The 51184-nt window shown below is 63.7% G+C and carries 41 protein-coding genes (1 of these 41 running past the window's edge); 22 read left to right on the top strand and 19 right to left on the bottom strand.

Features of this window, described 5'->3' with window-relative positions:
- Positions 1 to 386 precede the first annotated feature (386 nt).
- Complete coding sequence (rlmM, locus tag CAF92_RS17940; protein ID WP_085601524.1) at positions 387 to 1451, bottom strand: 23S rRNA (cytidine(2498)-2'-O)-methyltransferase RlmM; 1065 nt, start codon at positions 1449 to 1451, stop codon at positions 387 to 389.
- A 216-nt stretch (positions 1452 to 1667) separates the two neighbouring features.
- Between rlmM and acnA the strand changes: the two genes are divergently transcribed.
- The 3 genes from acnA (at position 1668) to CAF92_RS17925 (ending at position 7028) form a co-directional block, all read left to right on the top strand.
- The gene (gene acnA, locus CAF92_RS17935) at positions 1668 to 4409 is read left to right on the top strand and encodes an aconitate hydratase AcnA (RefSeq protein ID WP_085601523.1); all 2742 of its coding nucleotides are present in this window, start codon (positions 1668 to 1670) and stop codon (positions 4407 to 4409) included.
- A gap of 78 nt (positions 4410 to 4487) precedes the next feature.
- Positions 4488 to 5264: a CPBP family intramembrane glutamic endopeptidase gene (locus CAF92_RS17930; RefSeq protein ID WP_085601522.1), complete on the top strand. Its 777-nt coding sequence runs from the start codon at positions 4488 to 4490 to the stop codon at positions 5262 to 5264.
- A 198-nt stretch (positions 5265 to 5462) separates the two neighbouring features.
- Complete coding sequence (locus CAF92_RS17925; RefSeq protein WP_046616265.1) at positions 5463 to 7028, top strand: PAS domain-containing methyl-accepting chemotaxis protein; 1566 nt, start codon at positions 5463 to 5465, stop codon at positions 7026 to 7028.
- A gap of 59 nt (positions 7029 to 7087) precedes the next feature.
- Here CAF92_RS17925 and CAF92_RS17920 read toward each other — a convergent pair whose 3' ends face one another.
- From CAF92_RS17920 to CAF92_RS17900, 5 genes are all read right to left on the bottom strand, one after another.
- Positions 7088 to 7972 (bottom strand): pseudouridine synthase, encoded by an 885-nt coding sequence (locus CAF92_RS17920; protein ID WP_046616266.1) that lies wholly within the window; start codon positions 7970 to 7972, stop codon positions 7088 to 7090.
- A gap of 51 nt (positions 7973 to 8023) precedes the next feature.
- Positions 8024 to 8332 carry a hypothetical protein gene (locus CAF92_RS17915; RefSeq protein ID WP_046616267.1) on the bottom strand — a complete coding sequence of 103 codons (309 nt, stop codon included), beginning with the start codon at positions 8330 to 8332 and terminating at the stop codon, positions 8024 to 8026.
- A gap of 65 nt (positions 8333 to 8397) precedes the next feature.
- Positions 8398 to 8829, bottom strand: coding sequence for a D-Ala-D-Ala carboxypeptidase family metallohydrolase (locus CAF92_RS17910; protein ID WP_046616268.1), 432 nt, complete (start codon positions 8827 to 8829; stop codon positions 8398 to 8400).
- Between the two features lie 108 nt (positions 8830 to 8937).
- Entirely contained in the window at positions 8938 to 9177 is a 240-nt protein-coding gene (locus CAF92_RS17905; RefSeq protein ID WP_085601521.1) for a glutaredoxin family protein, read from the bottom strand.
- Between the two features lie 71 nt (positions 9178 to 9248).
- The gene (locus tag CAF92_RS17900; protein ID WP_046616270.1) at positions 9249 to 10457 is read right to left on the bottom strand and encodes an ammonium transporter; all 1209 of its coding nucleotides are present in this window, start codon (positions 10455 to 10457) and stop codon (positions 9249 to 9251) included.
- A 313-nt stretch (positions 10458 to 10770) separates the two neighbouring features.
- Between CAF92_RS17900 and CAF92_RS17895 the strand changes: the two genes are divergently transcribed.
- From CAF92_RS17895 to dacB, 8 genes are all read left to right on the top strand, one after another.
- On the top strand, positions 10771 to 11085 hold the full coding sequence (locus CAF92_RS17895) for a YqjD family protein (protein WP_046616271.1): 315 nt from the start codon (positions 10771 to 10773) through the stop codon (positions 11083 to 11085).
- A gap of 9 nt (positions 11086 to 11094) precedes the next feature.
- On the top strand, positions 11095 to 11469 hold the full coding sequence (locus CAF92_RS17890; protein ID WP_013971683.1) for a phage holin family protein: 375 nt from the start codon (positions 11095 to 11097) through the stop codon (positions 11467 to 11469).
- Complete coding sequence (locus CAF92_RS17885) at positions 11466 to 11795, top strand: hypothetical protein (protein WP_085601520.1); 330 nt, start codon at positions 11466 to 11468, stop codon at positions 11793 to 11795. The genes CAF92_RS17890 and CAF92_RS17885 overlap by 4 nt, the downstream gene beginning before the upstream one ends.
- A 189-nt stretch (positions 11796 to 11984) precedes the next feature.
- On the top strand, positions 11985 to 13316 hold the full coding sequence (locus CAF92_RS17880) for a deoxyguanosinetriphosphate triphosphohydrolase (RefSeq protein WP_085601519.1): 1332 nt from the start codon (positions 11985 to 11987) through the stop codon (positions 13314 to 13316).
- Between the two features lie 283 nt (positions 13317 to 13599).
- The gene (locus CAF92_RS17875; RefSeq protein ID WP_046616274.1) at positions 13600 to 14217 is read left to right on the top strand and encodes a response regulator transcription factor; all 618 of its coding nucleotides are present in this window, start codon (positions 13600 to 13602) and stop codon (positions 14215 to 14217) included.
- An 8-nt stretch (positions 14218 to 14225) separates the two neighbouring features.
- Positions 14226 to 17858, top strand: coding sequence for an ATP-binding protein (locus CAF92_RS17870; RefSeq protein WP_085601518.1), 3633 nt, complete (start codon positions 14226 to 14228; stop codon positions 17856 to 17858).
- A 41-nt stretch (positions 17859 to 17899) separates the two neighbouring features.
- Positions 17900 to 18244 carry a YggL family protein gene (locus CAF92_RS17865; protein ID WP_004376110.1) on the top strand — a complete coding sequence of 115 codons (345 nt, stop codon included), beginning with the start codon at positions 17900 to 17902 and terminating at the stop codon, positions 18242 to 18244.
- Positions 18245 to 18429: 185 nt separating this feature from the next.
- Entirely contained in the window at positions 18430 to 19887 is a 1458-nt protein-coding gene (gene dacB / locus CAF92_RS17860) for a D-alanyl-D-alanine carboxypeptidase/D-alanyl-D-alanine-endopeptidase (protein ID WP_046616276.1), read from the top strand.
- Between the two features lie 136 nt (positions 19888 to 20023).
- Here the strand turns inward: dacB and CAF92_RS17855 are convergent, their stop codons facing one another.
- Positions 20024 to 22414, bottom strand: a complete 2391-nt coding sequence (locus CAF92_RS17855) for a diguanylate cyclase (RefSeq protein WP_046616277.1) — start codon at positions 22412 to 22414, stop codon at positions 20024 to 20026.
- A 94-nt stretch (positions 22415 to 22508) separates the two neighbouring features.
- The gene (rlmKL, locus tag CAF92_RS17850; RefSeq protein WP_085601517.1) at positions 22509 to 24701 is read right to left on the bottom strand and encodes a bifunctional 23S rRNA (guanine(2069)-N(7))-methyltransferase RlmK/23S rRNA (guanine(2445)-N(2))-methyltransferase RlmL; all 2193 of its coding nucleotides are present in this window, start codon (positions 24699 to 24701) and stop codon (positions 22509 to 22511) included.
- 561 nt (positions 24702 to 25262) lie between these two features.
- Between rlmKL and rmf the strand changes: the two genes are divergently transcribed.
- Positions 25263 to 25478, top strand: a complete 216-nt coding sequence (rmf, locus tag CAF92_RS17845; protein WP_003248687.1) for a ribosome modulation factor — start codon at positions 25263 to 25265, stop codon at positions 25476 to 25478.
- Between the two features lie 148 nt (positions 25479 to 25626).
- Here the strand turns inward: rmf and CAF92_RS17840 are convergent, their stop codons facing one another.
- Positions 25627 to 26649, bottom strand: a complete 1023-nt coding sequence (locus CAF92_RS17840; protein WP_085601516.1) for a quinone-dependent dihydroorotate dehydrogenase — start codon at positions 26647 to 26649, stop codon at positions 25627 to 25629.
- A 280-nt stretch (positions 26650 to 26929) separates the two neighbouring features.
- Between CAF92_RS17840 and CAF92_RS17835 the strand changes: the two genes are divergently transcribed.
- The 5 genes from CAF92_RS17835 to cobA all read left to right on the top strand — a co-directional run bounded on the left by CAF92_RS17835 (position 26930) and on the right by cobA (position 32699).
- Positions 26930 to 28144, top strand: a complete 1215-nt coding sequence (locus CAF92_RS17835) for a CmpA/NrtA family ABC transporter substrate-binding protein (RefSeq protein WP_085601515.1) — start codon at positions 26930 to 26932, stop codon at positions 28142 to 28144.
- A gap of 12 nt (positions 28145 to 28156) precedes the next feature.
- Positions 28157 to 28732: an ANTAR domain-containing response regulator gene (locus CAF92_RS17830; RefSeq protein ID WP_046616281.1), complete on the top strand. Its 576-nt coding sequence runs from the start codon at positions 28157 to 28159 to the stop codon at positions 28730 to 28732.
- 306 nt (positions 28733 to 29038) lie between these two features.
- Positions 29039 to 30250, top strand: a complete 1212-nt coding sequence (locus tag CAF92_RS17825) for a NarK/NasA family nitrate transporter (RefSeq protein ID WP_085601514.1) — start codon at positions 29039 to 29041, stop codon at positions 30248 to 30250.
- 10 nt (positions 30251 to 30260) lie between these two features.
- Entirely contained in the window at positions 30261 to 31931 is a 1671-nt protein-coding gene (locus tag CAF92_RS17820) for a bifunctional protein-serine/threonine kinase/phosphatase (protein ID WP_046616283.1), read from the top strand.
- Positions 31932 to 31958: 27 nt separating this feature from the next.
- A complete protein-coding gene (cobA, locus tag CAF92_RS17815; RefSeq protein WP_085601513.1) occupies positions 31959 to 32699 on the top strand; it encodes a uroporphyrinogen-III C-methyltransferase in 741 nt (246 codons plus the stop codon).
- Between the two features lie 213 nt (positions 32700 to 32912).
- Here the strand turns inward: cobA and CAF92_RS17810 are convergent, their stop codons facing one another.
- The 8 genes from CAF92_RS17810 to ppsA form a co-directional block, all read right to left on the bottom strand.
- Positions 32913 to 33950, bottom strand: coding sequence for an OmpA family protein (locus tag CAF92_RS17810; protein WP_046616285.1), 1038 nt, complete (start codon positions 33948 to 33950; stop codon positions 32913 to 32915).
- A 111-nt stretch (positions 33951 to 34061) separates the two neighbouring features.
- Positions 34062 to 34628: an RNA polymerase sigma factor SigX gene (sigX, locus tag CAF92_RS17805; protein WP_003248665.1), complete on the bottom strand. Its 567-nt coding sequence runs from the start codon at positions 34626 to 34628 to the stop codon at positions 34062 to 34064.
- A gap of 112 nt (positions 34629 to 34740) precedes the next feature.
- Complete coding sequence (locus tag CAF92_RS17800) at positions 34741 to 35565, bottom strand: mechanosensitive ion channel domain-containing protein (RefSeq protein ID WP_004376138.1); 825 nt, start codon at positions 35563 to 35565, stop codon at positions 34741 to 34743.
- Between the two features lie 2 nt (positions 35566 to 35567).
- Entirely contained in the window at positions 35568 to 35840 is a 273-nt protein-coding gene (locus CAF92_RS17795) for a hypothetical protein (RefSeq protein WP_004376140.1), read from the bottom strand.
- A gap of 214 nt (positions 35841 to 36054) precedes the next feature.
- Entirely contained in the window at positions 36055 to 37050 is a 996-nt protein-coding gene (locus tag CAF92_RS17790; RefSeq protein WP_025338285.1) for a zinc transporter ZntB, read from the bottom strand.
- A 27-nt stretch (positions 37051 to 37077) separates the two neighbouring features.
- On the bottom strand, positions 37078 to 37569 hold the full coding sequence (gene rraA / locus CAF92_RS17785; RefSeq protein ID WP_021785500.1) for a ribonuclease E activity regulator RraA: 492 nt from the start codon (positions 37567 to 37569) through the stop codon (positions 37078 to 37080).
- A 219-nt stretch (positions 37570 to 37788) separates the two neighbouring features.
- On the bottom strand, positions 37789 to 38781 hold the full coding sequence (locus tag CAF92_RS17780) for an alpha/beta fold hydrolase (protein WP_256573769.1): 993 nt from the start codon (positions 38779 to 38781) through the stop codon (positions 37789 to 37791).
- Positions 38782 to 38883: 102 nt separating this feature from the next.
- Positions 38884 to 41259: a phosphoenolpyruvate synthase gene (gene ppsA, locus CAF92_RS17775; RefSeq protein ID WP_046616287.1), complete on the bottom strand. Its 2376-nt coding sequence runs from the start codon at positions 41257 to 41259 to the stop codon at positions 38884 to 38886.
- A gap of 177 nt (positions 41260 to 41436) precedes the next feature.
- Between ppsA and CAF92_RS17770 the strand changes: the two genes are divergently transcribed.
- Positions 41437 to 42255: a pyruvate, water dikinase regulatory protein gene (locus tag CAF92_RS17770; RefSeq protein WP_024086557.1), complete on the top strand. Its 819-nt coding sequence runs from the start codon at positions 41437 to 41439 to the stop codon at positions 42253 to 42255.
- A 105-nt stretch (positions 42256 to 42360) separates the two neighbouring features.
- On the opposite strand, the gene CAF92_RS17765 is transcribed toward CAF92_RS17770, so the two are convergent.
- A complete protein-coding gene (locus tag CAF92_RS17765) occupies positions 42361 to 47226 on the bottom strand; it encodes an NAD-glutamate dehydrogenase (RefSeq protein WP_085601511.1) in 4866 nt (1621 codons plus the stop codon).
- A gap of 274 nt (positions 47227 to 47500) precedes the next feature.
- On the opposite strand from CAF92_RS17765, the gene CAF92_RS17760 reads away from it, so the two are divergent.
- Complete coding sequence (locus tag CAF92_RS17760) at positions 47501 to 47854, top strand: hypothetical protein (RefSeq protein ID WP_085601510.1); 354 nt, start codon at positions 47501 to 47503, stop codon at positions 47852 to 47854.
- Positions 47855 to 48013: 159 nt separating this feature from the next.
- Here the strand turns inward: CAF92_RS17760 and CAF92_RS17755 are convergent, their stop codons facing one another.
- Positions 48014 to 48919 carry a LysR family transcriptional regulator gene (locus tag CAF92_RS17755; protein WP_046616290.1) on the bottom strand — a complete coding sequence of 302 codons (906 nt, stop codon included), beginning with the start codon at positions 48917 to 48919 and terminating at the stop codon, positions 48014 to 48016.
- A 124-nt stretch (positions 48920 to 49043) separates the two neighbouring features.
- Here CAF92_RS17755 and lysA point away from each other — a divergent pair, with 124 nt between their 5' ends.
- The 3 genes from lysA to CAF92_RS17740 all read left to right on the top strand — a co-directional run.
- Positions 49044 to 50276 (top strand): diaminopimelate decarboxylase, encoded by a 1233-nt coding sequence (gene lysA, locus CAF92_RS17750; protein ID WP_085589290.1) that lies wholly within the window; start codon positions 49044 to 49046, stop codon positions 50274 to 50276.
- Positions 50277 to 50482: 206 nt separating this feature from the next.
- Positions 50483 to 50926, top strand: a complete 444-nt coding sequence (locus CAF92_RS17745; protein WP_085601509.1) for an acetyltransferase — start codon at positions 50483 to 50485, stop codon at positions 50924 to 50926.
- Positions 50927 to 50960: 34 nt separating this feature from the next.
- On the top strand, positions 50961 to 51184 hold the start of the coding sequence (locus CAF92_RS17740; protein ID WP_085601508.1) for a GntR family transcriptional regulator. Its footprint extends 514 nt past the window's final position; 224 of the gene's 738 nt are visible here — the first part of the coding sequence; its start codon is at positions 50961 to 50963; the stop codon falls past the right edge of the window.

Below are 51184 nucleotides of genomic sequence, written 5' to 3'. Positions count from 1 at the left end.
GTGGGCATCAACAACAAGGTCAACATTCATTTTCGAAGGTGGCGCTTATTCACCTTTCCGCCCTTACGGCGGGTCACTTTTTGTCAAACGCGACAAAAAGTAACCAAAAAACGCTGGCTCCTATCATCCGGCCCCTACGCTGCGCTCCGGGGTCCCCTCGCTACGGGCCTGCTCCCGGGAGTACGCGCTGCAGGCCCCATCCATGGGGCCTCAGCGCTTGACGGGCATCCATGCCCGTCACCTCCCTCCGCAGTCCCTTCGCTCGGCCTCCTGAAGTCGCAATCGGCGGCGCCTGAACTATCGCGCGCTTAAAAGCAAAAGCCGAAGCGAGAGCGAGAGCGAGAGCGAGAGCGAGAGCAAGTAAAAGAACAAAGCGGTTCGCTGTACTAGCGCGGTTTCAAGTCCATCCGGCGCAGATGGCAGGTCACTTCCTCGCGGTCGTGATACAGCTGCTTGCAGGCAATCGACACCTTGATCTTGCGCGCCTTGAAGGTCGCCTCCATGCGGTCGAGCAGCCGGCGTACTTCGGCATAGCGCTGTTTCATCGGCAGCTTCAGGTTGACCACAGCTTCACGGCACAACCCCTCGCCCAGCCAGGTCTCTATCAGCGAGGTGGTACGCGCTGGCTTCTCGACGATATCGCACACCATCCAGTCCACCGGCTGCTTCGGTTGCCAGGTGAAACCGTCGGCCATCAGGTGCTGGACCAAGCCGGTATCCATAAGGCTTTCGGCCATCGGCCCGTTGTCGATGGCGGTCACCAGCATGCCCCGGCGCACCAACTGGTAGGTCCAGCCACCCGGCGAAGCCCCCAGGTCAACGCCGGTCATGTCATCGCCCAGGCGCTGCTCCCATTGCTCGCGCGGGATGAACTGGTGCCAGGCCTCTTCCAGCTTGAGCGTCGAGCGGCTGGGCGCCTCACGGGGGAATTTCAGGCGCGGGATGCCCATGGGCCACAGCGCACTGTTGTTGGCCGGAGCAACACCGGCAAAAACCCGGCGACCGCTGATGAAGGTGAGCAGCAGGCGCGGGCGGCTGGGGTCGTCGACCAGGCGGCCGGCCTTTTCCAGGGCCTTGCGCAGTGGCACCTCGAACTTGCGGCAGAAGGTGGACAATTCCTTGCCTTCGTTGCTGTCCAGCACCTCCAGCCACAGGCTGCCGAACACCGGGAGCCCGGCCAGGTGTGCCAGCAGCACACTGATGCGGTCGCTCTCCGGCAGTTCGACATAACCGCCACGGGCCCACTGCCGCGGGAAAATCAGCTGGTTGAAGCGCAGTTCCCCCATCAAGCGCTCGGCACCGCCCTCCTCGCTACAGACAAACTCGGCACTGGCACTTTGCGGCTTGCCTTTGGCATAGCCGGCAACACCCAGGCGGGCGGCATGTTCGCTGATTTCGGCGCACACCTCACCCTCGAAACCGGGCCGGCAATGCATGAACAGGGTATTCATCTCTCACTCCACTACGGCTGGCGCGCCACAGGCGCCGGCAGGGCGGCGATGATAAAGGAAGATCGGAACCTGCGACACGCCCCGCCGGTCCAGAAAAGGGTCAGGTGGCGCAAAGCGGTCTAACCTGACCTTTCAGCCAGGTCCGTGCCGTGCGGATCGATACAGAGCGGTGCCACCGGCAAATGTTGCCAGGCACCGGCGCAGAAGGAGTTGGCAATGCCCTCGCTCGATAGCCTGAATACCCTCAAATCCCTACAGGTCGGCGACAAGACCTACCACTACTTCAGCCTCACCGAAGCCGCCCGCCAACTGGGCGACCTGCAGCGCCTGCCCATGTCGCTGAAGGTGCTGCTGGAAAACCTGCTGCGCTGGGAGGACGGCAAGACCGTCACCGGCGACGACCTGCGCGCCCTCGCCCAATGGCTGGGCGAGCGACGCTCCGACCGCGAGATCCAGTACCGCCCGGCGCGGGTACTGATGCAGGACTTTACCGGTGTGCCGGCCGTGGTCGACCTGGCCGCCATGCGCGCAGCCATGGCCAAGGCCGGCGGCGACCCGCAGCGCATCAACCCACTATCACCCGTGGACCTGGTGATCGACCATTCGGTGATGGTCGACCGCTACGGCACGCCACAGGCCTTCAGCGAAAACGTCGACATAGAAATGCAGCGCAACGGCGAGCGCTATGCCTTCCTGCGCTGGGGCCAGAGCGCCTTCGACAACTTCAGCGTGGTACCGCCGGGCACCGGCATCTGCCACCAGGTCAACCTCGAATACCTCGGCCGCACCGTCTGGACCCGCGAGGCAGATGGCCGCACCTATGCCTTCCCCGACACCCTGGTGGGTACCGACTCGCACACCACCATGATCAACGGCCTGGGCGTGCTCGGCTGGGGCGTGGGCGGCATCGAAGCGGAGGCAGCCATGCTCGGCCAGCCAGTGTCGATGCTGATCCCCGAAGTGATCGGCTTCAAGCTGACCGGCAAGCTGCGCGAAGGCATCACCGCCACCGACCTGGTGCTGACAGTGACGCAGATGCTGCGCAAGAAGGGCGTGGTGGGCAAGTTCGTCGAGTTCTATGGCGACGGCCTGGCCGAGCTGCCCTTGGCGGACCGTGCGACCATCGCCAACATGGCCCCGGAATACGGCGCCACCTGCGGCTTCTTCCCGGTCGACCAGGTGACCCTGGACTACCTGCGCCTGTCCGGCCGCCCCGAGGCGACCGTGCAACTGGTCGAGCAGTACTGCAAAGCCCAGGGCATGTGGCGGCAGCCCGGCCAGGAGCCACTGTTCAGTGACAGCCTGGCGCTGGACATGCATGAGGTCGAGGCCAGCCTGGCAGGGCCCAAAAGGCCGCAGGACCGGGTGGCCCTGGGCCAGGTCAGCCAGGCCTTCGACCACTTCATCGAACTGCAACCCAAACCGCTGGCCAAAGAAGTCAGCCGCCTGGAAAGCGAAGGTGGCGGCGGCGTGGCGGTGGGCAACGCCGACCAGGCCGGGGAGATCGACTACAGTCATCAAGGCCAGACCCACACCCTGCGCGATGGCGCCGTGGTGATTGCCGCGATCACCTCGTGTACCAATACCTCCAACCCCAGCGTGATGATGGCCGCCGGGCTGGTGGCGAAAAAGGCTCTGAAAAAAGGCCTGCAACGCAAACCCTGGGTCAAGAGTTCACTGGCGCCAGGCTCCAAGGTGGTCACCGACTACTTCAAGGCCGCCGGGCTCACCACCTATCTGGACCAACTGGGGTTCGACCTGGTCGGCTATGGCTGTACCACATGCATCGGCAACTCCGGCCCGCTGGATGAAGCGATCGAAAACGCCATCGGCAGCGCCGACCTTACGGTGGCATCGGTGCTGTCGGGCAACCGCAACTTCGAAGGCCGTGTGCACCCGCTGGTCAAGACCAACTGGCTGGCCTCGCCGCCGCTGGTGGTGGCCTATGCCTTGGCCGGCAGCGTGCGCCTGGACCTGACCCGCGAGCCGCTGGGCACCGGCAAGGATGGCCAGCCGGTATACCTGCGCGACATCTGGCCCAGCCAGCAGGAAATCGCCGCTGCCGTGGCCAAGGTCGACACGGCGATGTTCCACAAGGAATACGCCGAGGTGTTCGCCGGCGATGCACAGTGGCAGGCGATCGAGGTACCGCAGGCGGCCACCTACGTGTGGCAGGCCGACTCCACCTATATTAAGCATCCGCCGTTCTTCGAAAACATCGGCGGCCCACCCCCGCAGATCACCAACATCCAGGGTGCGCGGATCCTGGCGCTGCTGGGTGACTCGGTGACCACCGACCATATTTCGCCAGCCGGCAACATCAAGGCCGACAGCCCGGCCGGGCGCTATCTGCGTGAGCAGGGCGTGGAGCCCCGCGACTTCAACTCCTACGGTTCGCGGCGTGGCAACCATGAAGTGATGATGCGCGGTACCTTCGCCAACATCCGCATCCGCAACGAAATGCTGGCGGGCGAAGAAGGCGGCAACACCCTGCACGTGCCCAGTGGCGAGAAGCTGTCGATCTATGATGCGGCCATGCGCTACCAGCAGGAAGGCACCCCGCTGGTGGTGATCGCCGGCCAGGAGTACGGCACCGGCTCGAGCCGCGACTGGGCAGCCAAGGGTACCAACCTGCTGGGGGTCAAGGCGGTACTGGCGGAAAGCTTCGAGCGCATTCACCGCTCCAACCTGGTAGGCATGGGCGTACTGCCGCTGCAGTTCAAGGCCGGGCACAACCGCAAGCAACTGGGCCTGACCGGCAAGGAGAAGATCGATGTGCTGGGCTTGGACGGCGCACAGATCCACCCGGGCATGAGCCTGTCCTTGCGCATCACCCGCGAGGATGGGCAGCAGGAGCAGATCGAGGTGCTATGCCGGATCGATACCGTGAATGAAGTGGAGTACTTCAAGGCCGGGGGAATATTGCATTATGTGTTGCGCCAGCTGATTGCTGGTTGAGGCGGGTATGCTTGGGGCTGCTGTGCCGGCGATGGGCAGCGCAGCAGACCCAACATCGTTCAATCAGAAGGACCACTTGTGCCTCGCCTCCACCTGATCGCACTTTTACTCCTGGCGCTTGGCTACACCCTTGCCCTGAGCCACGGCAACCTCGGCATCACCACCCTGCCCACCTTTCTCGCCCTGCTTGCCGGCGCCCTGCTCGCTCGCCGCCCCCAGCGCTGGCAACAAGCCCTCGGCCACACGGTGTTCATCCTGCTGGCCATCGCCCTGGCATTGCACTGGTTGCCCGGCTTCAACGCAGCCAAGGTCATCGACGGCGTAGTCCTCAGCCCCGGCGCCCTGCCCTTCACGATGTACCTGAACCTGGACAAACCACTGATCGGCGCCTGGCTGCTGCTGGCCTGCCCTTGGTTGTTCCTGTGGCGCAGCCAGGGCCTTGCCAGCAGCTTGCTGTATGCCCTGCCCCTGACCCTGCTTGCCTGCCTGGGCGGTGCCTGGGCACTGGACATGCTGGCCTGGGCCCCGAAATGGCCCGACCAAGCCTGGCTCTGGCTGCTGAACAACCTGCTGCTGGTAAGCCTGACCGAAGAACTGTTGTTCCGCGGTTACATCCAGGCCGGCTTGCAACGGCTGCTGCGCCACCAAGGGGCAGGATTGTTCGCCGCCGCCTTGCTGTTCGGCCTGGCCCACCTGGGAGCCGGCTGGCAATGGGTGTACCTGGCCACCCTTGCCGGAATCGGCTACGGGCTGGCGTACCGCTGGGGCGGTGTGGCAGCGGCGGTACTCTGCCATTTCGCCCTTAACCTGGTGCACTTCACCCTGTTCAGCTACCCGATGCTGGCTCTTGGCTAGCTAATCGGTCATCATTCGACCTATCCGTCATGAAAAAGCAGTAAAAACGCAATAATGACGCCAACTTGCTTGAACGTGCTCGCGGGGTAAACCAGATCTCGTGCTGGCTTATTGCTGTAGATCAAGCACATTAATTATTCATTCAATAAAACCAGCGGCTTGCCGATATCTGTCGAAAGCCCTGCGGACTATCAACCCATGCGTAACAACCAGCCGATTACCCAGAGAGAACGGACTTTCCCTGCCCAGCAGCGGTTGATCTCCACCACCAATGCCAAAGGTGTGATCACTTACTGCAACGATGCCTTCATCGAGATCAGTGGTTTCACCCGCGAAGAGCTGACCGGTGCGCCGCACAACCTGGTACGCCACCCGGATGTGCCGCCAGCGGTGTTTGCCCACATGTGGCAGACCCTCAAGCAGGGCCAGCCGTGGATGGGCATCGTCAAGAACCGCTGCAAGTCTGGTGACCACTACTGGGTCAACGCCTACGTCACGCCGATCTTCGACAACAATCAGGTGGTCGGCTTCGAGTCGGTGCGGGTCAAACCTACCGCCGAGCAGGTCCGTCGCGCCGAGGCGCTGTACCAGCGCATCAACCAGGGCAAACCGCCGATACCACGCCGGGACAAGTGGCTTCCGGTGCTGCAGGACTGGCTGCCGTTCATTCTGATCAGCCAGGTAGGCTTCCTGATCGGCAACTGGCTGGGCCATTCCTGGGGCTTCGCCCTGGCTGCCGGGCTTTCCGTACCGCTGGGCCTGCTGGGTCTGAGCTGGCAACAGCGCGGCCTCAAGCGCCTGCTGCGCCTAGCCGAACAGACCACCTCCGACCCGCTGATCGCGCAGATGTACACCGACAGCCGTGGCGTGCAGGCGCGCCTGGAAATGGCCATGCTCAGCCAGGACGCGCGCATGAAAACCTGCCTGACCCGCCTGCAGGACAGCGCCGAACACCTCAGCGAACAGGCGCGCCAGTCCGACGCGCTGGCGCACAAGAGCTCTTCAGGCCTGGAGCGCCAGCGGGTGGAGACCGAGCAGGTTGCCGCTGCGGTCAACCAGATGGCCGCCACCACCCAGGAAGTGGCCAACCACGTGCAGCGCACCGCCGATGCCACCCAGGAAGCCAACCGCCTGACCAGCCAGGGTCGGCAGATTGCCGGTGAAACCCGCGAGGCCATCGAACGCCTGTCGGCGGCGGTGGGCGAGACCGGCCAGACGGTTACGCAACTGGCCAAGGACAGCGATGAGATTGGTGGGGTGGTCGACGTGATCAAGGGCATCGCCGACCAGACCAACCTGCTGGCGTTGAACGCCGCCATCGAAGCGGCACGTGCCGGTGAAATGGGCCGAGGTTTTGCCGTGGTGGCCGACGAAGTGCGCCAGCTGGCCCAGCGCACTGCCGAATCCACCGGGCAGATTCACGGCCTGATCGCCAAGCTGCAACAAACTGCCAGCAATGCCGTGCTGACCATGGAAACCGGCCATCGCCAGGCGCAGGAAGGCGTCGACCGTGTAATGCAGGCCGACGAGGCGCTGGTGGGCATCAGTGAAGCGGTGGCCAACATTACCGACATGGCCACCCAGATTGCTGCAGCGACCGAGGAGCAGACGGCAGTGGCTGACGAGATCAGCCGCAACATCAGCACCATTGCCGACCTGGCCGACCAGACTGCCGAACAGGCCCAGCACTCGGCGCTGCTCAGCGAAGAGCTGACCAGCACGGCGGGTACCCAGTACTCGCTGGTAGAGCGGTTCAACCGCTAGGGCCCTGTAGGAGCGGCCCATCGCGACACAAGGCCGCTCCTACAACGACCCCGTCCAGACTACCAATCCAGCTGCAAGCAGCTCTCGAAATAGCGCTCTTCCCCGCTCAGCGGGTCTGCAAAGCGCAGGCTCTGCGCCAGCAACTTCAGTGGCCGCTGGTAATCATCCTCTTCGTTTAGCAACTGCGGATAGAACGGGTCATTGCAGATCCCCGCCCCCAATGCCGCCATGTGCACACGCAGTTGATGGGTCTTGCCAGTCACCGGCGACAGCCCGTAACGCCACAGCTCGCCATTTTTCTCCAGCACTTCGGCCAGGGTTTCGCTGTTGGCCTCCCCCTCTACTTCATGCATGCGGAAAAACGGCTCGCCATGTACCAGGCGGCTTTTGTGCACCAGCGGGAAATCGTGCTGCGGCATGGCCGCGGCAATGGCCTGGTAGCGCTTGTCGATGCGCCGTTCGGGGAACAACCGTTGGTAGGCACTGCGACTCTGCGGGTTGGCGGAAAACAGCACGAGCCCGGCAGTGTGCCGGTCGATACGGTGCAACGGCACCAGATGCGGGTTGCCCAGGCGGCGGATCAGGCGGCGCAGCAAGGTCTGCTCGACGTATTCACCAGTCGGCGTGACTGGCAGGAAATGCGGCTTGTCGGCTACCACCAGGTGCTCATCCACATGCAGTACGGTCTCCTGCACCGGGATCGGCCGCTCGTTCGGCACCTCACGGAAGTAATGCAAACGCATACCGCGCTTGTAAGGCAGTTCGGCAGAAACCGCCCGCCCCTCGGCATCCAGCACCCGACCACGGGCAAAGCGATCGAGCCACTGGGCGCGGTCGATGGCCTTGAAATGGTCACACAGGCAGTCAAGCACCGTCGCCCAGTTACCGGGAGGCAGGCACACCGTGCTGGCTTGCTGGCGGGCGGGGTCGAAAGGCGTGGTCATGGCAGGGCTCGAAACGTTCACGGCCGCGCATTATCCCCCAAGCCCGCGCCCTCAACCAGCCTTGGCAATGGCCTCGCAGCGCTCCTTCAGCCAGCGCAACACCTGCACCGGCTCCCATCGCCCCGGGTCGTAGAGGGCATAGAGCAACCCTTGGTAACCCACCACGTCCAACCCACGGTGGTAGCCGGCACGCTGGAACAGGGCCTCGATTTCGGCGAAGCAGGTATTGAAGTGGACCTTGCCGAACGGAGTGCGGTCGTCGGTCACCAAGCCTTCGAGGCGCAGTTCCAGAACAGCGTCGGCCACCCGCTCGACGGGCATGCGGTTGACGCTGTACTTGAGTTGCTCGACATTGAGCATGGCTTTACCTCGATACTGTATTTATATACAGCATACGAACATCCCCTTGCCGCCGTCAATGCGCTTCATTGCAGGCCCGGCAGATAGCCGGTGCCTTTGCGGATGGTCAGCACCTGGCGTCGTGGGGCGCTACGCGACACAGCCAGGTGCACCCAGTTATCGAATTCGAGGATCAGCTGGTCGAAGGGGATGGCGCTTTCGCTGATACGGCGCACCACCTCGCGCGGGCTCACTTCAATCACCGTGAAGTCAGCCGCCAGCCCCTGCAGATGCTTGCTCGTCAACGCCCCGCCAATGCGCTGGTTGACTGCGGGGCTGCGATAGCCGCTGCTGACGATGATTGGTGCGCCGAACAACGCACGCACCTGCTCCAGTGCATTGCACAGCAACTGCAGGTTGGCACGCGCTTCAGCGGGAGGATTGTTGTCGAGCCCTTCCCTGGCGGCGAGCTGCGAAATGGTCATTTCATCGAGGGTGAAATGGGGAGAAATGCGCATGGCTGGATTCCTGATGACCGGTGATGGATGCCGGCCTCAACGTGCCGGCAGCGGATCATCACAACGCAACACACTGCATGGAGCAGGGACAAACCTCCCCTGGCGCTGTTACTGCTCGAGAAACGCCACCACCTGTCCGGCATCGAACGGCCAGTGCAGCTCGGCGCCATTGTCACAGCGGCGCAGCACCGGAATGATCAGGCCATAGCGCTCGTACATGGCTTCGTTCTCGGCAATGTCGACCAGCTCCACCAGCAGGCCATGGTCGACGAAGGGCATCAGCACGGCCTCGGCCACTTCACAAAGGTGGCAGCCGAGGGTGCCGAACAGTTGGCATTCAGGCAGCATGGGGGCAAGTCCGATGTGACAGGGAGAAACCTATTCTAGGTCCGTCCTGCCCCCCGTGCACCTGACGTGGCTCAATCCTGGCTGGTGGCGCCGATACGGTGCAGCGACAGGTCCGCGCCCTGGAACTCCTGCTCATGGCTCAAGCGCAGCCCGTGCAGCGCGCGGATTGCACCATACACGGCAAAACCGCCAGCCAGTGCTACCACCACGCCCATCAGGCTGCCCAGCAACTGGCTGGCCAGACTGACACCGCCCATGCCACCCAGCAGCTCCTGGCCGAAGATGCCGCAGGCCAGGCCGCCCCACACACCGCACAGACCATGCAAGGGCCACACACCCAGCACATCGTCGATCTTCCAGCGGTTCTGCGCCGCAGTGAAGGTCCAGACGAACAGCGCGCCCGCCACCAGGCCGGTGGCCAGCGCACCGATCGGGTGCATCAGGTCGGAACCTGCACAAACCGCCACCAGCCCGGCCAGCGGCCCGTTATGCAGGAAGCCCGGGTCGTTACGGCCGGCCAGCAGGGCCGACAGGGTGCCACCGACCATGGCCATCAGCGAGTTGATCGCCACCAGGCCGCTGACACCCTGCAACGTCTGGGCACTCATGACGTTGAAGCCGAACCAGCCGATGATCAGGATCCACGACCCCAATGCCAGAAAGGGTATGCTCGACGGCGCAAACGCCACCAGCCGGCCATCGCGGTAGCGCCCGCGGCGCGCGCCCAGCAGCAACACCGCCGCCAGCGCCAGCCAGCCGCCCATGGCATGCACCACTACCGAGCCGGCAAAGTCATGGAACGGCGCGCCGAAGCGTGCCTGCAACCAGGCCTGAACGCCCAGGTTGCCGTTCCACACCACGCCCTCGAAGAACGGGTAGATGAACGCCACGATCAACGCCGTGGCACACAGTTGCGGCACGAAGCGCGCCCGCTCGGCGATACCCCCGGAGATGATCGCCGGGATCGCCGCGGCGAAGGTCAGCAGGAAGAAGCACTTGACCAGCGCATAGCCATGGTCGGCCGCCAGCGCCGCCGCCGGCTGGAAGAAGCTGACACCGTAGGCGATCCAGTAACCGATGAAAAAGTACACCAGTGCCGAGATAGCGAAGTCGCTGAGAATTTTCGACAAGGCGTTGACCTGGTTCTTGTGGCGCACCGTGCCCACTTCGAGAAACGCGAAGCCGGCGTGCATGGCCAGCACCAGGATGGCGCCCATGAGAATGAACAGGGTGTTGGAACCGTGGACCAGGGAGTCCATCGCGCTGTGCATGTTTTCCATGAAATAGGCAGACCTGCTGAAAAAGGCACCAGGACAGTTCAAGAACCTGCATCCCTGCACCGAATCGGTGCCAGCCCCCTGCCCTGTTTCGGTGAGCCGGGCGGAGCCTGCGTGGTTTTTTCTTGGGTTTGTCGTGGATTGGGTTAAGGTTTATCGGTATCCGCTGCGCTGGCGCCCTGAATCGGCGCAATACCCGCCTGGGGCGCCCCGCAACGTGGCAAAGGCTTAGCAAGGCCCATACCAGCGCCGGCACTTGAACCTTCCGCGCGTGCTATCACTCGAACTACCAACATCCATCGACAGGGAGACACCCATGGCCAGCAAATCGGCAAAGACTGCACAAGAGATATTGATGGCTGACTTCCAGGCACTGGTCCGCGATACCGAGAAGCTGCTGGCCGACACCGCCAACCTGGCCGGCGACCAGGCTGACGAGTTGCGCGCACAGATCCACGATCGCCTGGCCCAGGCCCGCGAAAACCTGCAGCTGACCCAGGACTCGGTGCGCGAGCGCGGCCACGCAGCACTGGGCAGTGCCGAACAGTACGTGCAGGAAAAACCATGGCAGGCGATCGGCATTGCCGCGGGCGTCGGCCTCTTGATCGGCCTGCTGGCCAACCGGCGCTAAGGGGTTCCCATGGAGAACGACGCCAACGGCGCCAGCGCCTCGGGCAAGCGCCTGGGCGCGGCTGCCCTGGGGCTGCTGCACAGCCATATCGAATTGTTCGGCATCGAGTTGCAGGAGCAGAAGGGTCGCACATTGAGCTTGCTGCTGTTCGCTGGCCTGGCCCTGGTATTCGCCCTGCTGCTGCTGACGGCGCTGTCCGGGCTGTTGCTGGTGTTGCTGTGGGACAGCTATCGCCTGGCCGGCATCATCGGCTTGTGCGTGTTCTACGGCATCGCCGCGCTGTATTGCGGCCTGCGCCTGAAAGCAGCGGTGTTCGACGAGTCGTCGCCCTTCGGCGCCACCCTAGAGGAACTTGCCAAGGACCGGGAGCGCCTGTTGCCATGAGCCTGCCAGAACTGCCAAACACCCGTAACCCGCGTGAACTGCGCAAGGCGCTGCTGCGCCTGCGCATGGAAATGCACCGCCAGGAAATCCGCCACGAGTCCGCGCAGTTGCTGGAGCCGCTGCGCCGGGTGCGCGGCATGGGCAGCTCGCTGCAAGACGGGCTGGGCATCAAGCATGCGCCACTGTGGGGGATTGGCGCCGTGGTGGCGCTGGGCTTCCTCACCGGCAAAGGTGTGCGCAGCGGCAACCTGGCGCGGCTGTTGCGCCTGGGCACCGGCCTGCTGCCGCTGCTGCGCCTGTACCTGCAAGGCAGCCGCCGCCCCTGAGCGTTTTCCGTCGACAGCACCGGCCCTGTCGCCGGCATGCCGGCTCCCACCTCGACCGCATCGGTCTCACGCCATGTGCGATTCCTGTGGGAGCCGGCTTGCCGGCGATAGGGCCCTTACAGGCTTACCCCTTGCGCTGCCCTTCCGGACACCGGAAGCTATACCCCTCGATCCACAGGAGACCGCGCCTTGGACTGGCACACCCTGCTCACCCGCGAACGCTTGGGCAAAGCCCTGTACAGCGCCGATGAACTCGGGCGCAGCCCCTTTCACAAGGACCACGACCGCATCATCTTCTCCGGAGCCTTCCGCCGTCTCGGGCGCAAGACCCAGGTGCACCCTGTTTCCAGCAACGACCATATCCACACACGCCTGACCCACTCGCTGGAAGTCAGCTGCGTTGGCCGCTCGCTGGGCATGCGCGTCGGCGAAACCCTGCGCGACAGCCTGCCGGACTGGTGCGCCCCCAGCGACTTGGGGATGATCGTGCAGTCGGCCTGCCTGGCCCATGACATCGGCAACCCACCGTTCGGTCACTCTGGCGAAGACGCCATCCGCCACTGGTTCCAGCAGGCCGCCGGGCGTGGCTGGCTGGACGACATGAGCGACGACGAGCGCGCCGACTTCCTCAACTTCGAAGGCAATGCCCAAGGCTTTCGCGTACTCACCCAGCTGGAGTACCACCAGTTCGACGGCGGTACCCGGCTGACCTATGCCACCCTCGGTACTTACCTGAAGTACCCATGGAGCGCACGCCACGCCGACGCCCTGGGCTACAAGAAGCACAAGTTCGGCAGTTACCAGAGCGAGCTGCCACTGCTCGAGCAGATCGCCCGCAAGCTCGGCCTGCCGCAACTGGAACACCAGCGCTGGGCGCGCCACCCGCTGGTCTACCTGATGGAGGCTGCGGATGACATCTGCTACGCGCTGATCGACCTGGAAGACGGCCTGGAAATGGAGCTGTTGCAGTACGCTGAAGTCGAAGCGCTGTTGCTCGACCTGGTCGGCGATGACCTGCCGGAAACCTACCGCCAGCTCGGCCCTGGCGACTCCCGGCGGCGCAAGCTGGCGATCCTGCGCGGCAAGGCCATCGAGCACCTGACCAACGCTGCCGCTCGCGCCTTCGTCGAGCAGCAGCAGGCCTTGCTGGCCGGCCAGCTTGCGGGCGACCTGGTCGAACACATGCACGGCCCGGCCAAGCGCTGCGTGCTGCAGGCCAAGGCCATGGCACGCAACAAGATCTTCCAGGACAAGCGCAAGACCCTGCACGAAATCGGCGCCTACACCACGCTGGAGATCCTGCTGAACACCTTCTGCGGGGCGGCCCTCGAGCAGCACGGTGGGCGCACACCCTCGTTCAAGAGCCGCCGGGTACTGGACCTGATCGGCAACAATGCCCCCGACCCGCACGGCTCGCTGCACAGCGCCTTCCTGCGCATGATCGACTTCATCGCCGGGATGACCGACAGCTATGCCAGCGAAATGGCCCGGGAAATGACCGGGCGCTCCAGCCCGACTTGAGCCCTGACGGTGCAACCCGGGCATTGCCCGGAGCTGCACCGTACTTTGTGGGAAACTTCCTACATACACTGGCGACAAGTTAAACAACACGAATAAAAATAAATGAAAAGTTACCAATCACGTTTTGACATTGAGTTAAATGTGCCTGGTTCGTAGCCCGAATTGTTTTATCTTGTAAGCCATTTCCCATATAGGGCTAATAGCCCTTCCTCGCATGCCCGATGACTTTCAACTGCGATAAGGTGCCGCCTGTCATCCTCAATCGCCCGCAGGGAAGTTGAACATGCATTCCATATTTATCGTCGACGACCATCCCGTCATCCGCCTGGCCGTTCGTATGTTGCTGGAAAACCAGAATTACAAGGTTGTCGGCGAGTCGGACAACGGCGTTGACGCCATGCAGATGATTCGCGAAACCTCGCCCGACCTGGTCATCCTCGACATCAGCATCCCCAAGCTGGACGGGCTGGAGGTGCTTGCCCGGTTCCAGGCCATGGCCCTGCCCCTGAAGGTGCTGGTACTGACCGCGCAATCTCCCGCATTGTTTGCCGTACGCTGCATGCACTCGGGTGCTGCAGGCTATGTGTGCAAACAGGAAGACCTGAGCGAACTGCTCAGTGCAATCAAGGCCGTGCTGGCTGGTTACAACTATTTCCCCAGCCAGGCAATCAAGCATGACCATGCGGTAGATGCCGACTTGCAACTTTTCCGCCAGGTAAATGACCGCGAACTGATGGTACTGCAACTATTCGCCCAAGGCCGCAGCAACAAGGAAATTGCCAAGGGCATGTTCCTCAGCAGCAAGACCGTCAGTACCTACAAGAAGCGCCTCATGCACAAACTTCAGGTCAATACGCTGGTCGACCTGATTGAAATGGCCAAACGCAACGCGCTGGTCTGAGGGTAGTCATGGCGCAGCTCATAGTTCGCCTGCTGTTCACCCTGCTCCTGTTCAGCAGCGTGGCACAGGCGACCCACCACGAAGCTTCATCCTATACCTTGCTGGCACGCTCATCGGCCAGGCCGGCATTGCCTGCGCTCACCGACGAGCAACGGCAATGGCTCGAAGGCCGTCAGGAACTGGTGCTGGGTACCTCGGCACCGGACTACCCACCATTCGACATCACCAGTGGGGGCCGCGACTACCAAGGCCTTACCGCCGAGTATGCGAACCTGATCGGCAACGCCCTGCAGTTGCCCGTGCGTGTGCTGCGCTTTTCCAGCCGGCAAGCGGCGGTGGAGGCGCTGCGCCAGGGCGATATCGACCTGCTTGGCAGCGCCAATGGCTACGAAGCGGCCAGCGATGGCCTTGCCCTGTCGCACCCCTATGCCATCGACCAACCGGTGCTGGTAACCCGCGAGGACGAAAGCCGGGCGCTGGACATGGGCCTGGCCGGCATGCGCCTGGGCATGCTCTACCACTACCTGCCGCGGCAGGAGGTGAAAAGCGCCTACCCCAAGGCCGAGCTGCTGGCCTTCGGCTCATCCAGCGAGGCCTTGAGTGCCGTGGCGTTCGGCCAGGCCGACGTGTTCATCGGCGATACCATTTCCACCCACTACCAGCTCAATCGCGGCCACCTGCCACGTCTGCGCATGGCCAGTTTCGGCAAGCACGAAGCCATCGGCTTCGGTTTTGCCCTGCGCCACGAGGACAGGGTGCTGATGCAGATGGTGAACGCCACCCTGGACAGACAGACTTCGGCCATACGCGCCAGTATCTTCAAACGCTGGAGCGCTGGTAGCGACCAACTGCTGACCGACCGCAAGCTGCAACTGACCGACACCGAAGAACAATGGCTGAAGGACCACCCGGTGATGCGTGTGGCAATCGATGACACCGCTGCACCTGTCTCGTATTTCGATGGCTCGGGGCATTTTCGCGGCATCACCGCTGACCTGCTCGAACTCCTTCGCTTGCGCACCGGCTTGCGTTTCGAGGTACAGCGCGCCAGCGGCCTTGCCGACATGATTGCCCGCCTCAAGGATGGCCGCGCCGATGTCATCGCTGCACTGGCCACCGGCGGGGTGAACGAAGACGACCTGCAAATCAGCCAGCCCTACCTTGAAAGCGCCTATGTGCTGGTCAGCCGCAAGGACAAACAACCCCTCACCTCGCTGGAACAACTGCAGGGTCATCGCATCGCCATCACCCGCTACAGCGCCATGGACGCCATGCTGTCGAGGCACTATCCGCAAATCGGCTGGGTCGAGACCGAAAGCTCGTTCTATTCCATGGCGTTGCTCAACAGCGGTGCCGTCGATGCAGTGATCACCACTTTGATCGACGCCAACCACGCGCTGGCCGGCAACCCGGAACTGGTCATCCGGGCCACCGTCGGCAGCGAACCCGCCAACTTCGCCATGGCCACCAGTGCCCCATCGCAGGTGCTGGTGTCGATCCTCGACAAGGCGCTGCTGAGCATCTCGCCGGAAGAACTGGGGGTCATCAACAACCGCTGGCGCGGCTTCAGCCTGCACGAGGATGGCAATGACCACGGCTACCGCAGGCTGGCGATTCAAGTGGTACTGGGCACCGCCGTGCTATTGCTCCTGGCCTTGCTGTGGAATGCCCGCCTGCGTCTGCAGATTCGCCAACGGCAACGTGCCGAACGGGCGCTGAACGACCAGTTGGCATTCATGCGCGCCCTGCTCAACGGCACACCCCACCCCATGTACGTGCGTGACCGCGAGGGCCGCCTGCAAAGCTGCAACTACAGCTACCTCGAAGCCGTGCAGGCCCGGTCCGAGGAGGTCATCGGCAAGAACCTGGAAGGTAGCCTGTTCGCCGATAGCGAGCAGACCCGGCAGATCCACGCCGATTACCTGAAGGTGATGGCCGAAGGCTCGCCACTGATCATGGACCGGCCACTACGGATCCAGGGCCGGGAAATGACCATCTACCACTGGATTCTGCCGTACCGCGACTCACTGGGTGTGGTACAGGGCATCATCGGTGGCTGGATCGACATCAGCGAACGCCGCCATCTGGTCATGGAGCTGCGCCAGGCCAAGCAGCAGGCCGACGATGCGAACCGCGCCAAAAGCACGTTCCTGGCCACCATCAGCCATGAAATCCGTACCCCGATGAATGCGGTCATCGGCATGCTCGAGCTGGCAGTCAAGCGCGCCGACCAAGGCCGGGTAGACCGCAGCGCGCTGGAACTGGCCCACCATTCGGCCAAGGACCTGCTGGGCCTGATCGGCGATATCCTCGACATCGTGCGCATCGAGTCGGGGCACTTGTCCCTTGCCCCGGAGGCCGTCGACCTTGCAGCCCTGGTCGAATCGGTGGGGCGCATTTTCGAAGGCCAGGCGCGGCAGAAAGGCCTGGCCCTGGAGGTTATGATCGCACCGGCCGCACGCTGCCATGCCCTGCTTGACCCCCTGCGCTTCAAGCAGGTCCTGTCCAACCTGGTAAGCAACGCCATCAAGTTTACCGAGCATGGCCAGGTGCGCATCTGCGTCGGCCTGGTGGACGACGGCACCACCACCCCTGCCGTGCTGGAGCTGGAAGTACGCGACAGCGGCATCGGCATCCACGCAGATGACCTGCAACGCCTGTTCAACCCGTTCATCCAGGCCAACCCGCATAGCCAGAGCGCCCGTGCGGGTACCGGGCTGGGCCTGGCCATCTGTCGCAACCTGTGCGAAATGATGGGCGGCAGCCTGACCATCAAGAGCCTGGAGGATGTCGGCACCCAGGTGCGACTGAAGATGCCACTGCAGCGGGTTGACGCTGCGGCGCAGCCGGCCCGGCAGATAGAGAACCTCGATGTGCCCGACCCTAGGCTGAACGTGCTGGTGATCGACGACCATCCAGCCAACCTGCAATTGATGGCACAGCAGCTTGGCTACCTGGGGCTGAAGCACACCAGCGCCCGCGACGGTCGCGAAGGCTTGGCCACCTGGCGGGCGGGCGACTTCGATGTGCTGGTGCTCGACTGCAACATGCCGCACATGAACGGCTACCAGCTGGCCACCGCCGTACGCACCGAGGAACGCCATGGCAAGCGGCCGCGCTGCACCATTCTCGGCTACACCGCCAACGCACAGCCGGAGGTACGCCGCAAGTGCCTGAGCGCCGGCATGGACGACTGCCTGCTCAAGCCGATCAGCCTGGGCACGCTCAGCCAGCGCCTGGCCGGCATACGCCCGCACCGCCAACACAAACCGCGGCGCAAGCTGTACCACCTGGACGGCCTGGCCACAGTGGTCGGCCAAGACCCGAACGACCGCCAGCGCTTCCTGCAGGCGTTGCAGCAGAGCCTGCAGGCCGACCTGGCCACCTTGATGGCACTGAATCCGCAGAACGACAGCGATGCCATTGCCGAACAGGCGCACAAGGTGCTCAGCGCCGCGCGGATGCTGGAAGCCCCCGCACTGATGAAGGCCTGCGAAGCCCTGGAAGCAAGCGGCTTGCCTACCGCCCAGTTGCGCCTGCGGCGCCAGGCACTGGCGCGACATATGCGCCGGGTAGAACGTGCCCTGGCCAAGGAACTGGCCACGGGCACCTGCACACAAGCAGGCAGCCACGCGTGTTAACTGGTAGACTGCGCGGCGTTATTACCTAAGAGGATTGTTTCATGGCCACAAACCGCTCCCGTCGTCTGCGCAAGAAGCTGTGTGTCGACGAGTTTCAGGAATTGGGCTTCGAGCTGAACCTGGAATTCAAGGAAGATCTGGATGACCAGGCAATCGATGCTTTCCTCGACGCGTTCCTGGCAGAAGCCATGGATGCCAATGGCCTGGACTATGTAGGCGGTGACGATTTCGGCCTGGTGTGCTCGGTCAAACGTGGCTCGGTCAGCGAAGAACAGCGTGCAGCCGTTGAAGCCTGGCTCAAAGGCCGTAGCGAACTGACCAAGATCGAAGTCAGCCCGCTGCTGGACGCCTGGTACCCGGAAAAGCCGATCAACAAGGCCGAGTAATACCGGCCCGGCTCGATCGCTGAAAAGGCCACCCCAAGGGTGGCCTTTTTTATTGGGGGTGCTTTTCCGTCGAACGTGGCGCATCGTCGCTGCGCTTGGGGCATAATGCGTATTCTTTCACCCTGGGGCCATCATCCCTTACAGCCCCAATGCCCTTTTCCCTCGCCGTAGGGTATTTATCGATCATGATCAAAACGCTTCGTCCCCTCGTTCTTGCCGGCCTGCTGTTGCCACTCGCCCTGCCCAGCCAGGCCGCCGCCGTCAACACCACGCTGCCTGCCAAGGTGCAGCAGGCCCTCAAGGCCAACAAGCTGCAGGATTCTGCCCTGTCACTGGTGATGCTGCCGCTTGACGGCCCCGGCACACCGACCGTGTTCAATGCCGATGTCTCGGTCAACCCGGCCTCGACCATGAAACTGGTCACCACCTACGCCGCCCTCGAACTGCTGGGCCCGACCTTCCAGTGGAAAACCGAGTTCTACACCGACGGCACCCTCAGCAACGGTGTACTCAACGGCAACCTGTACCTCAAGGGTGGCGGCGACCCAAAACTGAACATGGAGAAGCTGTGGCTGCTGATGCGTGACCTGCGCGCCAATGGCGTGCGCACCATCACCGGCGACCTGGTTCTGGACCGCAGCCACTTCGTGCAGCCCAATCTGCCGCAGTTCAACGACGACGGCGGCGATGTGAACAAGCCGTTCCTGGTCAAGCCCGACTCGCTGCTGGTCAACCTCAAGGCCCTGCGTTTCGTGGCCCGCAACGATGGCGGCAAGGTCACCATCGCGGTCGAACCGCCGATTGCCAGCATCCGCATCGATAACCAGGTCAAGGCGGTGGCCTCCAAACAGTGCTCGGGTGACGTGCGCTACAACCCGGTGCAACAGGCCGATGGCATCAGCGTAACGGTCAGCGGCCAGCTGGGTGACGGCTGCAACTCGCAGACCTACCTGTCACTGCTCGATCACCAGACCTACGCCGCCGGTGCCGTGCGCGCTATATGGAACGAGCTGGGTGGCAGCATCCAGGGTGGCGACCGCTTCGAGAACGTGCCCAAGGGCGCTCGCCTGCTGGCCCGTGCCTTCTCGCCAGACCTGGTGGAAGTGATCCGCGACATCAACAAATACAGCAACAACACCATGGCTCAGCAGCTGTTCCTGAGCCTTGGTGCACAGTTCCGCACCGATGCCGACGGTGACGACGCTCGCGCTGCCCAGCGCGTGGTGCGCCAGTGGCTGGCGAAGAAGGGCATTACAGCCCCGCACCTGGTGATGGAAAACGGTTCCGGCCTGTCGCGCGCCGAACGGGTCAGCACTCGGGAAATGGCCGCGATGCTGCAGGCCGCCTGGAAGAGTCCTTATGCTGCCGAATTCATGAGCTCGATGCCGCTGGTGGGTATGGACGGCACCATGCGCAAGCGCCTGAAGCGTACCGCCATGACCGGCGAAGGGCACATCAAGACCGGCACGCTGAACACCGTGCGGGCAATTGCCGGCTTCAGCCGTGACAGCAACGGCCATACCTGGGCAGTGGCGGCGATCCTCAACGATCCGAAACCGTGGGGCGCCTCGCAGGTGCTCGACCAGGTGCTGCTGGACCTGTACCGCCAGCCGAAACTGGCCGGCAGCACAGCGGCCAACTGATAGGTATAGGTAGCCAGTACCGGCCTCTTCGCGGGCTTGCCCGCTCCCACAGGTATTGCACCAAGTTCAATAACGGTGCAGTACCTGTGGGAGCGGGCAAGCCCGCGAAGGGGCCGGTACCGACAACCAAAAACGATCAGGCCAACTCCCCCTCCACACGATCCCGCCCGGCCTGCTTGGCCGCATATACGCCGGCATCAGCCCGCAACAGCAAGGCATCGGCCCCCTCCCCCGGTCGCCAGCCCGCCACACCAAAACTCGCGGTCACCCTGCCCACGCCTTCCACCGGCACATTGCGCACCCCATGCCACAGCTCCAGCGCCAGCAACCGGGCCTGCTCGGCATCGCTGCCGGGGCACAGCACCATGAACTCCTCGCCGCCCAGCCGGCAGAACACATCGGTACGCCGCAAACGCTGGCCGATACGCAGGCACAAGCTACGCAGCACGCGGTCGCCGACGGCATGGCCGAAATGGTCGTTGATGCGCTTGAAGTGATCGATATCGAGCATGATCACCGCCAGTGCCAGGCCATCGCGCTGGGCACGTTCCAGTTCGAGCTTGAGCCGCTCCTGGAAGTAACGGCGGTTATGGATGCCGGTCAGCGAGTCGGTCACCGACAGCGCACGCAACTCTTCCTCCACGCCCTTGAGGTCGGAGATGTCGGTCAGGTAGCCATGCCACAAGGTGCACCCCTGCTCGCCCACCTCCGGTGTCGCCTCGCCACGCACCCAGCGCAGCCCGGCACGCGGCAGGCAGACCCGGTATTCTTCGCGCCAGGGCGACAGGTGTTCGGCCGAGTAACGCACCGAGCGGCGCACGCGCTCCAGGTCATCCGGGTGGATGCGCTCGAATACCGCCGTGGCATCCTCGCGCAACTGCTGCAGGTCAATTTCGTATATGTCGTACAGGCCCATGCTGGCATACGGAAAGCAGGAATGGCCGTTGCCATCCAGGCGGTACTGATATATGCCGCCCGGCACCTCGGCACTGAGCTTTTCCAGAAGGCGGTCACGGGCCGCCAGCGCCTCATGCACCCGACGCCGTTCGGTGACATCGATGCAGATCGCCAGGTAACCGATCCACAACCCCTGTTCATCGAGCATGGCGGTGACCAGCATGTTGGCCACCAGTTGGCTGCCATCGGCGCGTAACAAGGTCCACTCCCCCGGCTCGGCGCCATGCTCCTGCACCGTTTCGGCGAACATGGCCTGGCCACCTTCAATCGGTCGGCCGTAACGCAGGCTCAAGGCATGGGTACGCAGGCTCAATTCCTCGGGCAGCACCAGGTCCTCCAGGCGCAGCTGGCCGATCGCCTCGCTGGCGGGGTAACCGAGCATGCGTTCGGCGCCGGCGTTGAATGTACTGACCACGCCCTTGAGGTTGGTGGCGATGATCGCCACCTGGGTTGCGGCATCCAGCACGCTGCGCAGCTGGTTGTGGGTGCCACGCAGTGACTGCTCGCTGACCCGCAGCTCGGCAGTGCGCTGCTCGACCAGGGCCAAGGCACGCTGGCGCTGGCTGAACAGGTTGTAGAGCAAGATACTGAGCAGCAGGCTCAACAAGCCGCCCAGCAGGCTCACGGCCAACACCGCGGAGGAACGGTTGGCGCGCACGAAGGCCAGACTCGGCCGGATACTCAGCTGGAAGTGGTGGTCAGCCAGGTGCAACAGCTGGTTGGTGGCCAGCGGCAGGGGGGCGACCGGGTTCTGCGAATCGAACATCACTTCGGGGCCATGCAGCCCGGTGGGGTCGACGATACGGACTACCAGGTTGTCGTCCGCCGAAACCGGGCGCCCGTCACTGACCAGTTCACGCATGCTAAGCAAGGCCGTCACATAGCCCACTGCCGCGCCGCGGGGGTTGGCATCGGAAAACACCGGCGCCACCATCAGCAGGCCACGCGCATCCGAGCTGGTATCGAACATGGGCAGTGGCTCGGAAACCGCCATGCTGCCCGGCCCCAACGCCCGCGACAGGGCCGCCAGGGGCTCTTCCTGGCCGGCGAGGTCCAGCCCATAGGGCAGCCCGGGCAATTCACCCGACTGGGTATAGAGTACCGGGAAGTAATGGTCGCGCTGGGGGGATGGCCGCCACTGGCCTTGCTGATCCTGGTCGCGGATCACATAGCCCGGACCGGAATGCGCACTGGCCTGGCGCTCGAACTCGGCGCGTTGCGCGGCTTCGACACGCGGCGCCCAGGCGTAGGCCAGGGTCCGCTGCAGCAATGGCCTGGCGTAGCCGTCGAACTCGTGTGGGGTGATTTCGTTGGAAAAGCTGAAAAACCGCCGCAGCCCGTCCAGGCGCTGCTGCTGTTCGTCAAACCGCTCGGCGATACGGCTGAAACGCTCGCTGGCCAGCAGCTCGAAGCGCTGGCGCAGCTGCTGCTTGTAGAAGGTTTGCGTGGCTAACGCCAGGACGGCCGTCAACAGGCCGCCTACGACCAGGGCAACCAGGGCCACCGCCCAGGCGGACACCGCCTCTGTGCACAGGCCAAGCAACCGCGCACGCACGCCACCCTTTGACATACACCCATCTCGTCACGTCAGCGTCCTGCGGATTATCTTGCCCTGCACTCAGTTATAGCTATTGGCCATTAGCCGTGCAATGTACCTCGTCGCCTCAACGAAGCTGCAGACGCCAGGCGCGATGGATACGGTTATTGCGAGCGAAGTCCGGGTCCAGGGTCTGGGCCGTGATTTCCTCCACCGCGTAACGCGCCATCAGGTGCTCGTCCAGCTGGAACTTGCGGAAGTTGTTGGAGAAATACAGCACGCCACCCGGCGCCAGGCGGGCCATGGCCAGGTCCAGCAACTGCACGTGGTCACGCTGAACGTCGAACACGCCTTCCATGCGCTTGGAGTTGGAGAAGGTCGGCGGGTCGATGAAGATCAGGTCGTAGCTGTCGCGGTTGCCTTCCAGCCAGGCCATCACATCGCCCTGCTCCAGGCGGTTGCGTTCGGAGAAGCCATTGAGCGCCAGGTTGCGCCGCGCCCAGTCCAGGTAGGTTTTCGACAGGTCGACGCTGGTGGTGCTGCGCGCGCCGCCCTTGGCCGCATGCACGGTCGCCGTGGCGGTGTAGCAGAACAGGTTGAGGAAGCGCTTGCCGGCTGCTTCGCGCTGGATGCGCATGCGCATCGGGCGATGGTCGAGGAACAGGCCGGTGTCGAGGTAGTCGGTGAGGTTGACCAGCAGCTTGACGCCGCCTTCGTTCACTTCCTGGAAGCGGCCTTCGGTAGCCTGACGCTCGTACTGGCGCGTGCCGCTCTGCCGCTCGCGACGCTTGAGCACCACACGCTGCGGCGAAATGCCCAGGGCCTGCGGGATGGCTGCCAGCGCGTCGAGCAGGCGTGCCTGGGCCTTGTCCGGGTCGACCGAACGTGGCGCGGCGTATTCCTGCACGTGAACCCAGTCCTGGTACAGGTCGACCGCCAGGGCGTATTCGGGCATGTCGGCATCGTACAGGCGGTAGCAATCGACCTGCTCACGGCGGGCCCACTTGCCCAGTTGCCGGAGGTTTTTCTGCAGGCGGTTGGCGAACATCTGCGCCCCTTCCGACAGGCGCGCCGGTTCGCTGGCTGGTGCTGCCTGCTGGCGGGTTTCCGTGCCTTCAGGCTGCGCCTCGCGGCGCTCGCCGGTAACGAACTGGTCGGGCTGCACCTTGAACAACAGCAGCTTGCACGGCAAGGCGCCGTTCCAGAACGCGTACTGCTTGTGGCTGCGAATACCCATGCGCTTGCCCAGCTGCGGCGCGCCGGTGAACACCGCCGCCTCCCAGCCCATGCAGGCCTGGCGCAGGCGCTCGCCGAGGTTCTGGTAGAGATACAGCAGGCTGGCTTCGTCACCCAGGCGCTCGCCATAGGGAGGGTTGCTGATGACCAGGCCTTTCTGGTTCTGGTCCGGGCGCGGCTCGAAGGTGCTGACTTCGCCCTGGTAGATCTTCACCCAGTCACCCAGGCCGGCGCGCTCGACGTTGTTGCGGCCTGGCTGGATCAGCCGCGGGTCGGCTTCGTAACCACGGATCCACAGCGGCGGTTTGGCCAGACCGGCCTGTGCCCGCGCCTGCGCCTCGTCATGCACCTTGCGCCACAACGCCGGTACATGGCCGAGCCAGGCACTGAAGCCCCAGCGTTCACGTTTCAGGTTGGGCGCGATATCTGCGGCGATCATCGCCGCTTCGACCAGGAAGGTACCCACACCGCACATCGGGTCGGCCAGCGCGCCACCTTCGGCGGCAATGCGCGGCCAGCCGGCGCGGATCAGCACCGCCGCCGCCAGGTTTTCCTTCAGCGGCGCGGCGCCTTGCTGCAGGCGGTAGCCACGCTGGTGCAGGCTGTGCCCGGAAAGGTCGAGGGAGAGAATGGCTTCGCCACGGTCCAGGCGCAGGTGCACGCGCACATCAGGGTCGATCTTTTCCACCGACGGGCGCAGGCCTTCGCGGTTGCGCAGCTTGTCGACGATCGCATCCTTGACCTTCAGCGCACCGAAGTGGGTGTTGTCGATACCCGAACCATGGCCGCTGAACTCCACCGCGAGGGTGCCATCGGCCGCCAGGTGATCGGCCCAGTCGACCGCGTGCACGCCGTCGTAGAGGTCGTCGGCGTTCTTAATGGAGAAGCGCTTGAGTACCAGCAGCACCCGGTTGGCCAGGCGTGACCACAGGCACAGGCGGTAGGCGGTTTCCATGTCGGCGGCGCCACGAATGGCCGAGGTGTGCTCGCGCACGTCATCCAGGCCGAGGCCCCGCGCTTCTTCGGCAAGCAGGCCTTCCAGGCCTTTGGGGCAAGTGAGGTAAAGTTCGAAACGGTCCGACATGAGTAATCCAGCGCCTTGGGCTATTTGACTGACGGGGCGACGCATCGCCCCGCGATGTTTGCCCGCACACCTTTCCAGCAGGCGTGCGGGTGGCCTTTCCCGGCACACAAGCGTGCGGTGGAAGGCCGGGCCGCCTGACCGATCTGTGCCTGGCCCAGTGGCAAAGACAGCTTAGATCATCAGGCAGTACGAAAAATTCTGGCGATGCCGGGGCCAGTGTGACCCTTCGTCGCATTTCAAATTATTTCTGTCATCCGCGAGCAACGCTGGCGAAATGACGTCAATGATCGGCAAAGCCTGATCATAGCGGGCTCAACGCTAAACAAGGTTGAGTCGCATTTATTTACTTATCCCCTCACCCTTGGAAAGGTTACGTGCTTATGACAAATCGATCATTCACACCGTGACTCGCATTCGATAGAACTGGTCTCAGGCCGCTTCGCAACGAGGTGGCACTTTCAGCTCGCCACGCCGGCAGCGAGCGCACACCGGCAGAAAGACTCTGCCCGGCCTCGGAGAGGCCGACGGGACATTACAGTCAACAAGTGAGGGCAACACCCTATGAGAAGACTTAAGCGTGATCCGTTGGAAAGAGCATATTCACGTGGCTACCAATATGGGGTCACCGGCAAATCCCGCGAACTTTGCCCCTTCAATCTTCCTTCTGTTCGCCAAGCCTGGATCAACGGCTGGCGTGAAGGTCGCGGTGATAACTGGGACGGAATGACTGGCACCGCTGGCATCCATAGACTCAACGAAAATCACGCCGTTGGCTGAACGAGGACACTGAATTCGATTCACCATGCACGCCCTATCCGGGCGGCGGGCGAAGGCCCAGGGGCCCCTTGATGGGGCCCTTTTTTATGACTTCGAATCCACATCCGCGCTGGCTTCTTCGCGGGCTCGCCCGCGAATGGCCGGCAGATCACCGAGGCATCGCAGCGATAGCGTCCACCGCCTCGCGAATCAGCGCAGGCCCCTTGTAAATGAAGCCGGAGTAGATCTGCACCAGGCTCGCCCCGGCAGCGATCTTCTCGGCGGCATGGCGGCCTTCGGTAATGCCGCCAGCGGCAATGATCGGCAGCTTGCCGCTCAGTTCGGCCGCCAGCACCTTGACGATATGGGTGCTCTTCTCCAGCACCGGCGCGCCCGACAGGCCGCCCGCCTCGCCACCGTACGGCAACCCTTCGACACCTTCACGCCCCAGCGTGGTGTTGGTGGCGATCACCGCATCCATGCCCGACTCCATCAGCGCCGCGGCGACCAGGGCGGTTTCTTCGTCGCTCATGTCCGGGGCAATCTTGATTGCCAGAGGTACGCGCTTGCCATGCGTGCCGGCCAGTTGCTCGCGGCGCTCGGCCAGGGCATCGAGCAACTGCTTGAGCGAATCGCCGAACTGCAGGCTGCGCAGGCCCGGGGTGTTTGGCGAACTGACGTTGACCGTGATGTAACTGGCGTCGGTGTACACCTTGTCCAGGCAGATCAGATAGTCATCGACGGCACGCTCCACCGGGGTGTCGAAATTCTTGCCGATGTTGATGCCCAGCACGCCGTTGTAACGTGCAGCCCGCACCCGGCCGAGCAGGTGATCAACGCCCAGGTTGTTGAAGCCCATGCGGTTGATGATGGCCGTTGCCTCCGGCAGGCGGAACAGGCGTGGCTTGGGGTTGCCCGGCTGCGGGCGCGGGGTGACGGTGCCGATTTCGACGAAGCCGAAGCCCAGCTGGGCGAAACCGTCAATGGCCGCACCGTTCTTGTCCAGGCCGGCCGCCAGGCCCACCGGGTTGGCGAAGTTCAAGCCCATGACCGTGACCGGCAAAGCCGCCGGCTGCTTGCACAGCATGCCGTTGAGGCCAAGACGGCCACCGGCGCCGATCAGGTCCAGGGACAGGTCGTGGGAGGTTTCCGGAGAAAGCTTGAACAGCAGCTGGCGGGCCAGGGTATACATGGGCGGGCAAGGCTCGGGGTGAATGAGGGGGCGATTATAGCCAGCGTGGGGCCGGCATGACAGCAAATCGTGGGGCTGCTGCGCAGCCCATTGCCGGCAAGCCAGTTCCCACAGGTACAACACAAGGGCTGAAAGCTGTGCTGTATCTGTGGGAGCTGGCTTGCCGGCGATGAGGCCAATGCAGGCGACACAAGGCAGTTGCTCCACAGGGATGCTGCCAGATGGCACATCGGTTGCACCGGAAAAGCCCACAGCCTTATCAGTATGGGCGAGGAACCTTGTGAACACTGTACCCCGAGCAACGCCCCTGGCCTGGGTCAACGGCAGTGACGCGCCGGAGAAGCCCTGCCTGAACATCGGCTACATGGCCCTGACCGACTGCGCCTCGGTGGTAGTCGCCGCCACCCAGGGCTTCGCCCAGCAACACGGCCTCACCCTCAACCTCAAGCGCCAGGGCTCCTGGGCCGGGTTGCGCGACAAGCTGGTCAGCGGCGAGCTGGATGCCGCGCACTGCCTGTATGGCCTGGTCTACGCCGTGCACCTGGGCATTGGCGGTGTACCGGCCAGCGCCATGGCCGTGCTCATGGGGCTGAACCAGAACGCCCAGGCCATAAACCTGTCCCCGGCCTTGCAGAGCAAAGGGGTGACCAACCCTGAAGCATTGGCGCGCCTGGTGCACCAGCATGGCGCACGCCTCACCTTCGCCCAGACCTTCCCCACCGGCACTCACGCCATGTGGCTGTATTACTGGCTGGCCAGCCAGGGCATCCACCCACTGCGCGACGTCGACAGCGTGGTGGTGCCACCGGCGCAGATGGCCGCACATATCCAGGCCGGGCGCATCGACGGTTTCTGCGTGGGTGAACCCTGGGCTGCCGATGCCGTGGCCAAGGGCCAGGGCTTCACCTTGGCCACCAGCCAATCGATCTGGCCGGACCACCCGGAAAAGGTCCTGGCCTGCGCCCGCGGCTTTGTCGAGCAATACCCCAACAGCGCCCGCGCGCTGATCAAGGCGGTCCTGGCGGCCAGCCGCTTCATCGAGCAAAGCCCGGAAAACCGCCGCAGCACCGCGCAACTGCTCAGCGGCAGCGCCTACCTGGACACCCCCCTGGCAAGTATCGAACCGCGCCTGCTCGGCAGCTACCACGATGGCCTGGGCAACCACTGGCAAGACCCCCACGCCCTGCGCCTGCACGACCATGGCCGGGCCAACCTGCCGTACCTGTCCGACGGCATGTGGTTCATGACCCAGTTCCGCCGCTGGGGCCTGCTGCGCGATGACCCCGACTACCTCGGCGTAGCCCGCGAGGTCCAGCAACTGGCACTGTATGGCGAGGCGGCCCGAAGCCTCGGCGTGGCCTGCCCCGAGCAGCCGATGCGCAGCAGCCTGCTGATCGATGGCAGCCGCTGGGACGGCAGCGACCCCTACGGTTATGCCCGCAGTTTCAGCCTGCATGCCCTGGGCAACCTGCCCGATGCCCGTGTCGGCGCGTGAGGGGAACCATCCATGTTGCGCATCCTGCTGATCGACGACACCCAGAACAAACTCGGCCGCCTCAAGGCCGCCTTGAGCGAGGCCGGCTTCGAGGTCATCGAAGCCCCAGGCCTGACCATCGACCTGCCCGCCTGCGTCGAAACGGTGCGCCCGGACGTGGTGCTGATCGATACCGACTCACCGGACCGCGATGTGATGGAACAGGTTGTCCTGGTCAGCCGCGACCAGCCGCGGCCGATCGTGCTGTTCACCGACGAGCACGACCCCGGGGTGATGCGCCAGGCGATCCAGGCAGGGGTCAGCGCCTACATCGTCGAAGGCATCCATGCCGCGCGGCTGCAACCGATCCTGGACGTGGCCATGGCCCGGTTCGAAAGCGACCAGGCACTGAAGGCGCAACTGCTTGCTCGCGACCAGCAACTGGCCGAGCGCAAGCGCATCGAGCAGGCCAAGGGTTTGCTGATGAAGATGAAGGACTGTAACGAAGAAGAGGCATACACCCTGATGCGCCGCCAGGCCATGAGCCGGCAGCAGAAGCTTATCCAGGTGGCCGAACAGATCATTGCCATGCACGAGATGCTGGGCTAGCAACCTCCTTTACGCGGTCCCTGTAGGAGCGGCCTTGTTTCGCGATGGGCTGCGCAGCAGCCCCAGGATCTCAGCTTCGCGGCAGAGATTGCCGGGGCTGCTGCGCAGCCCATCGCGACACAAGGCCGCTCCTACAAGGGGACTGCAACTTCTCAGAGTTGGCCCATCTCTTGCTGAACGAATATCACCGGTAGCCAACGGCGGTTGCCCACTTGATCCCGACAAAGACGTCGCTCTCCCCTCCACCTGCGTGGAGCGGGTAGCGGCGTCTTTTTCGTTCCGTTGCATTGCCGAGTGAGGTGTTCGATGAGTACCAGCTTCTGGAAATCCGGGCATGTGCCCACGCTGTTCGCCGCGTTCCTGTACTTCGACCTCAGCTTCATGGTCTGGTACCTGCTTGGCCCACTGGCGGTGCAGATTGCCGCCGATCTGCAGCTGAGTGCACAACAACGGGGCCTGATGGTGGCCACGCCGATCCTGGCCGGGGCGATCTTGCGCTTTGCCATGGGCGTGCTGGTCGACCGCCTGTCGCCCAAGACCGCCGGGCTGATCGGCCAGGTGGTGGTCATCGTCGCCCTCGCCGCTGCCTGGCACCTGGGCGTGCACAGCTATGAACAAGCGCTGCTGTTGGGCGTGTTCCTCGGCTTTGCCGGCGCTTCGTTCGCCGTGTCACTGCCGCTGGCCTCGCAGTGGTACCCGCCACAGCACCAAGGCAAAGCCATGGGCATTGCCGGTGCCGGCAACTCCGGCACGGTGTTCGCCGCCCTGCTGGCCCCGGCGCTGGCTGCGGGCTTTGGCTGGAACAATGTGTTCGGCTTCGCGCTGGTTCCGCTGTCGCTGGCCCTGTTGGTGTTCGCCCTGCTGGCACGCAATGCTCCGCAGCGGCCCAAGCCAAAAGCGATGGCCGACTACCTCAAGGCCCTGGGTGACCGTGACAGCTGGTGGTTCATGTTCTTCTACAGCGTCACCTTCGGCGGCTTCATCGGCCTTGCCAGCGCCCTGCCCGGCTACTTCAGCGACCAGTATGGCCTGAGCCCGGTCACGGCTGGCTACTACACCGCTGCCTGCGTGTTCGCCGGTAGCCTGATGCGCCCGCTCGGCGGCGCGCTGGCCGACCGCTTCGGCGGCATCCGCACCCTGCTGGGCATGTACAGCGTGGCGGCCATCTGCATCGCAGCAGTCGGCTTCAATCTGCCCAGCGCTGCCGCCGCACTGGCCCTGTTCGTCAGCGCCATGCTCGGCCTCGGGGCCGGCAATGGCGCGGTGTTCCAGCTGGTACCGCAACGCTTCCGCCAGGAGATCGGCGTGATGACCGGGCTGATCGGCATGGCCGGCGGCATTGGAGGCTTCCTGCTGGCCGCCGGGCTGGGAACCATCAAGCAGTACACCGGTGACTACCAGCTGGGGCTGTGGCTGTTCGCCAGCCTGGGCTTGCTGGCCTGGTTCGGCCTGCACGGCGTTAAACAGCGCTGGCGCACCACCTGGGGCTCGGCTGCGGTTACCGCGGCACGGGTCTGAGGTTACAGCCATGAGCCTGCAACTGAACTTTGCCCAGGCCAGCGCCACCGGGCCGCGCGAGGAAAACCAGGACGCCCTGCGCCTGGTTACCCCGGCGCCGGAGCTGGCCGCCAGCAAAGGCTACCTGTTCGCCCTCGCCGACGGCGTCAGCCAATGTGCCGATGGCGGCCTGGCAGCCCGTGCCAGCCTGCAGGCGCTGGCCCTGGACTACTATGCCACTCCCGCGACCTGGAGCGTGGCCCAGGCCCTCGACCGGCTGCTGCTGGCGCAGAACCGCTGGTTGCGTGCCCAAGGCAGTGGCCAGCCACTGCTGACCACTCTCAGCGCGCTGGTGCTGCGTGGCCGGCGCTTTACCCTGGCCCACGTGGGTGATTGCCGCGTGTACCGCTGGCACGCTGGGCGCCTGCAATGCCTGAGCGAAGACCACGTATGGGACCAGCCCGGCATGCAGCATGTGCTGAAGCGCGCGCTGGGGCTGGACCAGCACCTGCTGGTGGATTATCTGGAAGGTGAGCTGCAGCCGGGCGAGAGCTTCCTGCTGTTGAGCGATGGCGTATGGGCCAGCCTGGGCGACCAGCACATCCAGGCGGTGCTGCGCGAGCAACCTGACCTGCAACTGGCCGTCGACACCCTGGTCGCCAGCGCGCACCTGAACGGCAGCCAGGACAACGCCAGTGCCTTGCTGGTGCAGGTCGAGCAACTGGGCACGGCCAACCTGGGCGATACCTTGGCGCAACTGCAGCAATGGCCAGTGCCCGGCCCGCTGCGTGAAGGCCAGGTAATCGATGGCTGGCAAGCCGAAAAGCTGCTTTCGCACAGCCGCCAGTCGTTGCTGTACCGGGTGCGCGATGGCCAGGGCCGAGCCTGGCTGCTGAAGACCCTGCCCACCGCACGCGAGCAGGAGCCCGGCGCGGCGCAAGGGCTGTTGCTGGAAGAATGGTTCCTGCGCCGGGTCGCTGGCCGGCACTTCCCCGAGCTGCACACCGCCGGCCAGCGCCAGCACCTGTACTACGTGATGCGCGAATACCCCGGCCAGAGCCTGGCAGCGCTGCTGGCCGAGCACGGCCCGCTACCCATGCCGCAGTGGCTGGAGCTGGCCCGGCAGCTGCTGCAGGCGGTCGGTGTACTGCACCGGCGCAACCTGCTGCACCGCGACATCAAGCCAGAGAACCTGCACCTGGGCAGCGATGGCCAACTGCGCCTGCTGGACTTTGGCCTGGCCTACTGCCCGGGCCTGTCAGAAGACCCGCTGCACGAGTTGCCGGGCACGCCGTCATACATTGCTCCGGAAGCGTTCGACGGCCAACCGCCCAGCCCACGCCAGGACCTTTATGCAGTAGGCGTGACGCTGTACCACCTGCTGACCGGGCATTACCCCTACGGCGAAGTGGAGGCCTTCCAGCGCCCGCGCTTCGGCCAGCCGGTCAACGCCGCGCGCTACCGTCCCGACCTGCCGGAATGGCTGCAGCACAACCTGCAGCAGGCACTGGCAGCCGACCCGGCGCAGCGCTTCGAAACCGCCGAACACTGGTTGCTGCTGCTCGAGCGTGGCGACCGCCAGGAGCTGCCCAGCCGGCCACGGCCGCTGCTGGAGCGCGAACCGTTGAAGGTCTGGCGCACCCTGGCCCTGCTGTCCTTGCTGTTCAACCTGATATTGCTGCTCACCCTGCTCAAGGGCTGAACGCATCCTGCCGATGAGGAAACCCTGATGAATGCGAAAGTCTGGCTGGTTGGTGCTGGCCCTGGTGACCCCGAGCTGCTCACCCTCAAGGCCGTGCGCGCCATGCAGCAAGCCGCTGTGGTGATGATCGATGACCTGGTCAACCCGGCGGTGCTGGAGCATTGCCCACAGGCTCGGGTGATTGCCGTGGGCAAGCGCGGCGGCTGCCGCTCCACGCCGCAGGCCTTCATCCAGCGCCTGATGCTGCGCCATGCGCGGCAAGGACGCTGCGTGGTGCGGCTCAAGGGCGGCGACCCGTGCATCTTCGGCCGTGGTGGTGAAGAGGCGCTGTGGCTGCAAAGGCATGGCATCGAGGTGGAAGTGGTCAACGGCATCACCGCCGGCCTGGCTGGCGCCACGCAATGCGGTATTTCCCTGACCTCACGAGGTGTGAGCCGGGGCGTGACACTGGTGACGGCACATACCCAGGACGACAGCGAACTGAACTGGGCGGCCTTGGCCCAGGGCGGGACGACGCTGGTGGTGTACATGGGCGTGGCCAGGCTGGAGCAGGTACGCCAAGGGTTGCTCGACGGGGGCATGGCACCGGCGACGCCAGTGGCGATGATCGAAAATGCCTCGTTGCCGCAGCAGCGGGAGTGCAGGAGCGATGTGCGGGGGATGGTCGAGGATGCGCGGGGGTTTGGCTTGCGTAGCCCGGCGATTTTAGTGATTGGGGGGGTGGTTGGGGAACAGGGGGAGCAGGACCTTGTGGCAATTGCCGGATGATGCGCTGCCTGCGCCGGCCTTTGTGGGAGCGGCCTTGTGTCGCGAAAGGGCTGCACAGCAGCCCCGGCAATACCTGCGGCGAAGCTGAAAAACTGGGGCCGCTACGCGCCCCTTTCGCGACACAAGGCCGCTCCCACAAGGGGCACACAAACCCAAGAAACAGGCAAAGAAAAACCCGGCCGAGGCCGGGTTTTTCATGAAGCTTCAAACCAATTACTTGGCCTGGGCTTCTACCTGAGCTTCAACGCGACGGTTGATAGCGCGGCCTTCTTCGGTGGCGTTGTCGGCAACCGGACGGGTTTCGCCGTAGCCAACCGAGTCAACACGGCTGGATTCCACGCCGTACTGCTGGGTCAGGACCTGCTTGACAGCGTTGGCACGACGCTCGGACAGCTTCTGGTTGTAAGCGTCTGGGCCGACGGAGTCAGTGTGACCTTCCACGGTGGTGGTGGTCTGTGGGTACTGCTTCATGAAGTCAGCCAGGTTCTTGATGTCGCCGTAGCTGTTTGGCTTGACGACCGACTTGTCGAAGTCGAACTTGACGTCCAGCTCAACGCGAACGACTTCGGCAACAGCCGGGCAGCCATCAGCGTCAACGGTAACGTTGGCCGGGGTGTCAGGGCACTTGTCGACGTTGTCGCAAACGCCGTCGTTGTCGGAGTCGGAGCACACTTCGGCAACTGGAGCCGGAGCGACTTCAGCTTGCTTCGGGCTACCGCCGAAGTTCAGACCAACACCAACGGTCGGACCCCACTCGGTGTTGCCGTTGTCGATGTTGTACATGGCTTCTACGCCGGCACGGGCGAAGAACATGTCGGTGATGTACCACTTGGCGCCAGCGCCGACGTTGGCGAAGGTGGAGTGGTCGCGGCCGCTACGAGTGGCCTGGCCCAGGCTCTCGTGAGCGAAACCGGCGGAAACGTACGGACGCAGAGCGTCGCCAACGGTACCGAAGTGGTAGGTAGCGTCGAGCTTGGCTTTGGAACCTTTGATGTCTTTGTTGAAGACTTCACCACGAGCGTTGTGGGTCTCGTTGTAGCCGAGGTCCAGGGAAACGTCGTCGGTCAGGAAGTAGCCCAGGCGAACACCAGGATTGGTGCCGTCGTTCTTGAAGTTACGTTCGCTGTCGTAGTACTGCTTGGTAACGTTGCCTTCGATTTCCACAGCGCCTTGGCCTTGAGCCAGAACGCCGAAAGAAGTGGCAGCGACGAGCGAGCCAATGGCCAAGCCCAAGGTGTTTTTCAATTTCATCCGTTAAATCCCCATCTGGTGATAGTTAAGCAGTCCCACCACAAACAAGGGGGACAACTCGACGGCAAGTCTAGCAGAACTCGCCGGTTCGTTAGAGATATTTGCATGCCACTAAGTTTCATCGAGGCCGGCAAATTTCTCCCGAAGCTTGTCTAGCGCGCGCTTGTAGCGCATTTTTGTCGCGCTCAGGCCCATGTGCATGATGTCGGCAATTTCCTGAAATTCCAGCTCTGCGACAAAACGCAGCACCAGGATTTCCCGGTCAATCGGGTTCACATGCACCAGCCATTTGTCCAGCCCGCCTTTTTCTTCCGGCTTCGGAGCCTTGTCCTCGGACGCCTCTTCAACAGGGTCCAGACTCAAGGCATCCATCAACCGACGTTTACGGCGCTCCTTGCGGTACTGGGTAATGCATTCGTTGTAGGTGATGCTGTAGAGCCAGGTCTTGAACTTGGACTTACCCTCGAAGTTCTTCAGCCCGTACAGCACTTTCAGCATGACTTCCTGACAGACATCGTCCGCGTCACGGTCGTTCCCCAGATAACGCGCACAGACGTTGAACAGGGTCCGTTGGTAGCGCCGCATGAGCTCCTCATAGGCGCGGGTAACGTGGTACAGCTCCTCATGCGAACGCGCCACCAACTCTTCGTCGGTGAGCTCGCGGGGGTCATAACGCATGGGCGGCGAATGAACTTTATTCAAAACGGATCTGGCCGACAGTCAGGTCAATGTCGCCGCGCGACCCCGTGGGTCGATTTTCGCGGCGGCATACATTAACAGCTTTGTGCGGTTAGCGGCTATTGACTCGCTGTTCAAGCAGCTCACGATTGGACAGCGAAACCAGTTCGCCATCATCGGTCAGCAGCGTCGTCTTGACCGTACCGATCTCCTCGATGTGCCCTTCGACCTCGCCAATTCGCACCTGCTGGCCCACCTGGTACAGCTCGCGCACGTAGATGCCGGCCAGGATCTGCCCGGCGATTTCGCGGCTGCCCAGGCCCATTGCCAGCGCAACGGCCAGACCAACGGTAATCAGCCCGATCACGATCACATGGTTCAGCAGGTCGGTTTTCACCTCCAGCTGGCTGATGGCCACCGAGATACTGATGATGATCACCAGGCCCTGGGTGATACGCCCCAGGCCTGCCGAGTATTCCAGGCCGATGCCTTCGGCAGCGCCGCGCACCAGGCCGTTGGCCACTTGCGCCAGCAGCACGCCGGCCAGCAGCACCAGGGCTGCGCCGAACACCTTCGGCAGGTACAGGGCAAGCATGTCGAGGGTTGCCGAGACTCGCTCCAGGCCCAGCGACTCGGCGGCCGACACCAGGAAGATGAGCAGCACGAACCAGTAGACGATCTTGCCGATCAAGGTGGAGATCGGCACCTGGATGCCGACCCGGCCAAGCATCTTGGTCAGGCCGGTGCCGGCCATGAGGCGGTCCAGGCCGAACTTGGCCAGCAGTTTGGACAGCAGCGTGTCGAGCAGCTTGGCCACCACGAAACCGAGCAGCACCACGACCAGCGCGCCGAACAGGTTGGGGATGAAGTTCGCTACCTTGGTCCAAAGGGCAGTCATGGCGGTGACCAGGCTCTGGGTCCAGAGATCGAGTTCCATATTCAATCGGCCTTATCTGCTTTGCTGCCGTTGGCAGCGTTGCGGGAAGAGTGTCGACGCACCGGCGCAACATGCGCCGCGCCATTGTTCACGGCGATCAGCAGCGCCTGGCTCCAGCGGCCAAGCAGGCTGAACAGATCACCTGCGCCAACCTGGCGGTTGGCGGTTTTCAGCACGCGGCCCAGGCAAGCGGCGTCGTCCCGGTCGTCCCGGTCATTGCCGGAGGGTGACGCCTTGAGCAGGTCGCGCAGGGATTCTTCAAACGGATCGTGCATGGGCACCTCGCGCAGTGTCAGTCAGAGACGAGATGGCCGGTCGATGGGTCACACATCGCATTGGGACGAATGTTTCAAAATGAATGGTGCTTGCCTGCACTGGCCCTATCGCCGGCAAGCCAGCTCCCACAGGGGTACCACAAACCCGGAAACCTGTGGTGCACCTGTGGGAGCTGGCTTGCCGGCGATAGGGCCGGTGCAGGTCAATGAGCATCTATACCCACCGCAACCGCCGGAACAGCCACCACTGTCCCACCGCCAGCCCCAGCACGACGATGCAGGCGAACAGGAAGCCATAGGGGTTTTCCGCCCCAGGGATGCCGCCGACATTGATGCCCAGCAGCCCGGTGATGAAGCTCATGGGCAGGAAGATGCAGGTGATGATGCCGAAGCGGTACATGGTGCGGTTCATGCGCTCGCTGCGCCGGCGATCCTGGCTCTCCAGCACCAGGGCGGCCCGCTCGCGGGCCAGTTCCAGCTCTTCGAGGTAGCGGATCAGACTGTTGTTCAGCTCGTTCCAGTAATCGGCGTCGGCATCGACGAACCAGCTCCATTTGCTGCGCGACAGCTGGGCGTAGATCTCCCGCTGCGGAGCCAGGAATCGCCGCAGGCCGGCGGCACGCCGGCGGATCTGCTGCAAGCAGCCGTTTTCCGGGGTGTACCGTTCGTCGGACTCGACCTTTTCTTCTTCCAGGTCGACCAGTTCGGACAGGTCGCTGACCAAGCCCTGGACCTTTTCGGTGAGCAGTTCGCCCATCAGCAGCAGCAGCTCGGACGCCGATTTCGGGCCCCTGCCCTCTTCGAGCTGCTGGAGAATCTCGTCACTGGCGCGCAACGGCCGCAGGCGCAGCGAAATGACCCGCTGCGCCTCGGCGAAGATGCGCACCGAGACCATGTCTTCGGGCTCTGCACCCGGGTTCAGGTTGACCCCACGCAGGAACAGCAACAACTGTTCATCGGCCATGGGCAGCAGGCGAGGCCGGGTGTTTTCCTCCAGCAGCAGCTCGCAGGCAAACGCGCTCAGGCCGCTGTCGTGCAGCAGCCAGGTACGGGTTTGCGGATGGCTGCGGTCCCAGTGCAGCCACAGGCTCTGCTCAGGTTGCAGCTGCAGGTCGTCCAGCTCGGTACGGGCAATCGAGCGCGCGCCACCTTTGCCATCGAGCACCAGGGCGTGTACCAGCCCCCACTGCGCGTTGTCTTCCTCGAACATCAAAGCTCCATCAGCGCGGGCGGCGCATCACTCCGGCATTTTCAGCGGGCTTGGCGAAACCAGCACGCCATTGTTGTCGGCATACACGTACTCGCCCGGGCGGAAGGTCACCCCGGCGAAGGTCACTGCCACGTTAAGGTCGCCAATGCCGCGCTTGTCGGTCTTCATCGGGTGGCTGGCCAGGGCCTGCACTCCGACATCGGTCTGGATCAGCACGTCGACGTCACGCACGCAGCCGTAGATGACCAGGCCTTCCCAACCGTTCTTGGCAGCCTTCTCGGCGAGCATGTCGCCGAGCAATGCACGGCGCAGCGAGCCACCGCCGTCGACGACCAGGACCTTGCCCTTGCCATCGAGCTCGACCTGCTCCTTGACCAGCGAGTTGTCTTCGAAGCACTTGATGGTGACGATCTGGCCGCCGAACGAATCACGGCCGCCGAAATTGCTGAACATCGGTTCCAGCACCTGCACGAGGTCCGGGTAGGCATCACACAGGTCGGGCGTAACGTAATGCTGCATGGGAAGCTCCTGTCAGTCACAACGAAAGCGGGTATCGGCCAAGGCTACACCGTAGAGCCCATCGCAGTCATCCGGGACCAAGCAGTCAGTTGTGTTTTGCCTGTACCGGCCCTTTCGCGGGTAAACCCGCTCCCACAGGGTCCTCACTGCACTCGAGCCCTGTGGAATTCCTGTGGGAGCGGGTTTACCCGCGAAGAGGCCAGCACAGGCGCAACCCATTCAACCAACGGGCACAGGCTCCGCCACCACCGTGGATTCATGCACCGGCACCAGCGGATCCCGCAGCCAACGCTCCACCAGCGGCCACACCTGCACCTGCGCGGCCTTGCTCACCAGCATGTCGACATGCCCGAAAGCCTCGAACCCTTCCTCGGGGCCCAACCGCAAAAACTGCTTGCGCTCACCGCCCAATTGCTCGAACAGCTTGCGGCAGGCCCACACCGGGTCCTGGAAGTCCCCTGCACCAGCCACCGCCAGCAGCGGCACATCCACCTTGGCCAGCCCCGCCCACCAGTCGCTCTGCTTGTCGCCAAAGCGCCCGAACAGGCCATGCCAGCGCATGCTCTCCAGGGCCAGGCCGATCGGCTCATCCTCCGGCCCACGCTTGAAACGCGGCCCGGAGATCTGCCCCCAGCGCTTGAGCAGCAGCTTCGCCCCCCAGGCCAGCGGCGGCACCTTCAGCGGCCAGTACACGCGGCTGATCTGGGTGCCGAACAGCGCCACGCTGGCCACCTGTTCGGCAGGCAGAAAGCCACCGCCCAGCGCTGCCGCCAGGGTCGTACCACCCAGGGAATGGCCGACCCAGTGCGGCGCCTGGCCCGATTGTTCGCGCACGAACGCGGCAATCAGCGGCAGGTCATCGTGGGCATAGGCGGCAACGCTGTTGTGCTTCCAGTCATGGTTGCGCGGCGACAGGCCGTGGCCGCGCATTTCCGGGATCCATACATCGAAGCCGGCGCGGGCGAGATAGGCCCCCAGGCCAATCCCTTTGGGCGAGTACCAGAAGCGGCGGTTGGAGAAGCTGCCGTGCAGGAGAATGACCGGCACGCCCTGGGCCTGGCCCTGATCGGCCAGCCCCAGGCGGGTGACAGCCAGCTCGACGCTGGGGTCAGGGCTGTTGCCGGCCTTGATCCGGTACACGTCTTCGCTGAGGTCGCCGCGGCGTTCGGCACTGAGCAAGGCGACGGGGAATAGAGTGCTGCTGCTTTGCATAAGGTTGCTTGGTGCACAAAAAAGGGCGGGATCCATTGCTGGAGCTCGCCCTGGAAAAAACCAGGCGGGGGTACGCCAGACGTACCCCCGCGTTTTACTGCATCAGACCGCGCCCTGCCCTTCGGCCAGGTAGAACCAGGTTTCGAGTACCGAGTCCGGGTTCAGCGACACACTGTCGATGCCCTGTTCCATCAGCCACTTGGCCAGGTCCGGGTGGTCCGACGGGCCCTGGCCGCAGATGCCGATGTACTTGCCAGCCTTGTTGCACGCGGCAATGGCGTTGGCCAGCAGCTTCTTCACCGCAGGGTTACGCTCGTCGAACAGGTGGGCGATGATGCCCGAATCACGGTCCAGGCCCAGGGTCAGCTGGGTCAGGTCGTTGGAGCCGATCGAGAAGCCGTCGAAGTATTCCAGGAACTCTTCGGCGAGGATGGCGTTGGACGGCAGTTCGCACATCATGATCACGCGCAGGCCGTTGTCACCACGGGCCAGGCCGTTTTCGGCGAGCAGGTCGACAACCTGGCTGGCTTCACCCAGGGTACGCACGAACGGCACCATGATCTCGACGTTGGTCAGGCCCATCTCGTTGCGCACGCGCTTGAGCGCACGGCACTCGAGCTCGAAGCAGTCACGGAACGATTCGCTGATGTAACGCGAAGCGCCACGGAAGCCCAGCATCGGGTTTTCTTCTTCCGGCTCGTACAGCTTGCCGCCGATCAGGTTGGCGTACTCGTTGGACTTGAAGTCCGACAGGCGCACGATGACCTTTTTCGGGTAGAAGGCCGCAGCCAGGGTGCTGATGCCTTCGACCAGCTTCTCGACATAGAAGCCGACCGGGTCGTTGTAGCCGGCGATGCGCTTGTCGACGCTGTCTTTCAGGTCGGCTGGCAGGCCGGCGTAGTTCAGCAGTGCCTTGGGGTGCACGCCGATCATGCGGTTGATGATGAACTCCAGGCGCGCCAGGCCGACACCGGCGTTGGGCAGCTGGGCGAAATCGAACGCACGATCCGGGTTGCCGACGTTCATCATGATCTTGAACGGCAGGTCGGGCATGGCGTCGACCGAGTTCTGCTTGACGTCGAAGCCCAGCTCGCCCTCGAAGATGAAGCCGGTGTCGCCTTCGGCACAGGACACGGTCACACCCTGGCCGTCTTTCAACACCTGGGTGGCATTGCCGCAACCGACCACGGCCGGAATGCCCAGCTCACGAGCGATGATCGCCGCGTGGCAGGTACGCCCGCCACGGTTGGTGACGATGGCGCTCGCGCGTTTCATCACCGGTTCCCAGTCCGGGTCGGTCATGTCGGAGACCAGCACATCGCCCGGCTGGACCTTGTCCATTTCCGATACGTCGTTGATCACGCGGACCTTGCCGGCGCCGATGCGCTGGCCAATGGCGCGGCCTTCGACCAGTACGGTGCCCTTCTCTTTCAGCAGGTAGCGTTCCATGACGTTGGCGCTGGAGCGGCTCTTCACCGTCTCGGGGCGCGCCTGGACGATATACAGCTTGCCGTCGTCACCGTCCTTGGCCCATTCGATGTCCATCGGGCGCTGGTAGTGCTGCTCGATGATCATGGCCTGCTTGGCCAGCTCGCTGACCTCGGCATCGGTCAGGCAGAAGCGCGCGCGCTCGGCGCGGTCCACTTCGACGGTCTTGACCGAACGGCCGGCCTTGGCTTCTTCGCCGTAGACCATCTTGATCGCCTTGCTGCCCAGGTTGCGGCGCAGGATAGCCGGGCGGCCTGCCTGCAGGGTGCTCTTGTGCACGTAGAATTCGTCAGGGTTGACCGCACCCTGCACCACGGTTTCGCCCAGGCCGTAGGCACCGGTGATGAACACCACGTCGCGGAAGCCCGACTCGGTGTCGAGGGTGAACATGACGCCGGCGGTGCCGGTTTCGGAGCGGACCATGCGCTGCACGCCGGCGGACAGGGCCACCAGCTTGTGGTCGAAGCCCTGGTGCACGCGGTAGGCGATGGCGCGGTCGTTGAACAGGGAGGCGAACACTTCCTTGGCCGCGCGGATCACGTTGTCGACGCCGCGGATGTTGAGGAAGGTTTCCTGCTGGCCGGCGAACGAGGCGTCCGGAAGGTCTTCGGCGGTGGCCGAGGAACGCACGGCGACGGCCATGTTTTCGTTGCCGGCGGCCATTTCGGCGAAGGCCGCACGGATTTCGCTGTCAAGACGCGGCGGGAAGTCGGCTTCCATGACCCACTGGCGAATCTGCGCACCAGTCTTGGTCAGGGCGTTGATGTCATCCACGTCGAGTGCGTCGAGCGCGGCGTGGATACGGTCGTTGAGACCACTCTGTTCGAGAAAATCGCGGTACGCCTGCGCCGTAGTGGCAAAGCCGCCCGGCACCGATACACCAGCACCTGCGAGGTTGCTGATCATCTCGCCCAGGGATGCGTTCTTGCCCCCCACATGCTCTACATCATGGACGCCGAGCTTATCGAGGGAAACTACGTACTCTACCAAGGTGATCTCTCCACTAACTGTATTGGAAAAGCTCAAGGGCGCCCGCCTGCCTTCGTTGACTTGGCCGGACGCTTGTGGCCTGTACCTGGAAAATAAGTGAGAATGCCGACAGCCGCATTCGGCAAACCGAACTTATCATATCCAAGAAACGTCATCAGCTTAAGGCCCAGATCGCAAATGAAACGAACCGCGTTCTTCATCTCCGACGGCACCGGCATCACTGCCGAAACCCTGGGCCAGAGTCTGCTCGCTCAATTCGAGAGCATTCCGTTCAATAAATTCACCCGTCCCTACATCGATTCGCCGGAAAAGGCACGGACCATGGTCCAGCAGATCAATGCCGCGGCCGAGCGCGATGGTGTACGCCCGATCATTTTCGACACCATCGTCAATCAGGACATCCGTGAGATCCTGGCTACCTCGAATGGCTTCATGATCGACATCTTTTCTTCGTTTTTGTCCCCGCTTGAACAGGAATTGACTGCCCATTCGTCGTATTCCGTCGGCAAGTCGCACTCGATCGGCGGCAATTCCAACTACATGGAACGCATCGAGGCGGTGAATTTCGCCCTGGACAACGACGATGGCGCGCGCACCCACTACTACGACAAGGCCGACCTGATCCTGGTAGGCGTATCGCGCTGCGGCAAGACCCCCACCTGCCTTTATATGGCCATGCAATTCGGCATCCGCGCCGCCAACTATCCGCTGACCGAGGACGACATGGAGCGCCTGCAGCTGCCGGCGGTGCTGAAAAAGCACCACAACAAGCTGTTCGGCCTGACCATCGACCCCGACCGCCTCACCGCCATCCGCCACGAGCGCAAGCCCAACAGCCGCTATTCCAGCTTTGCCCAGTGCGAGTTCGAAGTGCGCGAGGTGGAGAACCTGTTCCGCCGGGAGAACATTCCCAACATCAATTCCACGCATTTTTCGGTGGAGGAGATTTCGGCGAAGATTCTGGTGGAGAAAGGCGTGGAGCGCAGGTTCAAGTAAGCCTGTACCGGCCTCTTCGCGGGTTCACCCGCGAAGAGGCCGGCCCAGGAATACAAAAAAGCCCCGGCATCACTGCCGGGGCTTTCTTCTACCGCCTCATGAAGCTCAGGACGGCACCACCGCCGCCTGCCCGCTCATGGCCAGGTCGACCAGCTCGCGGTTGGCCACCGCGTACATCGCATAGTCGGTACCGGTGGCATTGCGCAGGTCATCCAGCATGGCGCGCCAGCGTTCCACCATCACCCGGTGCTGCTCGGCCCACAGCGCCACGCGGGCGTCCATGTCTTCCGGCGCATCGGCCATCTGCAGTACCGAGATGGTGATCGCCCGCTGCTGCAGGTCGATGTCGTCGCGGAACGCCTCGCGGGCTAGCGCCTGCCAGTTGTTTTCCACCGGCAGGTTGCTGATTTCCTGCAAGTACCAAGTCAGGTCCAGCGCGCTGCCCACGGCGAAGAACGCCTTGGCCACCTGCGCCGGATCATGGCCAGTAACATCCGAGGCCTCGATGATCGGCAACAGGGTGTACAGGTGGGTAGTGCCAGCCACCATGCGCGCCAGCAACTCCGGTACACCAGCCTCGACGAAGCCCTGGTAGCGCACCATCCAGCGCTCGCGAGTCGGGCCTTCGAGCAACTCGTCGAGCTTGAGCCCCAGTTGCGCGATCTTCGGCCCGAAGTGCGCGGTGTCGCGCCCGGCGTCCTGCTCGTTGCGGCGGCTGCGCAGGAACCAGCGGGTGGCACGGCGGCCCAGGCGCATCAGTTCGTCCATCAGGGTCAGCTGGATTTCCGCCGGCACCTGGTAGTCCAGTGCCTCGATCTGGCGGAACCAGTGCGGCAGATGGAAGATATCGCGCACGATCACATAGGCTCCGGCCACGTTGGCCGGGCTCATGCCGGTCGACTCTTTCAGGCGCTGGACGAAGGTGATGCCCATGTTGTTGACCAGATCGTTGGCGATCTGGGTGCTGACGATTTCGCGCTTCAGGCGGTGGCGGCGCATGGAGTCGGCGAATTTGCTGACCAGCGACGGCGGGAAGGCGGTTTCCATGTCGCGGGTCAGGTAATCGTCGTCCGGCACCAGCGACTTGAGCAGCTGTTCCTTGAGGTCGATCTTGCTGTACGAGATCAGCACCGAAAGTTCGGCGCGGGTCAGGCCCTGGCCGGCGGCCAGGCGCTCAGCCAACTGCTCCTCGGACGGCAGGAACTCGATGGCGCGGTCCAGCTTGCCACGGGCCTCCAGGTCGGCCATCAGGCGCTTGTACTCGGCAATCCGCTCGCGGGCGCGGCGAGCCGCCAGTGACAACGCCTGGGTCTGCTTGTAGTTGTTGCCCAGCACCAGGCCGGCCACTTCGTCGGTCATGCTGCCCAGCAGCTGGTTACGCTGCTTCTCGGTCATGTCGCCACCCTGCACCACTTCGTTGAGCAGGATCTTGATGTTGACCTCGTGGTCGGAGCAGTCCACGCCGCCGGCGTTGTCGATGAAGTCGGTGTTGGTGGCGCCGCCAAGCAGGCCGAACTCGACCCGGCCAAGCTGGGTCATGCCCAGGTTGCCGCCCTCGCCCACCACCTTGCAGCGCAGTTCGTTGCCATTGACCCGCAGCGCGTCGTTGGCCTTGTCGCCGACGTCGGCGTGGCTCTCGGTGCTGGCCTTGACGTAAGTACCGATGCCACCGTTCCACAGCAGGTCTACCGGTGCCTTGAGCAAAGCATTGAGCAGCTCGGTCGGGGTCAGGCGGTCGGCGTCGATGGCGAAGCGCTCTTTCATCTGCGGGCTGATGGCGATGCTCTTGGCACTGCGCGGGAAGATCCCGCCGCCTTCGGACATGATGCTGGTGTCGTAGTCGCTCCAGGCCGAGCGCGGCAGGTCGAACAGGCGCTTGCGCTCGGCAAAGCTTGCGGCTGGCTCCGGGTTCGGGTCGATGAAGATGTGCAGGTGGTTGAAGGCAGCCACCAGCTGCAGCTTGTCGGACATCAGCAGGCCGTTGCCGAACACGTCGCCGGCCATGTCCCCGATGCCGATCACGGTGATCGGGTCTTCCTGCACATTGATGCCGCGCTCGCGGAAGTGGCGCTGCACGCCAACCCAGGCGCCGCGCGCGGTAATGCCCATCTTCTTGTGGTCGTAACCGGCCGAACCGCCCGAGGCGAAGGCATCGCCCAGCCAGAAGCCATAGTCGATGGCAATGCCGTTGGCGATGTCGGAGAAGGTCGCGGTGCCTTTGTCGGCCGCCACCACCAGGTACGGGTCGTCATCATCGTGGCGTACCACGTTGGCCGGCGGCACCACGCCACCGTCCTTGAGGTTGTCGGTGATGTCGAGCAGGCCGGAAATGAAGATGCGGTAGCACGCCACGCCTTCGGCCGCGATCTCGTCGCGGCTGCCGCCCAGCGGCAGGCGGCGCGGCAGGAAGCCGCCCTTGGCGCCGACCGGTACGATCACCGAGTTCTTCACCTGCTGGGCTTTAACCAGGCCCAGCACCTCGGTGCGGAAGTCTTCCTCGCGGTCGGACCAGCGCAAGCCGCCGCGGGCGACGTTGCCGAAGCGCAGGTGCACGCCCTCGACCCGTGGTGAGTAGACGAAGATCTCGAACTTGGGCACCGGCTTGGGCAGCTCGGGGATCAGCTTGGGGTTGAACTTGAAGCTGAAGTACGACTTGTTCTGGCCGTTGGCATCCGGCTGGTAGAAGTTGGTGCGCAGGGTGGCCTTGATGAGGTCCAGGTAGCGACGCAGGATGCGGTCTTCGTTGAGCACCTGCACGTCGTCCAGCGCTGTCAGGATGGCTTGTTCCAGGCGCAGTTGCTTGTCATCCAGGTCCTCCTGGGTGAGCTTGCGCGCAAGGTAGAAGCGGGTCTTGAACAACCGGGTCAGCTCGCGGGCGATGTCGGTGTGGTTGTTCAGGGTGCTGGCGATGTAGCCAAGGTCGAAGCCCAGTCGAATCTGCTTCAGGTAACGGGCATAGGCGCGCAACAGCGCCACATCGCGCCATGGCAGGCCGGCGGTGAGCACCAGGCGGTTGAAGGCGTCGTTCTCGGCATCGCCGCGGACGATGTGGATGAAGGCATCCTGCAGGGTGTCGTTGAGCTGCTGGATGTCCAGGCTCAGGCCTTCGCTGTAGGTGAAGGCGAAGTCGTGGATCCAGTAGCCGCGGCCACTGGCATGGCGCAGGCGGTACGGGAACTCGCCGAGTACGCGCAGGCCGAGGTTTTCCAGGATCGGCAGCACGTCGGACAGCGCCAGCGGGGTGTCGGCGTGGTACAGCTTGCAGTGCAGGGTACGCTCGCCGACCTGGGTCAGCGGCTGGTAGAAGCTCATCGCCAGCGGCTTGCTTTCCGACAGGTTCAGCACGTGCTGCAGGTCGACCACCGCCGAGTGCGCGGCGAAGCGCTCGCGGTAACCAGCCGGGAAACCTTTGGGGAAGTCGGCGAGGATATTGGTGCCCTGGGCTTCGCCGAAGTTTTCGACCACCAGCGCCGAGTAGTCGTCATGCCACGAGCGGCAGGCCTGGATCACTTCGCGTTCCAGCTGCTGCGGGTCGATGTCGATACGGTTTTTCGGGTCTACCCGCAGAATCAGCTGCACACGGGCCAGCACCGATTCGGAGAAGAAGGTCCAGAACTCGCAGTCGCTGGCCTTCAGGCGCTCCATCAGCACCTGCTGGATCTTCTGCCGCACTTCGGTGGAGTAGATTTCCCGCGGTACATAGGCCAGGCAGTAGCAGAAGCGGCCGTACGGGTCCTTGCGCAGGAACACGCGGATCTTGTTGCGTTCCTGGATCTGCACGATCGACATGACGGTGCTGAACAGCTCGTCGACCGGGGTCTGGAACAGGTCGTCGCGCGGCAGCACTTCCAGCACCTGGGCCAGTTCCTTGCCCAGGTGGGCCTTGGGATCGAAGCCCGAGCGGCGCTCGATTTCGGTAACCTTCTGCCGGATATAAGGGATGGCATGCACGCTTTCGCCGTACACCGACGAGGTATACAGGCCCATGAAGCGGTGTTCCTTGATCACCTTGCCGTCGGCGTCCAGCTGGCGGATCGACACGTAGTCCGGATAGGCCGGGCGGTGTACGCGGCTTGGCAGCGCGGCCTTGGCGAACGACAGCAGCAACGGTTCATTGAGGTAGGCCACGGCATAGTCTTCGATGCGCAGCTCGTCGCTCGTCAGGCCCACGCGCAAGCGGCGCGGCAGGCCGAGGAACGACTGCTCGTCGTAGACCATCTGGCCACCATCGGCATCGCCCTTGACAGTGAATTCTTCATAGCCCAGGAAGGTGAAGTGGTTGTCCAGCAGCCACTCGAGGAAAGCCTTGACCTCGCCCTTTTCGTTCTGCGCCGGGCCAAAGGCGGTTTGCTCCACCTCCGCCACCACTTCACGCAGCTTGGCCTTCATCGGTTCGAAGTCGGCCACCACCACCCGCACCTCGGCCAGCACCTGCTCGATCTCGCGGGCCAGTACCGTCAGCTCGGCGGCGTTGGCGCAACGGTCGATCTCCAGGTACATCAGCGACTCATGACGTACGCCCTCGCCCTGGGTGCCCTTGGGCAGCAGTTCAAGCAGCTCGCCCTTGGCGCCGCGGCGCACGCTGAGCACGGTGGTCTGCAGGGTGTGGATGCTGTAGCCGCGGCGGTTGAGCTCGGTGCGTACCGAGTCGACCAGGAACGGCAGGTCGTGGTGCAGCACTTCGACCACGCTGTGGGTCGATTGCCAGCCATTGCGTTCGTAATCGGGGTTGTACACCCGTACTTGCGGGTATTCGGGGTCGAAACGCTCGATGATGCGCCAGGCTGACAGGGTGCAGCCGGCCAGGTCGGAAAGCCTGCGTTGCGTGAGTTCGTCCAGAGAGATGATGCCGAAGAATTGCTCGGCGAACAGCGCGACTTGTGGCAGGGACTGTTCGCTGATGTGCTGCGCCAGGGCCGCTTGCAGTTGATGCTGGAAGTCGGCTTTGCTGGCTGCGGTGAAGAACGCCATCTGTGGTACTCCGCTTGGGCTTTGTAATAGTTGAAGCGTCGCTGCGTGCGCCGTGTACGGATCAACGATAGCCAACCCGTGGCAAGGCGGACGGTAAAACCAGGCGTTGAACGTGCGCAGGCACGCCCAGGGCTCGCCGAAGCTTAACGACTGATTGGTCATCAAGGCTTGCAGCGCTGCGACAATTTCGGTCAAGGGGCGGTAACTTTACGTTTATGCCTGTAGGCAAGACTGTCAGAATTCCCTTCCGTTTCCTTTGATCCGAGCCTTGTCCATGCAAATCAATACTGCCCTTCTGTTCGCCACCCCTTGCGATGACGAGGAAGACAACATGGCGACCCTGTGCTGCCACAGCGACAAGGGTCAGATGTTCCTGCTGACCCGCTACCCGGACGAAGACACCGTCGACCTGACCCTGGATGACGAGCCGTCGACGCTGGATGGCCTGAAAGTGACCCTAGGCGCCAAGCGACTGCTGATCGAAGTGGCGGCCGGCGACCGGGATGCGCTGAAGGGAGATGAGGTGCTGGAGATCAACCTGACCAGCGAGTTGAGTGACATGGAGGAAGTGAAGGAAACCCTGGAGAACATCCTGGCCGGGACCGGCACCTTCGTCTGCGAGCTGTGACGAACTGAATACCGGCGCTGCCCCTGTGGGAGCGGGCATGCCCGCGAACACCGGCACAGCCGGTGCCATCCATCGCGTCGCCTGCTTCGCGGGCTTGCCCGCTCCCACAGTGATCGCGCCAGTTTTTAGGTTTTGTGCAAGGCAGTTCCCCCACAACGATCATGCCAGCGCCTGCTGCATCTCCCGGGCCTGCACCCGCAACGCCTGGCAAAACGGCTCCACCGCCGCCGATGCCGGCCGGTGGTCCGGCCTGATCAGCATCACCTGGTACGGCACCGACACCCGCAACCGCCGGATCGGCAACCCGCCCTGCGCCGCTTCCAGCCCGCTCAGCGGGTTGATGATCGCCACCCCCAGGCCTTGCCTGACCATGGCGCACACCGAGGCAGCACTGGTGGTTTCGATGACCGTGCGGCGGTTCACCCCCGCCGCGCGAAAGTGCTGGTCCAGGCGCTGCCGGTAGGTGTCCAGGCTGGCCAGGTTGATGAAGTCGACCTCGTGGAAATCGCTCAGCTCCAGCTCGGCCCTTGCCTGCAACGGGTGCCCGTCGGGCAGCACGCACACCATGTTGGCGCTGAACAGCAATTCGCCGTAGGCGCCACGCGGTATCTGCTCTACCTCGGTCAGGCCCAGGTCATGCTGCTGGGCAACCAGCGACTCCTCCAGCAACGGCGACTCCTGCGCCAGGATACTCACGCTCACGCCCCGGTGCTGTTGGTGAAAGCGCTGGCAAGCCTTGGGCAGCAAGGTCTGGGAAAATAGCGGCAGGCAGGTAATGGCCAACCGACCCTGCTCGAAATTGCGGATGGCCTGGGCAAAGCGGTCGATGCGCTCCAGCCCTACGTAGGCCCGCTCAACCTCCTCGATCAACAGCAGCGCCTGGGCCGTCGGCACCAGACGGCCGCCTTCGCGCTCGAACAGGTTCAGCCCGGTCACCTGCTCCAGCCGCGCCAGTTCGCGGCTGACAGTGGGCTGCGAGGTAAACAGCAAGCGCGCCGCACCGGTGACGCTGCCAGCGGCCATGATGGCGCGAAACACTTCGATATGGCGGACGGACAGTTTCACGGGCAGCACCTGGCAAGTCGGTAATAGTCATATCAGATATGAATGGCTGACAGAAAAATAGCTATTTTTCTGAATTCCTGCTTTGGCTCATTCTCGTGGCCTTCCTTATATGAGTAGCGCCACCATGACTGCACCCTTCACTCTTCTGGCCGAGGCTGTCCGCCAGCACGGCTCGCCGCTATGGGCCTATGACGCCGGTACCATCGCCGAGCGCGTCGAACAGCTGAAAGTGTTCGATACCGTGCGCTTCGCCCAGAAGGCCAACCCCAACCTGCATGTGCTGCGCCTGATGCGCGCCCACGGCCTGGTGCTGGACGCAGTGTCGCTGGGCGAAATGGAGCGGGCCTTTGCCGCGGGCGCAAGCGTGGATGGCGACCCTGCCGGCGTGGTGCTGACCTGCGACGCGCTGGACCGGCCGACCCTGGAGCGGGTGGTGGCCTCGAAGATCGAAGTCAACGCCGGTTCCATCGACATGCTGCGCCAACTGGGTGAACGCTCGCCCGGCCACCGCGTGTGGATCCGCATCAACCCCGGCTTCGGCCATGGCCACAGCCGCAAGACCAACACCGGTGGCGAGAACAGCAAGCACGGCATCTGGCACGAAGAGCTGGGCGAAGCGCTGGCCTGCGTAAAAACCCATGGCCTGCACCTGGTAGGGGTGCACATGCACATCGGCTCGGGGGTGGATTATCAGCACCTGGAGCAAGTGGCCCGCTCGATGATCGAGCTGATCGGCCGCCTGGGCGTGGACATCGAGGCGTTTTCCATTGGCGGCGGGCTTTCCACCCCGTACCGCAGCAGCGACAAGCCGGTCGACCTGCAACGCTACGCCCGGACCTGGGCCGTGGCCCGCAAGGAGATCGAGGCGATGCTGGGCCACCCCGTGCGCATGGAGATCGAGCCAGGGCGCTTCCTGGTGGCGGAATCGGGCTACCTGGTGGCCGAGGTACGCGCCGTGAAGCAGGTGGGCCGCAATACCTTCGTCATGATCGACGCCGGTTTCAACGACCTGATGCGCCCGGCGATGTACGGGGCCTACCACCGCATGACCCTGCTCGACGCCGACGGCCAGCCGGTCGACCGCCCACGGCAGCCGACCGTGGTGGCCGGGCCGCTGTGCGAGTCGGGCGATGTGTTTACCCAGGATGACCAGGAACTGACCCCGCACGACCTGCCCCAGGCGCAGGTGGGTGACCTGCTGGTGATCCACGACGCCGGGGCCTATGGCGCGTCGATGTCGTCGAACTACAACAGCCGGCCATTGCTGCCGGAGTTCCTGATCGAGGATGGGGCGCTACGGATGATTCGCCGCAGGCAGACAGTGCAGGACCTGCTGGGCCTGGAGGCGGGCTTCTGATATCGCGGGTAAACCCGCTCCCACGGGTACGGCGCCGGGCTCGAGGGCAGTGCTTGCTTGTGGGAGCGGTTTACCCGCGAAAGGGCCAGCCCGGGCAACGCATCAGCTGATGCCCTGCCCCACCGTCATTGCCCCGCCACCTACAATCCGGGTACCCTTTTTCTTCCTCCCGACCCCGCAGCCATACACCGACCAGGCATCACTCCATGATCATCCGCCAAAGCATCGCTGCAGATCATCCGCAACTGCTCGATATCTGGCTGCGCGCCGTGCGCGCCACGCACCACTTTCTGCAAGCGTCCGACATTGACGCGCTGCTGCCGCAATTGCGCGACGTCTACTTCCAGGCCGTCGAGCTCTGGGTTGCGGTTGACACCGAAGACCGCCCACTTGGTTTCATTGGCTTCAATGGCAACCACGTGGAAATGCTCTTTGTCGCCCCCGAGCGCCATGGCCAGGGCATTGGCCGCGCGCTGCTGGATTTCGGCCGCCAGAAGCACAACGTTATGAGCGTCGATGTCAACGAGCAGAACCCGCAGGCAGTGGGGTTCTACCGGCACTACGGTTTCATCCAGACCGGCCGCTCACCGCTGGATGGCGAAGGCCGGCCGTTCCCCTTGCTGCATATGAGCCTGCCCGCACAGGCTTGATGTCCGGGGCTACTTCGCGAGACAGACCAAAGGTATGAACCCGACGCGCTACACCACCGTGGCAAAGGACTTGATGGAAGGCATCGCCAGCGGCCGCTACCCGGTGGGCAGCCTGCTGCCGACCGAGTTCGAGCTGTGCGACCTTTACGATGTGAGCCGACACACGGTGCGCGCGGCGATCAACCAGTTGCTCAACCAAGGGCTGGTATCGCGGCGCAAGCGCGTGGGTACCCGGGTGGAGGCCAGCAGCCCGCGCGG

Source organism: Pseudomonas sp. B10(2017) (genome assembly GCF_002113295.1).
Classification (GTDB): Bacteria; Pseudomonadota; Gammaproteobacteria; order Pseudomonadales; family Pseudomonadaceae; genus Aquipseudomonas; species Aquipseudomonas pudica.
This window is presented reverse-complemented; position numbering and strand designations above follow the sequence as displayed.

Excerpts from the sequence above, each read along its gene's own strand:
- rlmM (WP_085601524.1), bottom strand. The coding sequence starts at position 1,451 with ATGAATACCCTGTTCATGCATTGCCGGCCCGGTTTCGAGGGTGAGGTG.
- acnA (WP_085601523.1), top strand. The coding sequence starts at position 1,668 with ATGCCCTCGCTCGATAGCCTGAATACCCTCAAATCCCTACAGGTCGGC.
- CAF92_RS17925 (WP_046616265.1), top strand. The coding sequence starts at position 5,463 with ATGCGTAACAACCAGCCGATTACCCAGAGAGAACGGACTTTCCCTGCC.
- CAF92_RS17920 (WP_046616266.1), bottom strand. The coding sequence starts at position 7,972 with ATGACCACGCCTTTCGACCCCGCCCGCCAGCAAGCCAGCACGGTGTGC.
- CAF92_RS17915 (WP_046616267.1), bottom strand. The coding sequence starts at position 8,332 with ATGCTCAATGTCGAGCAACTCAAGTACAGCGTCAACCGCATGCCCGTC.
- CAF92_RS17910 (WP_046616268.1), bottom strand. The coding sequence starts at position 8,829 with ATGCGCATTTCTCCCCATTTCACCCTCGATGAAATGACCATTTCGCAG.
- CAF92_RS17905 (WP_085601521.1), bottom strand. The coding sequence starts at position 9,177 with ATGCTGCCTGAATGCCAACTGTTCGGCACCCTCGGCTGCCACCTTTGT.
- CAF92_RS17900 (WP_046616270.1), bottom strand. The coding sequence starts at position 10,457 with ATGGAAAACATGCACAGCGCGATGGACTCCCTGGTCCACGGTTCCAAC.
- CAF92_RS17895 (WP_046616271.1), top strand. The coding sequence starts at position 10,771 with ATGGCCAGCAAATCGGCAAAGACTGCACAAGAGATATTGATGGCTGAC.
- CAF92_RS17890 (WP_013971683.1), top strand. The coding sequence starts at position 11,095 with ATGGAGAACGACGCCAACGGCGCCAGCGCCTCGGGCAAGCGCCTGGGC.
- CAF92_RS17885 (WP_085601520.1), top strand. The coding sequence starts at position 11,466 with ATGAGCCTGCCAGAACTGCCAAACACCCGTAACCCGCGTGAACTGCGC.
- CAF92_RS17875 (WP_046616274.1), top strand. The coding sequence starts at position 13,600 with ATGCATTCCATATTTATCGTCGACGACCATCCCGTCATCCGCCTGGCC.
- CAF92_RS17870 (WP_085601518.1), top strand. The coding sequence starts at position 14,226 with ATGGCGCAGCTCATAGTTCGCCTGCTGTTCACCCTGCTCCTGTTCAGC.
- CAF92_RS17865 (WP_004376110.1), top strand. The coding sequence starts at position 17,900 with ATGGCCACAAACCGCTCCCGTCGTCTGCGCAAGAAGCTGTGTGTCGAC.
- dacB (WP_046616276.1), top strand. The coding sequence starts at position 18,430 with ATGATCAAAACGCTTCGTCCCCTCGTTCTTGCCGGCCTGCTGTTGCCA.
- CAF92_RS17855 (WP_046616277.1), bottom strand. The coding sequence starts at position 22,414 with ATGTCAAAGGGTGGCGTGCGTGCGCGGTTGCTTGGCCTGTGCACAGAG.
- rlmKL (WP_085601517.1), bottom strand. The coding sequence starts at position 24,701 with ATGTCGGACCGTTTCGAACTTTACCTCACTTGCCCCAAAGGCCTGGAA.
- rmf (WP_003248687.1), top strand. The coding sequence starts at position 25,263 with ATGAGAAGACTTAAGCGTGATCCGTTGGAAAGAGCATATTCACGTGGC.
- CAF92_RS17840 (WP_085601516.1), bottom strand. The coding sequence starts at position 26,649 with ATGTATACCCTGGCCCGCCAGCTGCTGTTCAAGCTTTCTCCGGAAACC.
- CAF92_RS17830 (WP_046616281.1), top strand. The coding sequence starts at position 28,157 with ATGTTGCGCATCCTGCTGATCGACGACACCCAGAACAAACTCGGCCGC.
- CAF92_RS17825 (WP_085601514.1), top strand. The coding sequence starts at position 29,039 with ATGAGTACCAGCTTCTGGAAATCCGGGCATGTGCCCACGCTGTTCGCC.
- CAF92_RS17820 (WP_046616283.1), top strand. The coding sequence starts at position 30,261 with ATGAGCCTGCAACTGAACTTTGCCCAGGCCAGCGCCACCGGGCCGCGC.
- cobA (WP_085601513.1), top strand. The coding sequence starts at position 31,959 with ATGAATGCGAAAGTCTGGCTGGTTGGTGCTGGCCCTGGTGACCCCGAG.
- CAF92_RS17810 (WP_046616285.1), bottom strand. The coding sequence starts at position 33,950 with ATGAAATTGAAAAACACCTTGGGCTTGGCCATTGGCTCGCTCGTCGCT.
- sigX (WP_003248665.1), bottom strand. The coding sequence starts at position 34,628 with ATGCGTTATGACCCCCGCGAGCTCACCGACGAAGAGTTGGTGGCGCGT.
- CAF92_RS17800 (WP_004376138.1), bottom strand. The coding sequence starts at position 35,565 with ATGGAACTCGATCTCTGGACCCAGAGCCTGGTCACCGCCATGACTGCC.
- CAF92_RS17795 (WP_004376140.1), bottom strand. The coding sequence starts at position 35,840 with ATGCACGATCCGTTTGAAGAATCCCTGCGCGACCTGCTCAAGGCGTCA.
- CAF92_RS17790 (WP_025338285.1), bottom strand. The coding sequence starts at position 37,050 with ATGTTCGAGGAAGACAACGCGCAGTGGGGGCTGGTACACGCCCTGGTG.
- rraA (WP_021785500.1), bottom strand. The coding sequence starts at position 37,569 with ATGCAGCATTACGTTACGCCCGACCTGTGTGATGCCTACCCGGACCTC.
- CAF92_RS17780 (WP_256573769.1), bottom strand. The coding sequence starts at position 38,781 with ATGCAAAGCAGCAGCACTCTATTCCCCGTCGCCTTGCTCAGTGCCGAA.
- CAF92_RS17770 (WP_024086557.1), top strand. The coding sequence starts at position 41,437 with ATGAAACGAACCGCGTTCTTCATCTCCGACGGCACCGGCATCACTGCC.
- CAF92_RS17765 (WP_085601511.1), bottom strand. The coding sequence starts at position 47,226 with ATGGCGTTCTTCACCGCAGCCAGCAAAGCCGACTTCCAGCATCAACTG.
- CAF92_RS17760 (WP_085601510.1), top strand. The coding sequence starts at position 47,501 with ATGCAAATCAATACTGCCCTTCTGTTCGCCACCCCTTGCGATGACGAG.
- lysA (WP_085589290.1), top strand. The coding sequence starts at position 49,044 with ATGACTGCACCCTTCACTCTTCTGGCCGAGGCTGTCCGCCAGCACGGC.
- CAF92_RS17745 (WP_085601509.1), top strand. The coding sequence starts at position 50,483 with ATGATCATCCGCCAAAGCATCGCTGCAGATCATCCGCAACTGCTCGAT.